The following is a 57,671-nucleotide window of genomic DNA, read 5'->3' as shown; positions in this document are numbered from 1 at the left end:
CGGCGCTCGCAGCGCTCGGTGATCTTGCCGTTGCGGCCCCGGAGATGTCGTGAACGCCGTGGATGCCGGGGCGGAAGGTGCGAGATCGCGGTGTTTGGGGGTGGGTGGGCGGAAGTTCCTCGTTCGGCTGGCTGCCGTGGCGAGCGCCTCCCGTTACGCGAGATTGGCGTTCCGCGTGGTGGGAGCGGTGGAGATCTTGGTAGGAAAGGGCCCTTATGGGGGCCGTTTGGTACCAAGATCTCGCCGAGGGCGGGGCGGGGCGGGGCGGGGGTCAGGGCACGGGGGTTGGGCGGGGGGTGGGGCGGGCTGCTCTTGCGGCTGTGCGCAGGCGCAGCAGGCCCGCCGCCACCGCGCCGGCGCCTGTCGCCAGGCCGACCACCACGAGCACCCGGACCAGCACGGCCGGGCCGGCGGCCGGGGGGATCGCGCGGGACAGCGCGGCCAGGTTCGTCGCCCCGGCGAACAGCGTGAGGCAGGCGCCGGCGAGCGCGAGCACGAAGTCGGCGGCCGGGCGGCGGGCCAGCGCGTACCCGCCCGCGGCGAGCGCGCCGAGCCCGGTGAGCAGCGTCCACACCTGGCCGGTGACCAGTTCGGCGAGCGTTCCGCCGACGCCGGGGGTGCCGGTGTCCAGCGCGCGGGCGACGGTGAGTGCCACTGTCGCTGCGCCGCCCAGGGCGAGCAGAGCGCCGACCGCGCGCAGCGCCCGCACCCCGGCGGCGGTGCCGCCAGGTGCCAGCCCGGCCGCGCCGATCAGCAGGAAGCCCAGCGTGGCGGCAACCCACCAGGGGTACGGGTCGGGCGGCGGCACCCAGTCCAGCGTGCCGCGTACGGCTCCGGTGGTGTCACCGGCGCGCAGCGGCACCGCCCAGTCGCGTACCCGGTGCTCCCGGTCCGGGTCGGCGGCGACGGCGGCCGGCGGAGCCTCCTCCCGCCACAGCGTGCGCTGGTCGTGCCAGCGGGCGGTGGGGCCGTCGTCGATCCGCCGCCAGTCGGGCGCGGCGGCCGGGTTCGCCTCGGCCGGCAGCCGGGTCTCCCCGGCCAGCGTCCGGTTCAGGTACGAGGCGGGGGAGCGGGTGTTCTCGTATACGCCGCCCGGGCCGATGCGCAGGTACGGCTCACCGGAGTAGCCGAGCACTGTGACCTCGGCGCCGGTGTCGTTCGTCAGCTCCAGCCGCGCGCCGGCCTCCACCATGCGCGCGGTGAGTCCGGGCCGGTCGGGGTCGACGCCGCTGATCGTGGCGCGGTAGTCGGTGCCGTCGGGCGCGTCCGCGCCGTGCGCGGCGGCCGGCGCGGCGAGCGTGAGCAGTGCGGTGGCCGCGACGGCGAGCACCAGCGCGGCCCGGCGCAGGGGTGCGATCACTTGCCGGCCGCCTCCACCGCCGACTTGATCCCCTCGGGGCTGCGGTCCTGGAGCTCACTGCCGTTGACCTTGATGGTCGGGGTGCCGGTCACGCCGGACTTGCTCGCCTCGTCGGTGACGTGCTCGGTCCACGACCGGTACGTGCCGTCGGAGACGCAGGAGGCGAACTCGTCCCGGTTCAGCCCGACGCCCGCGCCGATGTCGACGAGTTCGTCGTTGCTGAGCCCGGCGCCGCCCTCCGGCGGCTGCTTGGCGAAGAGCTGGTCGGTGAACTCGCGGAACTTGCCGCCCTGCGCGGCGCAGCCGGAGGCGGCCGAGGAGCGGGTCGAGTATTCAGTGGTGGAGAAGCGGTTGAGGAACGCCACCGGGTGGAACACCAGCTTGGCCTTGCCCTCGCTGACGAGCTGGTTGAGCGTCTCGCCGTTGATCTGCTGGAACTGCTTGCAGGCCGGGCAGAGGTAGTCCTCGTACAGGTCGATGGTGACCGGCCCGGTGCCGAGCACGATGCCGGTGCCGGCGTCGTTGGCCCCGGGCGGGGCAGTGAACTCGTCGGACTTCTGGCTGGAGTACACCGCCCAGCCGATGCCGCCGGCGATGACGAGCACCAGCACCGCGGCGATCGAGGTCCAGAGCGTCCGCTTGCGCCGCTTCTCCCGGGCGATCTGCTCGCGTACGACCCGGGCCGCGTCCTTGCGCCCCTTGCGACTACTCATCGGTGTCCTCCACGGTGTCGTCGCCCGCCAGCCACCCGTCCACGGAGAACGGGGTGCGGGGCCAGATCAGCAGGAACCCGGCGAGTACCAGGAACCCGAGGTCCCGGAGGATCTCCGGGAGGTAGCTGGGCGTCTGGCCGGCGGCGAGCTGCCCGCCGCTGCCGAAACACCCGCAGTCGATGGCCAGGCCACGGGCCCAGGCCGAGGCGATGCCGGCGATGAAGACCACGAGCAGTGCCGCTGACACGCCGGCGCTGATCCGGGTGGCGAGCCCGGCGAGCAGCAGGACGCCCAGGGCCAGCTCGACGAACGGCAGCGCCGCGCCGATCACTGTGGCCACGTCGTACGGCATCACCTGGTACGCGTTCACGGCCCGGCCCGAGGCGGCCAGGTCACCGACCTTGGTGCCGCCGGCGATCAGCCACACGGCTGCCAGTCCGAGGCGGGCCGCGACGCCGAGCCAGGGCCGCAGGGTCGGCCAGCGGCCGGCCCGGGAGGGGGAGGGGGTCACAGTCATTCGTCGTCCGAGCGCCACGAAAGGTTCCCGCTATCCGGCCAGTGTGTCGCCGACGGCGTCGACCAGTTCGTCGCGGGCGCGGGCGACCCGGGAGCGGATGGTGCCCACCGGCACCCCCTCCACGTCGGCGGCCTCGGCGTACGACAGCCCGAGCAGCTGGGTGAGCACGAACGCGGAGCGCCGCTCGGCTGGCAGCCGGCGGACCAGGTCGGTGGCGCCGAGCTGGCCGGCCGGGTCCGGGTAGGGGCGGTCGGTGGCGGCCTGGGCGGCGAGCCGCGCGTCGAGCCGGCGGCGGCGCACGACTGTGCGCAGGTGGTCGGCGCAGGCCCGCCGGGCGATCCCGAGCAGCCAGGTACGCACGCTGGAGCGCCCCTCGAAGCCGGACAGCGCCCGGAACGCCCGCAGGTACGTCTCCTGGGTCAGGTCGTCCGCGCTGTCCGGGTCGACGAGCGCGGCGGCGAAGCGCCACACCTCGGCCTGGGTGGCCCGGACGAAGGCGGCCTGCGCGTCGCGGTTCCCGTCGCGGGCGGCCAGCGCCCAGCCGGTGGCCGCGTCCCGGGCAGCGTCGGGCGCCGACTCGGGGCGGTCGGCGGCGGTGTCGCGCGGGCCGGGGATCACGTCACCCGAGGTTACGCGGCGTACCTGGAGGGGACAGGGTCCTTCGACCCATTCCGTGGTCCCGCACACGCCGGGAACTTTTTCCGCCGGCCGTCCGACTACCCTCCCATGACCTCCGAGCAGGCCCGGCGTGGCGCGCGCCGCCGCACCGGGTGGGCGCTCGGTCACGCCTGCCGGAGACCGGCTCGCCGGACCCGCCCCGGTTCGGGAACCATTGCGGTCATGACTGCTGCCGTACGCCGCCCGTCCCGGGTCGTCGCCGCCCGTTCCGGGGCCGTCGCCGGGCTGCTGCTCCTGCTGGTCGCCCTGCTGCTCACACCGGCCACCCCGGCCGCCGCCCACGCGGTGCTGGTGAGCAGCAGCCCGGCCGCCTCCGCCGTGGTGCCCGAGGCGCCCGCGCAGGTGGTGATCACGTTCAGTGAGGGCGTCCGCAAGGTGCCCGGGAAGGTGCGGGTGATCGCCCCCGACGGCTCGCGGGCCGACCGGGGCGAGCCGACGTTCCAGGGCGCCGAGGTCACCATCCCGGTGGACCCGTCCGGCGGGCGCGGCACCTACCTGGTCAGCTACCGGGTCATCTCGGCCGACAGCCACCCGGTCTCCGGCGCCTTCACCTACTCCGTCGGCGCGCCGTCGGAGCCGCCCACCGACAGCGGCTCGGACAACCGGGCGAACCCGGTCACCGAGAACGCGGTGAAGGTGGCGAAGTACGCCGGCTACACCGGCTTGCTGCTGCTCGTCGGCCCGGCGCTGGTGCTCGCCGCGCTCTGGCCGCGCCGGCTGTCCCGCCGGGGACCGGCACGGCTGGCCTGGACCGGGCTGGGCCTGCTGGCGGTGGCCACGGTGGCCGAGGTGTGGCTCCAGGTGCCGTACGTCAACGGCGGCGGCCTGTTCGACGTGACCGGGTCCGGCCTGGGCGACGTGCTGGGCAGCGCCTACGGCACCACGCACCTGGTCCGGCTGGGTCTGCTCGCCGCGGCGGCGTTCCTGCTCCGGCCGCTGTTCGCCGGTCCGATCGGCCGTACCGACGGGATCATCCTGGCGGTCCTCGGCGGCGCGGCGCTGTTCACCTGGCCGCTGGCCGGGCACGCGGCGGCCTCGCCCGCGCCCGCGGTGTCGGTGGTGGTGGACGCGGTCCACCTGGGCGGCATGGCCGTCTGGCTGGGCGGCCTGGTGATGCTCGCGGTGTTCCTGCTGCGCCGGGCCGACGAGCGCGAGCTGGACGCGATCCTGCCGATCTGGTCCCGCTGGGCCGCGCTCGCGGTGGCCGCGCTGCTGCTGGCCGGCACCGTGCAGGGTCTGATCGAGGTGGCCAGCCTGCAGGCGCTGTTCGACACCACGTACGGCCGGCTCCTGCTCGCCAAGATCGTGCTGTTCGCGCTGGTGATCGGCGTGGCCGCGTACTCCCGGGCGCTGGTGCGGCGGCGGGTCGCCGCCGGGCGGCCGGGCGCGATGCGGCGCGCGGTGGTGGCCGAGCTGGTGATCACGGCGGTGGTGCTGGGCGTGTCGGCGACGCTCGTGCAGACCACCCCGGCGCGGACCGCCGCCGCGAACGTCGCGGGAACCGAGCAGGGCTACTTCTCCACCACGCTGAGCAGCCCGATCTACTCGCTGGAGGTCCAGCTGGACCCGGCCGAGACCGGCAACAACTCGATGCACCTGTACGCCTACACCAAGGACAGCCGCCCCCAGCCGGTGCAGGAGTGGAAGGTCACCGCCGCGCTGCCGTCGGCCGGGATCGAGCCGATCACCGTCCCGCTGCTGCCGCTGAGCGACAACCACGCCACCGGCGAGGTCAACCTGCCGGCCCGGGGCGACTGGCAGTTGCGCATCACCGTCCGCACGACCGACATCGACCAGGCCACGGTGACCGCCACCGTGCCGATCAAGTAACGGAAGGTCCCATCTGATGATCCGTCTCCGGCGCCCCGCGACGATCGCCGCGCTGACCCTCACCGCCGTCGCCACGGCTGTGCTCGGCCTGGCCGGTCCGGCCTCGGCGCACGTCACGATCAACCCGGCCGAGGGTACGCAGGGCGGCTACGGCCGGTTCGCGTTCCGGGTGCCGAACGAGAGCGACACGGCGTCGACAGTCAAGGTCGAGGTGAACCTGCCGGAGAACGCCCCGGTCGGCTCGGTCTCCACCATGCCGGTGGCGGGCTGGACGGTGGCGGTGGAGAAGCGCAAGGTCGACCCGCCGATCGAGGTGCACGGCAGCCAGCTCACCGAGGCGGTCTCCAAGCTGACCTTCACGGCCGCGCCGAACGGCGGCGTGAAGCCGGGCGAGTTCCAGGAGTTCCCGGTGTCGATGGGCCCGCTGCCGCAGGCCGACACGATGGTGTTCAAGGTGCTCCAGACGTACTCCGACGGCAACGTCTCCCGGTGGATCGAGGAGCCGACGCCGGGCGCGGAGGAGCCGGAGAACCCGGCGCCGGTGCTCAAGCTGGCCGCGGCGGCGCCCGCCTCGGCGGGCGCGAGCGCGCCGGCCGCCGCTGCGGCCGACGACGACGATGACGACGACGCCGGCTCCGGCGCGGCCGTCGCCCTCGGCGTGGCCGGCCTGGTCGCCGGACTGGGCGGCCTGGCCCTCGGCGGCCTGGCGTTCGCGCGTACCCGGCGGGAGCCCGCCGCGAAGTCCTGAACGTGAGCGACGCACCGGCCCGGCGGAACGATCCGCCGGGCCGGTCGCCGTCCCGGACGGGTGCCGCCGATATCCGGCGATCGGCCGACGCGCGTCGGTAAGGTCGGCCGGGTAGTTGGCTACCGAGAGGGACGACGCGAATGCGTTTCGTACGCACGATCGCCGGCATGGTGCTGCTGGCGTTGGGGATTCCGGCGCTGCTGGCGGGCGGAGGTCTCTGGCTCGCCGCCCGGCACGCCGGCCCGGACGGCGGCTTCGACGCCCGGTTCGAGCCGGTCCGCACGCCCGCCCGCGCGGTGCTGGTGACCGACGTGGACGCGTTGCTGCGCGCCGACCTGCCGCTGGCGCGCACCGGGCAGGCCCGGCTGCACCTGACTGCGCGGGACGACGACGGCCCGGTCTTCCTCGGCCTCGCCCCGACCGACCAGGTGCGAGGGTGGCTGGCCGACGTCCCGCACAGCACCGTGCGCCGCGTGGCGGTCACCCGGGGCCCGCTGCCGGTCGACCTGGACCCGGCCACCGCCGGCACCGGCGCCGCCGTGCCGATGACTCAGCCCTTCTGGGTACGCGAGGGCGTCGGCTCCCTGGAGTGGAGCCCGGCGGAGCTGTCCGGCCGGTCGCTGAGCCTGGTCGTCATGCGCGTGGACGGCGCGGACGGGCTCGACCTGCGGATGCGTGCCGAGTTGCGGGCCGGGTGGTTCCCCGGGCTGGCGTGGGCGCTGCTGGCCGGCGGGACGCTGCTGGTAATCCTCGCCGTGGTGGTGCTGCTGCGCCCGCTGCGGCCGCGCGAGGTGGTCTTCGTGGTCGAGCCGGACCAGGTGCCGGTGCTGGCCGGGCGTCTCGGCGTCACCTCGCTGAGCGGGCTGGGCCGCCAGCCGGGCCCGGCGTCGCGACCCGAGCGGCACCTGGTGGCAGTGGGCTCCGGGCCCGGTGGGCGGACCCGCGCGGCGATCGCGCCGCCCAGCCGGTGCCCCGACGGCCGGGACTGACGACGAGAACCCGAACGGCCCTCCGCGCTGCCGACGCGGAGGGCCGTTCTTCACCGGGGGATCGGTGCTACCTGGGAGAAAACTGAGGTAGTTGATACCAGATTAGCGCTGATCGCCATTTGTTGCGAGGTGTGTCCGTTCAGTCCCGGTCATCGGTTTCTCGTCCGCGTGCCGACGGATCGGCAGCGCCGCGAGCACCAGCAGGCTCAGCAGGACGTACATGTTGCGGACCACGAAGTCGACCGGGTCGTCCGTGTGCACGATGGCGGTGCCCCAGTCCTGGAACGTCACCAACCCGTACACGATCGGCAGGCCGACGACGGCGGCCAGCGCGAAGAGGCCGCCGCGACGGCGGGCCCCGGCGGGCGTCGCCGGATCGGCGTCCAGTGCCGCGTCGACGAGCACCACCACCGCGGGAATGAACCAGTACAGGTGGTGGATCCAGGTGATCGGGCTGACCAGCCCGCCCACCAGCCCGGTCAGGGTGAGACCCACCAGCGCGTCCCCCGCCCGGGCCGCGCGCGCCGCCCGCCACAGGCCGAACGCGGCCACCGCCAGCGCGAGCAGCAGCCACAGCAGCCGGTCCGGCTCGGCCGGCGCAGTCAGGCGGCTGAGCAGCCCGAACAGCGACTGGTTGCCGGTGTAGTCGGGGCGGCCCACCCGGTCGGTCACCCACAGCTCGTGAGTCCAGAAGCGCCACGAGTCGCCCGGCGCGACCGCCGCCGCCAGCAGCGTGGCCACCGCCGCTGTCACCGCCGCCACGGCCGCCGCCCGCCACTTCCGGGCGGCGAGCAGGTAGACCACGAAGATGCCGGGAAAGAGCTTGAGCGCCGCCGCCAGTCCCACGCCCACACCGGCCCAGCGCCGGCCCTGCGGTACGGCGAACAGCAGGTCGCCGAGGATCAGCACCACGAGCAGCATGTTGATCTGCCCGAGCGTGATCGTCTCGCGGGTGCTCTCCGCCGCCAGCACCAGCAGCACGGCGACGGTGAGGCCGAACCCCCGCGGCAGGTCGTGCCGCCGCAGCACCGGCAGTACCAGCCAGCGCGTGGTCACCACCACCGCGGCCACTGTCAGCACCGCGAAGGCGGCGATGGCCACCCCGAGCCGCAGATACCCGAACGGCGCCAGGAGCAGCGCCGCGAACGGCGGATAGGTGAAGTAGAGCGCCCCCTGCACCCGGTCCGGCTGGACGTAGTCGTAGAGCGGGTGCCCGGCCGCCCACCAGTCCATCGCCGACATGTAGATCTTCTGGTCGTAGTAGTCGTGCCGCAGGTTGCGCAGGTAGGGCGCCGGCATGATCGCGATCAGCGCCAGCACCACGACCACCCGGCGGGCCGTACGCCCGCCCGCGTCGTCACGGGGGACGGCGGGTGGGGCGACGGGTTCGGCTGGCACGCAGGAAACCCTAGCGGTCCACCTCGGCCGCCGGGCCGAGGCGCGGGCGCGTCGGCGGCGCGTAGTCTGTTCCGGTGGCTGATCTTCTCGTCTGGATCGACTGTGAGATGACCGGGCTCGACCTGCGGCGGGACGCCCTGATCGAGGTCGCCGCGCTCGTCACCGATCCCGACCTCAACGTGCTCGGTGACGGCGTGGACGTGGTGATCCACGCCGACGACGAGGCGCTCGACGGCATGCCGGAGATCGTGCGGACCATGCACGCCAAGTCCGGCCTCACCGAGGAGGTACGCCGCTCCACGGTGACGCTGGCCGAGGCCGAGGACATGGTGCTCGACTACGTGACCAGCTACGTGAAGGACCCGCGTACGGCCCCGCTGTGCGGCAACTCGATCGCCACCGACAGGGGTTTCCTGGCCCGCGACATGACCCGGCTCGACGCGCACCTGCACTACCGGATGATCGACGTGTCCTCGATCAAGGAGCTGTGCCGGCGCTGGTACCCGCGGGTGTACTTCGGGCAGCCGCAGAAGGGCCTGGCCCACCGGGCGCTCGCCGACATCCGGGAGAGCATCCGCGAGCTGGAGTACTACCGGCGGACCGTGTTCGTGCCGCTGCCGGGGCCGGACGTCGAGGCCGCGAAGGCGATCGCCGCCCAGCTCTGACGCCCCGGCCGAACCCGGTGGACGGGGTCGGCCGGAGTGTGGCTATGATTAGTCCGCGCACCGCCCCGGGCGACCGGAGCGGCGAGCATGGTGGCTGTAGCTCAGTTGGCAGAGCACCGGGTTGTGGTCCCGGTTGTCGTGGGTTCAATTCCCATCAGTCACCCCAACACGAAGCCCCCTCCTCCGGGAGGGGGCTTCGTCGTGTGCCGGGTGTCCCGGCGGCCGATCAGGGGGTGGGCTCGACGCTCGGCGTACCGGCGTCCGGCGTGGTGTCGTCCGACGGCGGCTCGTACGGCAGGGCGCTGCCCTTGACGTACTCGTCCCAGCTCATGTTCCAGTCGGTCCAGCCGTTGCCGTTCTGGAGCTTGCGCTCGGTGCCCTTGACGGTGATCGGGTCACCGATGCGGGTGTTGGCGAACAGCCAGTTGCCTTCCTTCATCGAGACGTTGACGCAGCCGTGCGACACGTTCGTGCGGCCCTGCACGCCCTCGGACCAGGGCGCGGCGTGGATGAACTCGCCGCCCCAGGTGAGCCGCTGGGCGTAGTCGATCTCGGTGCGGTAGCCCTCCTCCGGGCCCAGCTCCTCCAGGGTGTCGAAGACCGTGTGCCGGAGCTTCTCGATCACCACCATGGTGCCGCTGGAGGAGGGGGTGCTCTTCTTGCCCAGGCTCACCGGGATGGTCTTGACCACCTTGCCGTCGCGGGTGACAGTCATCCGCTTGGTGCGGTTGTCGACTGTCATCACGAACGACGGGCCGATCTTGACGTCGACGCTGAGGTCGGCTCGGCCGTACCAGCCGCCGCCCAGCGGCAGCCCGCCCGCCTGCACCTTGTAGCTGACCGTGCTGTTGGCCTTCCAGAACGTCTTGGGCCGGTAGCGCACCTCGGTCGGGCTCACCCAGTGCCAGATGCCCTCCTGGGCGGGCTTCGAGGTGACAGTCATCCGGCGCTGGATGTCGTCGCGGTAGTCCTCCGGGATGGCCCGGCCGAACTTCACGATCAGCGGCATGCCCACGCCCACGACCTGGTTGTCGCCCAGGAAGCTGGTGACCCGGATCTGCTTGGCCGGCTTCGCCATCGTGGTGAACGTGCTGGTCGCGGTGGCGGGCTTGCCGTCGTCACCGGTCGCGGTGACGGTCGCCGTGTACGTCTGCCCGTACTCCAGGGCCGAGGACGGCAGCCAGCTCGCGCCGTCCGCCGCGAGCGTGCCGTCGACGGCCTTGCCGGCGGCGTCCTTCAGCTCGACTGTGGTCTCCTGCGCCTCCTTCGTGGTGAAGGTGATGGCGGTGGACGCGGGCACGTCCTTGGCGTCGGCGGCGGGCTCGCTGATGGTGGCCGCCGCCTTCGGGGCCTTCTCGCCCTCGTCGCCGCCGCCCTGCCAGCTCGACGGCTTGTCGCCGCCGCCGCTGGTGCAGGCGGTCAGGGCCATCGCGGCGGCGAGCAGCCCGGCCGCCAGCGCACGGCGGCGGCCGACGCGTCGGGCGCTCGCGCCCCGGATCGGTTCGTCCTGGCCAGCTCGCATGAGTCCCTCACAAAGTGATGCCGTGCCCCGTCGTCTCTGGTCAGACGCGCCGGAGCGGGTACGCGTTGCCGGACGTGAAACGGAACACCCTGCGCGGGTGTAACGATTCCGCCGTCGTCCGGCGCTTTGTCGGAGGTGGCATGTCCGACCACGTTACGCCGGTCAGAACGGCGCCGGCTGCCCGCCCTGCGGAACCGGCAGCGCGCTGCCGGCGACGAACTGCGACCAGCTCATGCTCCACGCCGTCCAGCCGTTACCAGGGGCCAGGCGGCGTTCGGTGCCCTTCACCGTGATCGGGTCACCCACCATCGTCTTGCCGAACAGCCACCGGCCGTTGGCCATCGACACGTTGACGCAGCCGTGCGAGACGTTGCGGCGCCCCTGCACGCCCTCGGACCACGGAGCGGCGTGGATGTACTCGCCACCCCAGGTGATCCGCTGGGCGAAGTCGATCTCGGTGACGTAGCGGTTGGCCGGGTCGGGCTCGCTGCGGGTGTCGAAGACGGTGGACTCCTTCTTCTCCATCACCACCATCGTGCCGCTGGAGGAGGGGGTGCTCTTCTTGCCCAGGCTGACCGGCAGCGTACGGATGACAGTGCCGTTCTCGGAGACCGTCATCTGCTTGGTCGCGTTGTCCACGGTCATCTCGAACGCGCGGCCGATCTCGGCGGTGGCGCTGCGGTCGATGTTGCCGTAGCGGCCGTTGCTCAGCGGGATCCCGGCCAGCGCCAGCCGGACCGTGATCGTGGTGCCGGTCTTCCAGTACTCCGGGGCCCGGTAGTACGCCTGGGTGCCGTTGTCGACCCAGTGCCAGGCGCCGGGCTGCGGCGGGTCGGTCTGCACGAACATCCGCTTCTGCACCGCCGCCCGGTCCTTCTTCGGGATGCCCGGGGAGAACTCGGCGACCACGGGCATGGCCACCCCGTACGTCTTGCCGCTGAACATGTAGAGGCCGGAGCCGATCATCGACTTGGGCTTGGCCATCGTGGTGAACGTGCTGGTGCCCTGGTAGGTCCGGCCGTCCTTGCCGGCGCCGGTGACCGTGGCGGTGTACTTGGTGCCGTACTTCAGCGCGGCCGACGGCACCCAGCTGGAGCCGTCGCGCCGCATCCGCCCGGCGACGCTGGCGCCGTCGGCGGTGGCGAGCGCCACCTTCGACACGGTGCCGCCGCCGGGGATGCGGGCGCTGATCTCGGTGCTGACCGGCCGGCCGCTCGCGCCGTCGGCCGGGCTCACCGTCAGCGGCGGCGCGGCGGCGCTGTCGCTGGGTGCGACGCTGGGGTCGGGCGCGGAGGACGAGACGCCGCCGACCTGCTGCTGGCCGGGCACGAACTCCGGCTTCTTCCCCTCGTCGCCGCCGCTGCCGCACCCGGTCAGTGCCAGCGACGCCGTCAGGACCAGGGCGCCCACCGTCGCCCCGGCCCGCGCGAACCTGCCCATGCCCACCCCTGTCCTCGCGTGCCTGGCGGACATCGTGCCGTATCGACGCTCCCGCGCCCGCCCCCGCGCCGGATCAGGTGACCGTTTTGGCCGCTTTCGCCGGTTAAGCTCGTCCGAAGGGTGGACCCCGGTATCGGATTGGAACCCGCCTCGGCGGGCGTGCTAATCTTCTTCCCGTTGTCAGCGAGCGCCGCTAGCTCAACTGGCAGAGCAGCGGACTCTTAATCCGCGGGTTCGGGGTTCGAGTCCCTGGCGGCGCACCAACGAGCAAGGCCCTGACCAGGCGTTCACGCCGGCCGGGGCCTTTTTCGCGTACGGTGCCCCGGTGCGCGCCGGGGTGGCCGCCCGTGGGTGGGACGCCACGTGCGTCACACCGGCCGCAGGGCACCCATGACGTTCCACCGAGGCGCGGTCCGCCCGTCGGCGCCGCTTGTGCGGTCGCCCTAATCTGATCATGATCGTAACGGCCACGATGGATGGTCGGGTGACGACGATCAGGACGGGAGAGACATGAAAGCCTTCGGACGGCCGCGGATCCGCAGCCTCGTCGCCGCCACCTCGGTCGTGGGCGCCTTGGTGCTCGGTCTGGGTGCGCCCGCGTACGCGGACTACTCGAGCCCGACCTACTCGACGTTGAAGGCCTGCAACGAGGCCCGGCCCAAGTACCAGTCGTCGTGGACGAAGCCGCAGGCGTGCCGTCCCATGTACAACTGGGACGGCACGAAGGTGATCGGTTACGCGTTCCTGGTGAAGACCCAGGGCTAGTGCGGTCGCCCGCCGGGCTGCCAGGAGCGGCACCGGCGGGCGTCCACCCGCCTTCGGCATCGCTCCTCGCGCCAGGGAGGGACAGTGCGCGCCGTACCCGCCGGCAGCTCGGACACGATCCTCGTCTGCATCCGGGGCAACTCCGGCTCGGGCAAGAGCAGCATCGCCCGGGAGCTGCGACGCCGGCACGGCCGGGGCTGCGCCCTCGTCGAACAGGACTACCTGCGTCGCATCGTCCTGCGCGAACGGGACAAGCCCGGCGGCGTGGCGCCCGCCCTGATCGAGCAGACCGTCCGGTTCGCCCTCGACCACGGCTACCACGTGGTCCTGGAAGGCATCCTGTACACCGGCCGCTACCGCGACGTGCTGACCTCGCTGCGGGACGGTCACCGGGGGCGGTCGCTGTTCTGCTACCTCGACGTGTCGCTGGCCGAGACGCTGCGACGGCATCTGACCCGCCCGCAGGCCGCTGACTTCACCGCCGCGCAGATGAGCGGCTGGTACGCCGCGCACGACGTCCTGGGCTGGCCCGGCGAACTCGTCCTCCCGGAGAGCGCCGGTCTGGACCAGGCCGTGGAGGCGATCGCGGCTGCCTCCGGACTGCCTCAGGACGGGTGCGACGACGACAGGCGCTAGCCGGCGTCATTTGCCCTTCCGGTTACTGCAAGGGGCAGTCTGGGGTCATGTTGTCGATCAGCGAGTTCAGCCAGATGTGCCACCTGTCCCCGCAGGCGCTGCGCTTCTACCACGCCGAGGGGCTGCTCGTGCCCGCCGGGATCGACGACCGGACCGGCCACCGCTCGTACGCCTTCGACCAGGTGGAACGGGCCATGCTGATCACCTTGCTGCGGGACACCGGGATGAGCGTCAAGCTGGTCCGGCGCGCCCTCGACGAACCGGACCAGGCGGTCGCCCTGCTCGACCGGCACAGCGACGAGGTCAGCCGGCAACGGCAAGCTCAGGCCGACGCCATCGCTGCGGCCCGCGCCGTCTTCGAGGCGCAGCCCGAACCGCGGTTGCGGCACGTGCCGGCCACGACTGCGGTGGCGCGGCTCGTGCCCGGCACACCGCTGGGCCGGGACGCGCAGGAGTGGGACCGGGCCGAGGAGATCATCACGGCGGCGGCGGCCGACCTGGTCACCACCGTGCGGCAGGCCGGCGTCACCTGCCGGGGTGAGCCGTGGCGGACGCTGGCACTGGAGACGCCGGAGCAGGACCGGCGCGTACTCGACGGCACCGGGCCGTTCTGGACGGTCAAGGTCGCTGTGGATGGCACCCCGGAGACACTGCCGTCCCTGCCCGCCGGCCTGATCGTGCAGACGCCCGACGCCCACGACGAGCTGTCCATCTTCATGCCGGGCCGCAACACGATGGCCAAGTACTGCACTGTGGTCCTGCGCCTGCTCGACGCCGCCCCTGTCGACGGCGACCGGTTCGTGAACCTGGCGCGTCTGCGTCAGGAGGTCCGCCCCGACGGCGTGCTGAGCAGCGCGCCCGTCGAACGCCGGCCGGGGTCACCCACGGAGGACCTTGAGCGCTGAACCCGCCCGCAGCCCGGATGTCAGAAGGTCGGCCAACCCTGACGAAATCGGTGCCCCAGTGCTTTCGACTGGTAATCGTCTTCGCCGATTGCCTCGCTCGCGTCGCGCATGATGATCACCGACGCGTCACTCCGCGGACGAGGGCGATCCCGACGCCCGAATGAGGCGAATATCGCTCGGTGTTCTGACGACACGAATCGGTTTTCCGTTGTCGCTGTTCGGTGCTCCGTGCTGGACCGATGACCTGCCCGAGCGGCTGGCGTGATGCCGCCCGCCGCCATTTCGGTGCGTCCATGAGTCTGATTGGTCCGGCACTGTCTCCCGATGGGCGAGTGCCGCATCGGCTGATTGTTCGATCAATGGCAACTACGCCGTGTCATATTCGAAGATGGTGATGCGTGAAAGTAGTTCGCAATGGTGAAGTGGCCCGTGCGGCGTCAGTTGACTGCGGCAACCATCTACTGATCTGCGGTTTTGAAGATCGATCCGACCGCCTGACGCCACCACTCGTGGGTGCGGCAGTCGCCGAACGCTCCAATGTGGAAGACGCAATCGACTACCGAGCGTGTTGATCGATCGATGGGATGTCCAGTTCGCCGTAATCCGTCCTGACAGAACGTGTCCGACCTTGTGCGCTGAGGCAGGACGCCCTTAGAGTCCCGCTCGCACAACTGGAAAGCACACGGGGGAGGGTTTGTGGCACGTCGAGTGACGGCCACTGTCCGTTCGTGCCTGGCTGCGGGCGTCGCCGTACTGACGGCGGCCGCGTTGGCGGGCGTACCGGGAGAACCGGCGGAGTTTCTCGCCGCTGGACCGGACGGCGTGACAGGTGGCGTGGAGAGCCGGACCGATGAGGCGGTGTCCCTTCGGGCCGCCCGCGAGTCCGGCAAGCCGGTGCAGGTCAAGAGCCTCACATCGGAGACCACCGAGGTCTTCGCCCTACCGGACGGTCAGTTCCGGGCCGAGCTTTCGGTCGGCGCGAGCCGGATCCGGCGCGGTGACCAGTGGGTTCCGGTCGATCTGACCCTGCGCAAGGGCGCGGACGGGCGGATTGCCGCCGTCGCCCACCCGTTCGATCTGGTCGTCTCCGGCGCGCAACCGAGCGGGACGCAGGAGCTGGCAGTCCTCGGCCACGGGGCCGACCGGCTCGCGGTCGGCTGGGCCGGTCGGCTGCCCGAGCCGAAGCTGGACGGCGGACGGGCCACCTATGTCGACACGCTGCCCGGGGTGGACCTGATCGTCGAAGCGACCCGCGCCGGGATGGAGGCGTTCTTCGTCGTCAAGGACCGCAGCGCCGTGAAGCAGGTCGCCCGACTCACGCTGCCGATCACCGGGCCGAACGCCGCCCGGGCGGTCCGCGACGCCGGCGGCAACACCGCCATCCAGGACACCGCCGGCCGGGTGGTTGCGCGCACTCCCGCACTGCGAATGTGGGACGCGCGGGTCGACGCGCTCGGCAATCCCACCGCCGAGACGGCGGTTGCATCCACGATCGCCCCTGCCGCCGGGGCCCGTGGAACCGGCCGGCTCGACCTGACGCTGACCCCGGACATGCGCTGGCTGACCGACTCCGAGCGGGAGTATCCGATCGTCATCGACCCGACGATCAACCCGCTGTACACCACCTTCGACACGTTCATCCAGGCCGGCGACACGGTCAACCGGGGCGGCACCGACGACCTCCGACTCGGTCGGCTCGGTCCGACCGGGCCCGTCACCCGGTCCTTGCTGCGCTGGGACACCGCGGCCCTCGTCGGCAAGCAGATCACCTCTGCCACCGTCTCGTTCTGGAACTGGTGGTCGCCCCTGTGCGAGGGCCGGTCGTGGGAGCTCTGGACCGTGGGGGCCGTGGCCGACGACATGATCTGGGATACCCAGCCGGCATGGAACAACCAGGAGGCGACCACCCTGGCGACTGCCGGCTACGACGCCAGTTGCAACGACGCCTGGGTCGGGATCAGCGGTACCAAGTTCTTCCAGCGCGCGGCGAACGCCGGTGACACCCGCGCCGACATGGGCCTACGGGCCACCGACGAAACCGATTCGAAGTCCTTCAAGCAGTTCCGCTCCCGCAACGCGACCGCCAGTGCCGAGGTGCCCAAGGCCAGCGTCACCTACAACTCGTGGCCGACCGTGACGGCGCGGTCGACCGTCCCTGCCACCACGTGCGCGACCGGGTCGGGTCGTCCGCTCGTCAACACCCTCACGCCGCAGCTCAAAGCAACAGTCACCGATGGTGACGGCACCGCGATGACTGTCACCTTCGAGTGGTGGGCGATGAACGCCGACGGGCCGATCGGTGCGGCGAGCCTCAGCGGCGTCGCCTCCGGGGCTACCGCCGCCGCGACCGTGCCGGCCGGGGCCTTCGTCGACGGCGGCATCTACCGCTGGCGGGTGAAGGCCGCGGACGGGGTCAGCGGCAGCGACATCTGGTCGTCGTTCTGTGAGATGCAGGTGTACACCACGGCCACTCCGGTCACCGGTTGCACCGGCGGAACGGACAGCGACTTCAACGGCGACGGCGTCGCCGACATCGCGATCGCCGACCCGGAGGCCACTGTCAACGGCCAGATCCGTGCTGGCCGGATCAACGTCACGTACGGCGGCGGCACGACGGTGCACACCCTGCACGAGGGTGGGGCCAACATGCCCGGTGCAGCCGAGGCGGGTGACCGCTTCGGCACGTCGATCGCCGCGTACGACGCCAACAACGACGGGTGCACCGACCTGGCGGTCGGCGTGCCGAACCAGGCCGTCAGCGGCCAGGCCCAGGCCGGTGTCGTGTACGTACTGCTCGGATCACCCGCCGGCCTCGCGCAGGGCCCGCCCGCCCTCTCGTACCACCAGGACAGCGCCAACGTCCCCGACGCGGCCGAGGCGTACGACTGGTTCGGCTACGCCGTGGCCGGCAGCCGGACAGCCAGCGGTGAGCCGTACCTCGTCATCGGCGCGCCCGGTGAAGGGCTGGCCAACCCGGTCACCGGGATCGTGCATTACATGCGCGGCACCGTGAACGTGGCAATGTCCCAGGGCAGCGGCATCCCGGGCGCGGCCGAGATCGACGACCGGACGGGCTATGCGGTAGCCGCCTCCACCCACCACTGGGCGGTCGGTTCCCCGGGCGAGGCGATCGGCACCGAGGCCTTCGCCGGAGCGGTGAACGTCTTCAGCCACACGCTGAGCAACGGGCTGCCGACCCTCGCCGCCGGCCTGGAGCAGAACGTCGCCAACGTCTCGAACGACGCCGAGGCCAACGACAACTTCGGCAAGTCGATCTCGATCGCGCCGTACCGGCCCGTCGGTGCTCCCGCCGGCCAGGCCGACTCGCTGGTCGTTGTCGGTGTGCCGGGTGAGGACCTGGTCGTCGCGGCCACCAACACCCCGGCGCCGGACGCCGGGCTGGTGCACCGGTTCCACGTCACGGCCGCGAACACCTTCACCGAACTGCCCGCGATCACGTACGCCTCGGAGGACGGCGACTACCTCGGCGAGAAGGTCGTGGTGGTGAACACCGCGCCGGGCAGTGAGGGCACCAACGCGACGATGTTCGTCGCGATCGGCGTGCCGGGTGAGGACGCGGGCACGTCGGTGGCCGACTCCGGACGGGTACGTGTCTTCCCGGCGCTGGCTAATCCGATCGGCACCCCGACCACGCTGCACCGGGAATCGGGCGGCATGCCGGGGACGGCCGGCGCCCAGGAACTGGTCGGCACCTCGCTCTCGGCCACCTCGCAGCGGCTCTATGTCGGCACTCCCTACGGTGCCGACGCCGTCTACGGGTTCACCTGGTCCGACCTGAGCGCGGGCAACACGGTCCCGAGCGTCACCTGGCAGCCGGGACAGGGCGGTCTCCCCACCGGGCACAGCGCGTTCGGGGCGGCGATCAGCTGATGAAGACCATCGACATGAGCAGTTATCCAGCGGGGGAGGACCAGAGGGTGGCCCGTCGTACGAGAAAACGGGGCCGGGTGTTCACGGTCGGCCTCACGCTGGGCCTCGCCGGCCTGATGTCCACTGCGGTGTTCGTCCAGCCGCCGGAGCCGGCGCCGCGCACCGCCGCGGCCTCGGAGGACCTCGTCCGGGACACCGAGGCCGAGGCGCTGGTGGCCGCGAGGGCACTCAACCAGCCGGTCGAGGTGCTGGCGCACCGCACGGAGTACCGCGACGTCTTCGCGCAGCCGGACGGCACGCTCATCGCCAACGGCCACACGCAGCCGGTGCGGGTCACCCAGGGGGACGCCTGGGTACCCGCGGACTCGACCCTTGTGGTTCAGCCCGACGGCTCGTACGCCCCGGCGGCCGCGCTGCTCGGCATGCAGCTCTCCCAGGGCGGCACCGCACCGCTGATGGTGGTCACCCGGGACCAGAAGAGCATGACCCTGACCTGGCCGCACGGGCCGCTTCCCGCTCCCGTGATCGAGGAGAGCAAGGCGACCTACCCGAACGTGTTCCAGGATGTCGACCTGGTCACGAACGTCACCGTCGAGGGCTTCTCGCACGTACTGGTGGTGAAGACGCCGGAGGCGGCCGATCTGCCGGAGCTCCAGAATCTCCGGCTCGGGGTCGCCGCGGTGGGTCTGACCATCGAGGAGACGGCCGAGGGTGGCGTGGTCGCCCTGGACCCGGTCACCGACAACCCGGTCCTGGAGGCGGACGCGCCGACCATGTGGGACAGCGGAAGCCAGGAGGGGGGCGATGCGGCCGCGGCGCGGTCGCTGGACACCTCGTCGACCGACCCGGGCGCGGCCTCGGCCGAGGGACCGGGCGACACGTCGGAGGTGGCTCCGGTCGGCCTCGACTACTCGGACAACACCCTCACCCTCACCCCGGACCGGTCCATGCTGACCGATCCGGAGGCCTCGTTCCCGCTGTACATCGACCCGGTATGGCAGAGCAGCACCAACAGCGCCTGGGCGATGGTGGACAGCGGCTACCCCAACGAGGAGTACTGGAAGTTCGACGGCAAGCGGCACGAAAGGATCGGCCTCTGCCCCAGCTCCTGCAACAACTCGAAGGTCAAGCGCCTGTTCTACCGGCTCGCCACGCCGTACTCGGGCAAGACGATCCTGGAGGCCACCTTCCGGGTCACCCTGCAGCACGTCTACAACTCGACCGCCCGGGCGGCGGCGCTCTACCTGATGCCGGCCGGGATCACCTCCTCCACCAACTGGAGCAACCAGCCCGGCGGCTCGGGCTGGTCCGGAGCGACGCACCTCGCCACCAGCTCACCGACCAAGACGCAGGCCACCTGTACCTCCACCAACCAGAACACGGAGTGGAACGCGAAGGCCGCGGTGCAGCAGGCGGTGACCAAGGGCTGGAGCAACGTGACCCTCGGCCTGCGGTCGGTCAGTGAGAGCGACTCGACGCACACCAAGCGGTTCTGCGACAACGGCGTCCTCTCGGTCCGCTACAACCGGGCGCCGGTGATCGCCAACCTCAACGAACTCACCATGTCCCCCGGCGGGCAGTGTGTCTACGGCTCCGGCGCGCCCTACGTGGACGTGCCGCCGCGGCTGAACGCGGTGCTGCGGGACCCGGACCACTCCTCGGCCCACACCGAGCAGATCAAGGCCGAGTTCAAGGTGACCTGGACGCCGGCCGGCGGGACGCTGCAGACGCGCTCGTACACCACTCCGCTGAAGGCCAGCGGATCGGTCTTCTCGTACACGGTCCCGAGTGACATCGCGCAGAACGTCCCCATCTCCTGGGAGGTACGGGCCAGCGACAACACCAGCTGGGGTCCGTGGAGCAGTGAGGGCTCGCGCAACGTCTGTCAGTTCCTCTACGACAAGACCAGCCCCAGCGCGCCCGACGTCGACTCCGCGGTGTACCTGCCGCAGGACGCGGCCGACAACGGGACGGCGAGCGCGTCGAACTGCATCGAGAGCGACGAGTGGCTGGGTTCGATCGGTGTACCCGGCAACTTCGTCTTCGACTCCGCCGCCACGGACGTGGTGGAGTACCGGTACGGCTTCAACACCAACCCGGCGCCGGGCGTGAACGTGCTTCGGCCCACCACCGACGGCGGCCCGGTCACCCTGCCGAACTGGTACCCGGACAAGGAGGGCCCGCGGACGATCAACGTCCAGGCCGTCGACCGGGCCGGCCGGTCGAGCAGCATCGCCTCGTGCACGTTCCGGGTGGGCAAGCGACCGCCGACCGCCCAGTGGTCGCTCGGCGAGGTCGCGGGCGAGGACGGCGCCGGCGACGGGCTCGGTGACAACGACGCGACGGCCGGAAGCGGCGTCACGTTCGGGGTCGAGGGTCCGGGTGGGACGTCCGACACGGCCGCCCGGTTCGACGGGACGGCCGACGCCCACCTCACGACCAGCAAGCCGGTCCTGACCGACACATCGGCGAGCTTCGCCGTGACCGGCTGGTTCAAGATCGACGATGCCGGCCGCCGGCAGGTGGCGGTCAGCCAGGACGGCACCGGTGAGCCCGGGTTCGCGCTGGGGGTCGAGGGAGGAACCTGGTTCTTCCGGATGCCGGTCAACGACGTCAACTCACTGGGCCGCTGGCAGGTGGACGGTGCGGCGGCCACCACGGGTTGGACGTACGTGTCCGCCATCTTCGACGGTGCGAAGAAGGAGATGTCGCTCCAGGTCGGGAACAACGCCCCGCGCGTCGCCCAGCGCAGGTCGCTGACCAAGTCGCGCGGTCCGCTCCAGATCGGCCGTGTGCTCACCAAGAGCGGTTACGCCGACAACTGGGGAGGGGCGATGGCGGACGTCTCGGTCTTCGACCGGCTGATCATCGCCGACGAGGTCACCGGTCTGCAGAAGACCGCTCCGAGCCGTAAGGCGTACTGGCGGTTGAACGCGGAGACCAGCAAGGTCAGCCCCGAGGAGCGCGGTGGAGCGGGGCTCACCCTGGGCACCGGTGCGACCATCTTCAAGCACCCGGTCCTGTCCCTGCTCGGCGGTGGTCACCTCGCGCTGACCGGTAACGCGGACAGCTATGCCAGCACATCGACCAACGCGGACATGGCGGGCAGTTTCTCGATCAGCGCCCGGGTCAAGCTGACCAGCAACTGTGCCGGTACCCCGATGACCGTCTTCTCGCAGAAGGGCACCAACGGCAGCTCGGTCGTCGTGCGCTGCAACAACGCCGGGCAGTGGGAGCTGGCGATGGCGAGCACCGACACGGTGGCGCCGGAGTGGACCACGAAGGCCACCGACGAGGCGCCGAAGCTGGTCGGCAAGGGTGACCATCTGACCCTCGTCTACAACGGCTACGCCCGCGAAGTGACCCTGTACGTCAACGGGTCCTTCACCGAGGCGATCCAGCTGGTGTCGCCGTTCGTCGCCACCGGCGGGGTGCAACTGGGTCGCGCCTGGCTCGACGGCGCCTTCAAGGAGCACCTGTCCGGCGCCGTCGACGACGTCCGGGTCTACGACGGTGTCGCCGACAAGGTCCTGATCGAGAAGCTCAACGTCCAGGTCCGCGAACAACTCTCGCTCTGACGTGACAGGCGGTGGGTCCGCCCGCTCCCGGGCGGGCCCACCGGCACGCGAGACCTTTCCCGTTCTTCTCCCGTAACCCCTGGAGGGGTGATGTTCTCCCGACTCCTGGTCCGGTCCGGCGGGTTCGTCCGCCACACCGTACGACCGGTTTCCTGGGCGATGGCCGGTGTCATGGCCGCCGGCTTCATCCAGATCGCGACCCCACCCGCCTCGGCCGAGGCGAAGCCGAACCGTCCGTCGACCTCGGACGCGTCCAAGGTCCTGCCCAAGCGCGACCCGCTGCCGGCCAAGCCGAAGGCGGCCAACCCGGCGGTTGCTGCCGCCTCCACCGCCCCGGCGAAGGTCACCTGGCCCGCCGCTGGCGCCGCGGACATCACCGTGCCGGCGCCCGCGTCGGCCCGCTCCACCGCCGGCTCTTCGAAGGCCCCGGCGGCCACCGCCAAGATCGGTGGCCTGCCGGTCGCGGTGTCGGCCGCACCCGCCGCCGCGCCGGACTCGGCCCGCCCGGCGGCCTCCGCTCCCGGCAAGGTACGCATCGAGGTGCTCGACCGGAAGGCCTCGGAGAAGGCCAAGGTCGACGGCCCGATCGTCCGGCTCGACCGGGCCGACGGTCAGGCCGCCGCCGGGAACGTCCGCCTCGACCTCGGCTACGGCGGGGTCGCCGGTGCGTTCGGTGGCGACTTCGGCGCCCGGCTGCGGCTGGTCCGCCTGCCGGAGTGCGCGCTGACCACGCCGGAGAAGGCCCAGTGTGCCCCGGTTCCGCTGCCGACGACGAACGACAGCGCCGCCGAGACGCTCTCCGCCGAGGCGGGCACCGGTGCGCTCTTCGCCATGACCGCCGCCGACTCCTCCTCGCAGGGCGACTACGGCGCCACGAAGCTGTCCCCGTCGTCCAAGTGGTCGGTGGCCCCTTCCACGGGTGGCTTCTCCTGGAGCTACCCGCTGCGGAGCCCGCCGGTGCCGGGCGGCGGTGCACCGCCGATCGCGCTTGCCTACTCGTCGCAGTCGGTCGACGGCCGGACCGCGACGACCAACAACCAGGGTTCGTGGATCGGTGAGGGCTTCAACTACGAGCCCGGGCACATCGAGCGCCGGTACAAGCCCTGCTCGGACGACGGGCACGACCAGTACGCCGACCAGTGCTGGGCGTACGACAACGCGACCATCCTGCTCAACGGCAAGTCGACGGAACTGGTCAAGACCGGTGACACCTGGCGGTTCGGGACCGACGACGGCTCGAAGGTCGAGCGGCTCACCGGCGCGGTGAACGGTGACAACGACGGCGAGTACTGGCGGGTCACCACCACCGACGGCACCCAGTACCACTTCGGCCTGAACCGGCTTCCCGGCTGGACCTCCGGCAAGGAGGAGACCGGCTCGACCTGGACCGTGCCGATCTACGGCGACGACTCGGGCGAGCCCTGCTACAACGCGACGTTCACGTCGGCCTACTGCGACCAGGCGTGGCGCTGGAGCCTCGACTACGTCAAGGACCGCTACGGCAACGTCACCTCGTACTTCTACGAGAAGGAGATCAACTACTACGCCCGGGGCAAGAAGACCGACGTCAACGGTGTCCCGTACGTCCGGGGCGGCTGGCTCAAGCGGGTCGACTACGGCCAGCGACACGAGGCCGTCTACACGACCAACGCCCCCGCCCGGGTGCGCTTCGAGACCAAGGAACGGTGCCTGCCGTCCGGCAACGTCGACTGTGACCCGCAGGATCTGAACACCACCACCGCGCCCTACTGGCCGGACGTGCCGTTCGACCGGAACTGCGCCAAGGACACCAAGTGCAAGCTCGACCAGATCACCCCGACGTTCTGGACCCGGGCCCGGTTGACCGGCATCACCACCGAGATCCGCGAGGGCACCGGCTGGACGCCGGTGGACAACTGGAAGCTCGACCACCTGCTCACCGACAACGGTGACGGTTCGCGGACCCTCTGGCTCCACAAGATCACCCACACCGGTCTCTACGGGCCGGGCGCCGACATCGCCATGCCGTCGGTCGAACTGGGCGGCCTGCAGCTGCCCAACCGGATCGACCGCGACGGCGACAACATCGCCCCGCTGGTCCGCTTCCGGCTGGCGACCGTGTGGACCGACGCCGGTGGTCAGATCGACGTCAACTACGCCACCCCGGACTGCACCAAGAGCACGCTGCCCACGCCGGGCAACAGCACCAGGCGTTGCTATCCGGTGAAGTGGAACCCGCTCGGCAGCGGCGACCCGATCACCGACTGGTTCCACAAGTACGTGGTCGAGCAGGTCGTCGAGACCGACCGCACCGGCGGGGCGCCGGACATGGTGACCCGCTACCAGTACCTGGACGGTGCGGCCTGGCGGCACGCCGACCCGGACGGCATCTCCGACCCGAAGGACCTGACCTGGAGCGACTGGCGCGGTTACGGCCGCGTGATCGTCACGGCCGGCGACGGTCAGGTCCAGACGACCAAGACGGAGTACCGCTACCTGCGCGGCATGCACGGCGACAAGGATCCGGACGGCGGCACGCGTACCGTCAGCGTCGCCGACTCCACCGGCGGGAGCCACACCGACCACAATGAGTTCTCCGGCCACCAGTTGGAGAGCATCGTCTACGACGGCGCCGACGCGGTCAGCAAGAGCATCGCCGTCCCGTGGCGGCACAACACCGCGACGGAGACCCACAGCTGGGGCAGCAAGAAGGCCTGGTTCATCAACACCACCACCGCCCGGAGCCTGGTCGCCCTGGCCGCCGGCGGGTGGCGGGAGACGAAGCAGACCTCGACCTTCGAGACCAGCTTCGGCCGGGTGACCGAGACCGAGAACGAGGGTGACGTGGCGGTCACCGGCGACGAGGCCTGCAGCCGGACCACGTACGCCGACAACGCGACCGCCCACCTGTACAGCCTGGTGTCACGGGTCGAGTCGGTGTCGGTGGCGTGCTCGGCCACCCCCGACCGCAGCAAGCAGGTCATCTCCGACACCCGGACGCTCTACGACGGCAAGGCGTTCGGCGTCGCGCCGACGCTGGGCAACCCGACCCGGACCGAGCGGCTGAAGAGCCACAACGGCACGACGGCCACCTACATCCGCGCCTCGGAGGGCACGTTCGACGCGTACGGCCGGCCCTTGACCGCCGTCGACGCGCTGGGCCGGGTCACGAAGACCGTGTACACGGACACCAACGGCCTGACCACCAAGGTCAAGGAGACCAACCCGCTGCAGTTCGTCACCACCACCGACTACGCCCCGGCGTGGGGTGTGCCGGTCGGCCAGGTGGACCAGAACGGCCTCAAGAGCGTCCTGGAGTACGACGCCCTGGGCCGGCTGGCGAAGGTCTGGATGCCGGACCGGACGGGCGCCAGCGGGCTGGAGCCGAGCATCCGCTACAGCTACCTGGTCCGCACGGACAAGCCGGTCGCCATCAAGACCGAGCGGCGGCAGAACGACGGCTCCTACAGCGTCGAGTACAAGCTGCACGACGGTCTGCTCCGGCCCCGCCAGGTGCAGTCGGAGGGCCCGGACGGCACCCGTACGGTCGCCGACACCTTCTACACCGGCACCGGCCAGCTGGCGAAGACGTACGCGACGTACACGGTCGCGGGCACGCCCACCGACGTGATCTACCCGGCCGTCAACGGTGACGTCAACGGCCAGACGCTGTACGTCTACGACGGCGCGGACCGGGTCACGGCGGAGATCTTCGCGGTCGCGGGCAACGAGAAGTGGCGCACCACGACCACCTACGGCGGCGACCGGGTTTCGGTCGACCCGCCGGCCGGCGGCACCCCGACGACCTCGATCACGAACGCCCTGGGCAAGACCACCGAACTGCGGCAGTACAAGGGCAGCGGTCCTACGGGCGACTTCGACAAGACCGAGTACACCTACACGCACGCCGGGCAGCTGAAGACGGTCAAGGACCCGGCCGGCAACGTCTGGTCCCACGAGTACGACCAGTTGGGCCGCAAGACGAAGTCGATTGACCCGGACGCCGGCACGTCGACGTCCGGCTACGACGACCTGGACCGGCTCACCAGCACCACGAACGCCCTCAACCAGACGATCAGCACGAAGTACGACGAGATCGGCCGCAAGATCGCCGTCTACAAGGGGGCCGCCGACACCGGGGAGCTGCTGAGCAGCTGGACGTACGACCTGGAGATGCTCGGTGAGCTCTCCTCGACGAGCCGCTGGATCGAGGGACACGAGTACGCCACGTACTTCTCGATCTACGACGAGTTCTACCGGCCGCACGCCACCTACTACTCCGTGCCCGAGCACGCCGGTGCCGAACTGGCCGGCTTCTACACCTTCGGCACGGAGTACAACCGGGACGGCAGCATCCAGTCGGTGAGCATGTCGGACGGCGGTGGGCTGCCGTTCGAGACGATCGCCTACACCTACGACGATCTTGAGCGCCTGACCGCGACGACCGGTGACGCCCCTTACCTGACCGACGTCGAGTACGCCGGCACCGGCGAGGTACTGCAGACCGAGGCTCGGGTGGGCACCCGGAAGGTCTGGTCGACCTACGAGTACGAGCAGGGCTCCAAGCGGCTCACCCGGCAACGGCTGGACCGCGAGTCGGCCCCGGTCGTGGACATCGACGCCCGCTACACGTACGACCAGTCCGGCAACATCCTGCGGATCGCCAACAACCCGTCCGGGACGCAGGACACGCAGTGCTTCACGTACGACTACCTGCGCCGGATGGAGCGGGCCTGGACGTCGGCGAGCACCGCGACCGACCCGTGCGCCGGTGGGCCCTCGGTCACCGGGGTGGGCGGCGTGGCCCCTTACCACCACGCCTACACCTTCGACGTCACGGGCAACCGCAAGACCGAGGTCCAGTACGGGACCAACGGCACTCCGCTCATCGAGCGCAGCTACACCTATCCGGCCGCCGGCCAGGCGCAGCCGCACACGCTGAGCCAGATGACGGAGAAGACTCCGCAGGGCGACCGGCTGTACTCGTACGAGTACGACGCGGCCGGCAACACGAAGAAGCGGACGAGGGCCGGCGAGGACCAGACCCTGGTCTGGGACGCCGAGGGCAACCTCGAGTCGGTCACCGAAGCCGGCAAGAAGACCAGCTTCCTCTATGACGTCGACGGCTCCCGGATGCTCCGCAAGGAGCCGGCCTCGACCACGCTCTACCTGCCGGGCATGGAGATCCGGCTGAACCACCAGACCCGGTCCACCGACGCCACCCGGTACTACGCGCTTCCGGGCGGGGCGAGCCTGGTCCGCAAGGTGGACGGCCTCCGGTACGTCGCGAACGACCACCACGGCACCGGCCAGGCAGTCGTGGACCAGAGCGGCGCTGTCACGCATCGGCGGATGACCCCGTACGGCGAGAACCGGGGCGCTTCGCCAGGTCAGTGGCCGACAGAGAAGGGCTTCGTCAACGGGAACATCGATTCCACGACAGGCCTGGTCAACATCGGCGCGCGGGAGTACGACACGATCACCGGCCGGTTCATCTCGGTCGACCCGATCATCGACGTCAACGACCCGCAGCAGATGAACGGGTACGCGTACGCCAACAACAACCCGATCTCGTTCTCCGACCCGGACGGTCTCAAGGCCTGCTCCGACGACGCCTGCGGGCCGGGCGCCGACTACGAGGACATGTACGGCAACTACCACAAGGTCAAGGGCCACAACGACGGTTGCGGTGGTTGCTCGGGCGCGTACGACCCGGACGAGCCCACGATCAACGTCCACAACAACCCGCGGGCATCAGCGGAGGAGCGGGCCGCGGCCGCGCGGGCGGCGGCGGAGAAGGAGAGGCAGCGGCGGATCGCCGCGGCCAAGGCGAAGATGCTCAACGCCGCCAAGGCCCTGGCGAAGATCCTGATGGACGAGTTGGGCATCACCGATGCCCTGGACTGCTTCCTCAAGGGCGACATGGGCGGCTGCCTGGCCACGGCAGTCAACGTCGCGGGTGCGGCGATCGGTGGTGCGCTGGGCAAACTCGCAGTCAGATACGGCGCTCCATGGAAGTGGAAGAAACTCGCCAACCTGACCAGTCGGGTCAAGGGCCTGCTCATCGACCTGGTCGACAACGCCAAGGCGTTCATCAAGTGCAAGAACAGCTTCGTGCCCGGCACGTTGGTGGTGATGGCCGACGGGTCGCGCAAGCCGATCGAGGACGTCAAGACCGGCGACATCGTGTTGGTGACCGATCCGGTGACCGGCAAGACGACGATCAAGCCGGTGGTGGCGACCATCATCGGTCAGGGCAGCAAGAACCTGGTCGAAGTCACCATCGATCCCGACGGTGACAGCGGCGACGCCACGGAGCGCGTGGTCGCCACCGACAACCACCCGTTCTGGGTACCCGGCCTCGACGAGTGGGTCGATGCCGCCGATCTGCGGGCCGGTCAGTGGCTGCGCACCTCGGCCGGCACCCACGTGCAGATCAGCGCGACCCGGCAGTGGACGGAGCCGGCACAGGTCCACAACCTCACGATCGACGACATCCACACGTACTATGTGGTCGCCGGCAACACCCCGGTGCTCGTGCACAACTGCGGGACCTCAGTTGATGATCTTCGCAATGCTAAGCCGATTGAGGGGCACGGCATTGATCCAGATAAGGCTGCGGACATGCAAACCTGGAGTGACGACGACCTCTTGGCGTCGTTCAATACCCCTCGTGATGGTGGAGTAGCGCGAATCAATGAGAGCGGAACAATCGTGAACGGGCACCACCGGATCAATGAGATCATTCGACGAGCGGACGATCCCAACAACAAGAGGATTACGGGAAGTACTAAGGTTCGGATCGAAGAATACCGCCGGGATCTCAGCGATTTCTGGGACCTTGACTGATGCCGGGCGACTCGGCGTACCGGCAGGAGTCCAAGATCGGTCCACGTGACGCTGATTTCGGCGTTCGCATGGCCAGCCTCGAAGACTTGGTCCGCATCAATGAAGAGAACCGACACCGCGGGTGGTCAGCTCGCTGGAGTTCACACGACGCACTTCGGAGCGAGGTTGCGGCGGGATCGACTGCGATTCTGTGTCCGCTCTTTCGTAACGGCGGACTAATCACCGAGCCCCAGTCATACCGATGCCACATCTTCTTTGCAAGCAGTAGCGAGAACAGAGGATTGGTATCGCTGATCGACGTTGGAGAGGGCACATTTGAGAACTTGCGCGAGGCGAACTCGATTGAGAATCTGACTCGTGTGGTCAGGCTACTCATGGACAGCTACGAGTTGACGCCCCTCGGTTGACAACACGACTACCGCGGCGCCCGATCGGGCGCCGCGGTAGTCGTGTTGTCACGCCGTGCGTGGACGTGCGCTGTAGTTCATGGCGGTTGCTGTCACGGCTGCTGTCAGATACTCGCAACACATGCCGATATATCGATAAGAGTAGGTAGATGGTTCGGCTGGCCGACCTGGCTTGCCGGCGGGGTCTCGGCGTGGTCGACGCCTCGACGGTCGACCGGCTCGGCCTGGCCGAGTTCCAGAACGCCGCCGGGCATCTCACCGGCGCATGGCGCGTGCCCCAGGTACGGGTAGAACAAGTCCGTCCCGGCTTGGTCCGGCTGCGGGCGCTGCTGGTCGACCCGCTCACCCAACCGACGCCTGGGACGGGCTGACCACGACCGCCGACCACGCGCGGACATGGTCAGCGGGTGTTGACGCTGATGGCCAGCCGGTCACCATTCGTTCCTGGGGCGTGTCGGGGTGGTGGTCGCGGGGCTGGCCGGCTTCGGCAAGACCTCACTGCTGAACGCCCGGTTCTGTCAGCTCGCGGCGAGTCCGGCGGTGCAGTTCGCGTTGATCGATGGCAAGGGCGGCCCGGACTACGACGGGCTGTTCCGTCGGGTGTGGTGTCGGCGAACGACGATCCGGAGCAGTCCGTGATCATCTGGCGCGGGTGCATGAGCTGATAACGGGATGGCCATGGGTATTCAGCTGTCCAACTCCTTTTCACGCTTCTAGGCTGCGATCATTCTGGGGGCAAGCGTGTTGGAAGTCCTGCCTGGGGTCGGCCTTGATCGTGCCCGGTTCGGGGAGAGCCGTTCCAGTCACCGCGAGCGGCTCGGAAGCTACAAGGCCTTCGAGCGAGTGCCGGGCACGGGGGTGACCGACATCTATGAAGATGGAATGGTCATGCTGTCCTACGACGAGCTGGACCGCCTCGCCTTCATAGAGATCGGAGGCGAAACAGCCGTGTCACTTGGTGGAACTCAATTAACGGGAAGGCCTCTCGCGGCCGTGCTTGAGGAGCTAGCTCAGGGCGGTCTCACGGTTGATTTCGACGGCGACTCGTCGTACGCAATCTCGTCAACCGGAGTTGAACTCTTCACCAGCTCTCCGGATGACGTTGATGAACCAGCTGGGGGAGTTTCGATAGCGCGAACCGGGCGAGAACGAAGTGCGGAGTTGCGCGCACCGGTTGCTGGCAGCTGCTGAGCAGGGTGCAGATGCGGTGCCCACGCCGATCCACCACAGCAACGGGCCGATGGCCGTCATCAGGGTAAGGAGAGCCACTGACCAGCCCGGCCATCGGCGTAGCGTAGGTCGAGAACCTCTGCCGGTCGTGAACGTATCCGGGGGTCTAGCCACGACGGTCAGCGAGCCGACCCATCGCCGGACTCGGCGAGCCGCTTGAGGTTCAGCAACTGCCGGCGGGCCATCACCAGGTCGCCGAGGCAGCCACCGAGGGCGATCACCGGGTTCGTCCGCATCACCACCTTGAGCAGCAGGCGGGTGGTGTTCCCGGCGTCGGGCACCAGGACGTACGACAGCACCGCGCCCATGATCTCGCCGGTGAGGTGGTGCCCCGGCTCGACCGCGAGGATCCGGCCCCGCCGCCGCCCGCCGGCAGTCGTGAACGCCTCGCCCACCACCGGCTCGGGAAGGTTCACCAACCGTTGCGGTGAACGGCGGCCGAGGTTGTCGATCCAGTCGTACGAGTACGGCGCGAGCCGGATCTGGGCGACCCACCGCCACACGGCGGAAGGTGGCGCGTCCACGCTCACCCCGCGCCACGCCCGCAACGTGGGCGCGGGGACGAAGTGGTCGCACGGGTACCGGCGACGTGTCTCGTCGTCGGAGACACCCCACCGGTCACCGAGCATCGGCCCGGCCCAGCACCAGCGTGGTCCGCAGGTCGAGCACGACGGTGCCGCCGAAGTCGTCGACCAGCCGGTCCAGCGCGGCGATCCCGCGTCGTTGCTGGTCCGGGGTGCGGGACAGGTACGGCCCGAACGTGCGCATCAGCGCCAGGTACCGCTCCTTGTCCAGCGGCAGTTCCCGCCGGAACACCTCGCGGCGTACGTCGTCGAACTGTCCGCTGTCGAGGACGTCCCGGTGGAACCAGTCGACGGGCCGCTCCCGGACGGTGGGGTCGACGGATCGCAGTGCGGCCCGGACGGCGGCCTGCTGGGCGGCGTCGGCGTAGTCGTAGCGGTGCCCGAAGACGGCGAGGGTGCCGCCGGGCGCCAGGGCGCGGCGGGCAAGGGCGTTGCGGGTGGCCGGGTCCAGCCAGTGCCAGACCATCGCGCAGGCGAGCACGTCCACCCCACCGGCGGGCGGCGACCACCGCTCGAACGTCGTTGCCTCGATGCGCGCTTCCGGGAACCGCTCGGCCAGCCGGGCCGCCATTCGCGCGTCGGGCTCCACGCAGGTCAGGGGCGCACCGAGGCGGGCCAGCACCTCGGTGCCCTTCCCGGTGCCCGCGCCGACCTCGGCCACCGACGCCGGTGCGCCGCCGTGGTAGGCGAGTATCGACCCGGCGATCTCCGGCGGATATCCCGGCCGGGCGCGCTCGTAAAGGTCGGCGACCGTGCCGAAGACATTCATCACCAGCAGGATACGGCTCCGACCGGTCCCCGACAGACCGCGCGGAAACCGGCCCACCCGCTTCTACAGTCCGCACCATGAGGTGGACCCTGCGGCTGGCGGCGGCGCTCGGCGTACTCGCGACCGCTCTGGCGACCGGGTCGGCGAGCGGCGCCGCGGCGCCCGCCGACGGCGGCCTCGGCCTGGCCCTGCGGCCCGGCCAGGCCGACTACCAGGCCGGGGACCAGGTCCGCCTCGACCTCACCGTCACGAACACGACCGGGTCGGCGTGCGCGCTCGCCACCGGGCCCGTCGGCACCGTGCAGGTCACGGGGGTACGCCGGGACGGGCGCGACGTCGAGCCGACGCTGGCCCGCAGCTTCTTCGAGGACGGGATCGGCGCCGCCGCCACCGCCGGGCTCACCACAGTGGAGCCGGGAGCGACCGCCGTCGTGGCGTCGACCGGGGTACGGCTGCGCGACGGCGAGGTCGTGCTCCGCTCGGTGGCCGCCACCCCGGACGGCGGTGGGCTGGACACGCTCTGGCCGGTCGGCGCACCCGGCCGGTACGAGGTGACCGCCGGCTACGTGACGCTGCCGGTGACCGGCGCGACGAACCCGTGTGCGGGCGCGACAGCGCTGCGGACCGCCACGTTCACCGTGTCCGACGACGGCGGGACCGGCCGGCGCTGGCTCTGGTGCGTCGGCGGGGGAGCACTCGCGCTGCTCGTCGTCGCGCTGGTCGTGCTGCTGCTGGTATGCCGACGACGCCGGCCGACAGCCGCCGCCGTGGCCCTGGTGCTGCTGGTGGCCGTCGGCGCGTACGTCGGCGGTGGTGCCCGGCCGGCGCGGGCCGACTACGGCGTCGACCCGACCGCCGGGGTGCCGGTCAGCGGCGTCGACTTCCAGGCGGCTGTCGACGGCTGCCTGGCCGGGTTCGCGTTACCCGGCGGCGACCCGTCCGGCCTGCTGCCCCGGCTGCGCGACAAGAAGAGTCCCCGCGTGCGGATCATCCCGACCACAGGTGGATCGGGCGCGTTCGAGACGCCGGACAGCGCCGACGGCAAGGGCTCCTCGACCGTCACGTGGAACCCGAACTCCACCGACCCGTACGGCGACGGGGTGGCCCGCGACCCGTGCGCCGCGCTCTACCACGAGCTGAACCACGCCGACGACATCTCCCGGAACGCGGTGCCGCAGGGCGAGTGCGGCGGCACCGGCATCCGTACCGCCGAGGTGAAGGCGACGCTCGCGGAGAACCGCTACCGGGCGGCGAAAGGGCTGCCGCCGCGCACCGAGTACGACGGGAAGCCGCTGCCGAAGAACCTCGACGAGTGCAAGAAACCGGCCAAGAAGACACCGCCGCCGAAAGGCCCGGTGAAGCTCTGCGAGGACGGCGCTGATTGCGGCGGCAGCAACGGCGACCCGCACCTGGTCACGTTCGACCGGGTCGCCTACGACTTCCAGGCCGTCGGCGAGTTCACGCTGGTCGCGTCCACCGGCGGCGACCCGCTGGAGGTGCAGGTCCGGCAGGCCCCGATGGCCGGCACGCGTACCGCCTCGGTCAACTCGGCTGTCGCGTTCCGGATCGGCGCGCACCGCATAGCGCTCACCCTCACCGACGGCGGCACCCGGGTGCACGTCGACGGCGCGTCACCGGCCGCGCTGCCGGACCGCACCGACCTGGTCGGCGGCGGCATCCTCACCCGCCGTCCGTCGGACACCGGCCCCACCGACGGGTACGACGTGACGTGGCCGGACGGGTCCGCGGCGGCGGTGGACCAGATCGGCCGGTACGGCTACCGCGTGCTGGTCCGGCTCGCCGAAACCAGGGCCGGGAAGGTACGCGGACTGCTCGGCGACTTCGACGGCGACCCGGACGACGACATCGCGCCCGCCTCCGGGGCGGCGCTGGCCCAGCCGGTGCCGTTCGGGAAGCTCTATCCCGCGTACGCGGACAGCTGGCGGATCACCCCGGAACGCTCGCTGCTGCACTACGACGACGGGCAGGACACCGGCACCTTCACCGACCGCGCGTTCCCGGAACGGGAGGTCACCGTCGGCGACCTCGACCCGGCCCGGCGCGCGGCGGCCGAACAGGTCTGCCGCTGGGCCGGCGTGACCGCGCCCGCCCAGCTCGCCGAATGCGTCTTCGACGTCGCGGTCAGCGGCCGACCCGAGTTCGCCGTGGCCGGCGCCACCACCGAACGGGTCGCCCCGCCGGCCGCCACCCCGATCACCGCCGTACCCGTCGCCACCGCCACGCTCACCCCCGGCGGAGAGCCGCTGACGTTCGCCGCCCGCGCCGGGGACGCCGTCTTCGTCGACGCCACCGCGCCGGGAATCGGCGACCGCTGCTCGCCGTACGTGCTCACCGAGCCGGGCGGACGGGAGATCGCCAGCGGATGCAACATCAAGGGCGCCGGGTACGTCGACCGCGTCGACCTCACCGCCACCGGCACGTACGCGCTGCGGGTCGTCGCCGCACCCGGCGACACCGGCCGCGCCGCCGTGCGGGTGTACTCGGCCCGGGACAGCGACGGCACGGTGCAGCCGAACGGCCCGGCGGTCACCGCCACCGTCGCGCAACCCGGCGCGTGGGCGCGTTACCGGTTCACCGGGCGCGCGGGGGAGCGCGTCTACGTGGAGGTGCCGACGAGCACGCTCACCGACCAGTGCTCGCCGTTGGAGCTGCGGGACGCCGAGGGACGGCTGCTGAGCAGCGGTTGCGTGATCAACGGCGCCGGCGAGATCGACGGCACGCTGCTGCCCGCCGACGGGACGTACACCGTGGTGGTCGACCCGACCGAACGCGGCACCGGCACGACCACGCTGCGGCTGATCGCCAGCCGGGACCGGGAGGCGACGATCTCGGTCGGCGGACCGCCTGTCGTCGCCGTCGTGGACCGGCCCGGCGCGATCACCGGCTACCGGTTCACCGTCACGGCCAGCGCGTCCGTGACGGTGAGCGCGACCGCCTCCGACCTGCCGGACCAGTGCGGCGTGCTGGCCCTGCACGCGCCCGACGGCAGCACCGTCGGCACGGGCTGCGTGATCAACGGGGCCGGCGAAATCGGGCCAACCGTGTTGCCGGCCTCCGGGGCGTACACCCTGGTGGTGGACCCGTCCGGGGCCGCGACAGGGCAGGTCACGCTGGCGCTGCGGTGAGGCCGACCCTGCGTTTCCGGGGTGGTGTGCGGGCGTGCTAACGTCTCGTCCCGTTGTCAGCGAGCGCCGCTAGCTCAACTGGCAGAGCAGCGGACTCTTAATCCGCGGGTTCGGGGTTCGAGTCCCTGGCGGCGCACCAACGATCAAGGCCCTGACCAGGTGGTTCACACCGGGTCGGGGCCTTTTTCGTGTACGTGGTTGCCGGGCGGTTGCTCGGCGACTGCTCGGGAGCCGGTGGACCGGGCCAGCGTGGCCGAGACGATGCGGCTACGTCGAGCCGTCGGCGGTCGGCGGGAGCGTGGCTGCAGGACCCTGTAGGCCAGTTATGTCGGTTCTGTTTGCTCTTGGGCACAAGGAAGATGCGATCGTTTAGTGGGAACGGACCATCGCCCGGCGAATCTGTATTCGGTCGTCCACGTCGGTCTCCCTCTCTTCTTTCACGACGAGAGGGAGGGCAATATGATCTTGGGGGACCTGCCGGGTGGCTCCCTGCTAGCTATCGCCTTGGGTGTCTTCCTGGCGCTGGCCGCCTTGGCAGCCGCGGTGGCTGTGCTGCACCCGCAGCGGCAGCGACGCAACGATGCCTTCCGAGTACTTGCGTTGCTGGTCAGCCTGTTCCGACGTGCGGGTGGTGCACCGTGACGTCAACGCGGGGGAGCGCGTACCGTGGTCCGATGCGCCGAACGGTGCCGGTTCTTGCTTACGTACGCTCTTTGCCGGAGGAGTCCGCTGCGGTCTTGAGCGCGCAGGCGGCAGCGATCCGCCGGGCAGTCGTCGCCCGCCAGCTTCCCGTGCCGTACGAACTCGTGTGGACGATCCGCGATGAGGCGGCCGAACGCCCCGTGCGACTACCGGAAGCCTTGAGACGATTGGAGATGGGCGCCGCTCAAGCACTGTTCGTCACGCGGTGGGACCGGCTCGGCCCAACCAACTTCATCGCAGGAGGGCTCAGACGTCACGCCATCGAGTTCGGCTGGGCGCTGGAAATCCTTGATGACATGCTCGACGATCAGGCCGATAACGTGGGCAGCAGTGGCCTGCGCTCTGCACGAACCATAGAAGGCCTCGCCGAGGCCCGTTCCATCGGCATACGGCTCGGACGCCCCAGGCGCTGTAAGGACGACGTGCTTCGGGCAGTGGTCGAGAAGTCCCTGCTGGGCGTCCGCCAAGTCGATATCGCAGAGCAATTGAATGAGAAAGGGGCGCCAACCCCGGGTGGCGGTGAACGCTGGTATCCCTCGCACGTCTCACGTCTGCTGCGCACGCAGGATGCTCGGCAGTATCGGCGGTTTCTCCTAGATTGTTTGAATGATCAAAGCTGTGCATCTATCGAGAGATCCGCGGAAGAGGCTTAAAGGCGTGGCGTCGGTGGGGACGCGGCGGGGTCCGGGCCAGCGAGGTCCCCGGCTGGCCGTGGTCATCGGTCCTTTGGCGTCGGAGACGGCCCGGTTTTGCCTGAAGGCGGAATGCCGGTTCTGCGGCTTCCATCATCAGCTTTTCAGATGAATCCATGAACAGTGATCATGGAAAACGTCTCACAAACCCCGTTTTGAGGGTGTGGAAGCTCCATCGTGGAGCCACCGGCTTCGATCGGGATGGCCGGCCGTTGATGGGTAGGGGATCATCGGTGGGCGGCCGAGGGTGTGCAGGTGACGCCTCGGCGGTGGCCAATCCTGTCGCTCCTGGCGTTGCACGGTGTGGCTACGACGGATGACGTCGCGGTGGTGCTGGGGGTGCCTCGGTTAACCGCGCACCGGAACCTGACGTGGCCGCACGCTGCGGGGCTGGTGGGCCGGGAGCGGTCGGCGGAGGACCGGGCGCACGCGTGGGGTACCGGATCACCAAGCAGGGCACCGAGCTGCTCGCCCGCGACCTCGCAGTCTCCGGGCGGTTGGTGCCGCTGCACTTGGGTCAGCGACAGTGGGGTGCTGTGCATTACCTATTGTTCCTGGCGTTGCTGGCGGTGTCTCGGCAGGATCCAGGCCGGTGCGGGTTGTTCCAGTGGTCGGCGACGTTGGACACGTCGGTGTGGTTGCGGGAGCGGGATATGGCGCATCTACGTGCTGACGGGTATGGAGTGTGGCTCGAAGACGGCCGGTGCGTGCGGTACTTGGCGCACGTCGATCCAGGTCCGGTCGGTGATGCCATCGCCGAGCGCGAGCAGTCCACCGCAGGCCTCGGCGGGGTCCTGGCCGGTTACCGGCGCACCGACCCCGTCGTGCCGGTCTGTGCGGTGCTGGTCATCGCCCGCGACGCGGCCCGGGAGGCCAACCTGCTGGCGGATCTGATGAGCCGGCCGTTGCGGGCGCCGGTGGCGGTCACGACGGTCGACCTTCTGCACCAGCACTGGCCCCACGAGCAGGTGTGGCGCACCCCGAGGATGGGCGACACGCGTCATCGGTTGATCGACCTACCTGAGGCGGCTGCCGATGGCGCTGATGGCGTCGGCTCTGTCTGAATATCCCTCGGTGGGCGGAGAAGCTAGAGCTGATTCGGACCGACCGGAGCCTGGCCTACGCTGACGCCATGAGGGAACGGGGCGTGGAGCAGACTCTGGTGACGGCCCTACCTGGCGGGCGCTGATGGACCAGCAGGCGGCGGTGCCGACTCACGTGCTCCCGGAGGAGGTCCGGGCTGACGTGGAGACGTTGTGGCGCTACCACGACATGCGTCACAAGTTGCGCCCGTGCGACGTGGGGATCGGGTTGGGCAGCCATGACCTCGGAGTGGCTGTCATCGCGACGCGCTTGTTTCACGAGGGCCTGTTCCCAAGGATCGTGTTCACCGGCGCGAACGCCCCGACCACTGTCGAACGTTTCCCGCGTGGAGAGGCGGTGCACTACCGCGAGTACGCCGTTGAGCAGGGTGTGCCCCCGGAAGCGGTCCTCGTGGAGCCGCGTGCCACGAACACCGCCGAGAACCTCGAATTCTCCCGTGCGCTCCTGGCCGAACGCCAGATCCCGGTGCGGTCGGTGCTGATCATGTCGCGGCCCTACCAGCAGCGTCGGGCCTACGCCACCTGCAGGCTTATGTGGCCGGAGGTTGATGTGGTGTGCGCGTCGAATCCACTCGAACTGGACGACTACGTGAGTAGCATCGGCGACCCGCGGCGGGTGGTGGACATGCTGGTCGGCGACACACAGCGGATCGAGGTGTACGCCGAGCGCGGGTTCGCGATCCCGCAGGAGATGCCGGACGAGGTACGGGAGGCCTTCCAGCGCCTGGTGGCCGCTGGCTACACGAGCCGACTGATCTGAGCCCAGCTACCAGCGCGGCCCTCCCGACCGAACGCCCATCCGGTCGCTGAGTTCGACGGCCAGTCGAGGTGGTCGGGGGCGGGTGAGGATGTCCCGGACGAGGTCGCGGGAGAGCCGGTGGTAGCGCACCTGGTCGGGGCCGATGACCTCGGCGTCCAGAAGCGCCGCGAGCGCGTCGTCGATGCGGTTCCACCGGGCAAGGGCTCGGGCGGTCTCGATGGCGTGCCGAACCTGCCGCTCGACGGGCACGGTGCTGGTGTCGAGTGGGGCGCCGATGGCGATGGCGCGTTGCACGTCGCCGAGTTCCATTGCCACGGTCGTCTTGTGGATCGACACGTTGGTCGGGCCGAATGCGGTCCACACGTGGTTGCCATCGGCACCGAGTCGCCGTGCGGCGGCATCGGCTTCGGCGATGTGGGTGTCGGCGGAGGCGCGGTCGTCGTCCCGGGCGGCGGCCAGCGCGCAGACCAGGTGCAGGCTGCCGTAGACCGACAGCAGTTGCGGAGTCGGCTTGGCGAGCCGTGGTCCCAGGAACTGCGCCGCCGTGGCGGCGAGGCCCCGGGCTTGGGCATATTCACCGATGGACGCCAGCGAGTGCGCGGCGGAGCGGCTGAGTGAGCCGATGACGACGTGATCGTGGCTGGCGTTCGCGGCGGCCAGCCCTCGGCTGGCGGCGGTCCACGCGAGGTCACCTTCGCCGAGCTTGGTGAGGAACAACGCGGCGAGTTGGTGGGCGTAGGCGGTCATCGCATGTGCGCGCCGGCCGTCGTCTCCGTCGTACGCCTCGGTGGCGGTGAGGCAGTCGTGGATGAGGTAGGGCAGCCGGCGGGCGAGGGTGCCATAACGGGAGTGCTGGTAGGCGGTCCAGATCTCGGCGACATCGATCTCGATCTCGCGTAGGGTGAGGGCCTCGACATCGCCCGTGCGGGCCAGCGTTGGCGCGAGGTGACGATAGTCGTGGAGAGCGGCCCGCAGGGCGGGGATAGTTTCGCGTCCCGAGTCGTCCGACCACTCGAACAGGCTCGGTGCACCGATCAGGTCGCCGAGGGACACGTCGAGGGCCTTGGCGATCGCGCGTATGACCGACAGCCGGTCCAGGTCGGCCCGGTTCGTTTCGACCTTGCGTAACCACTCCTGCGTCTTGCCGACCAGACCGGCCAGCACCTCCTGGGAGAGCCCTCGCCGACGCCGGTAGAAGGCGACGCGCTGGCCGATCGTCATGTCGTCCGTCATCCCTCGCACACCATCACCCTGCCCGCTGAAGGCTGCTGGACCCGGTACGGATTTTCCCGGTCCTCCGAAGGGGTCGCCCCTACGTTCAGTTCACCTCGGATCAACGGCACGTGTCGATGCCGGTGTCGGGATGACTGACAGGAGCTGCAGATGGAGGGATCGATGAGCGGCGCTCCACACCACGGTCTGGGCCGCTGGCTCGGCCCGTCCGGGAGCGAACTGTCTCGAGGCTTTCCCCGCCTGCGTACCGCCATGAGGGCTGCGTGGGTGGGTGATCGGCGGTCCGCTCCCAGCCGCCGTGGTGCGGCGGCGGGCTCGCCGATCCCCCGGCGAGCCCGCCGCTCATCGTCCCTGGTGGGGGTGGCGGCATGACGGTGTACGTCTCGCGTAACGCCATGGCCGGCCAGTCCCGGCTTCCCGAGCCGAGGTGGACGGCCTCGCCGGGACGGGTGTGGCCGGCTGATCTGCCGCTTCTCACCTTCGTGTGGCGTCGGCTGTTCGAGCAGCAAGCCCGCGAGGGCGGTCGCCGGTGACCGGGCCACAGCGCCGTCTCGCGGCGAACCGGCTCGCGCCAGCCGAGGTGGAACATCTGCCGATGCGCCCGCTGTGGCGGTGTCGCCGGTGCGGTCAGCCGTGGCCCTGCGGCGCGGCGAAGCTCGCGCTTCTGGCCGAGTACCGAGAAGTGCCGGTGAGCCTGTTCCTCTACCTGGCCGGCTGCCTGCACGACGCGATAGATGACCTGCACCGGCTGAACCCGAGCGTCACGGGCAGCGCCGCCGACATGTTCGACCGGTTCCTCGGCTGGCCCGCCCGCCACACCCACGCCTACCGCGTCAGTACCACCACGGCCGTCAGCATCGAGGAGGCCACCTCGTGAACGGTATCGGACTCATCGACTCCACCGGCCAGCCGGCGGTCGCTGGCAGCTTCCACACCCTGGTCGTGCAGCCGACGAGCTTCTGCAACCTAGACTGCACCTACTGCTACCTGCCCGACCGGAGATCCCTGCGTCTGATGAGCGGCGCGGTCGCGCAGGCTTGCGCCGAGTCGATCGCCCAGCAGAACAGCGGTCATCCGGTGAGTGTCGTGTGGCACGGGGGCGAACCCACCGCCACACCCATCGGGCTGTTCCGGGATCTGCTGGCCCCGTTCGAGGAGCTGCGGCGCGCGGGGCTGGTGTGTCACGAGATCCAGACGAACGCGACGCTGATCAACCGCCAGTGGTGCGAGCTGTTCACCACCTACGGGTTCGAGGTCGGGGTCAGCATCGACGGACCGGGCGCGTTGAACCGCAACCGCCTCGACCGGGCCGGCAACCCGACGGACGCCCGCACCCTGCGCGGCATGCACATGCTGGCCGGCACGGGGCTGAGGTACTCGGTGATCTGTGTGGTCACCCCGGAAACCATCGAACACGCGGACGCACTCGTCGACTTCTTCACCGGCCTGCCGGGCTGCGAGTCTGTGGGTTTCAACATCGAAGAGCAGGAGGGCGCCGACCGCGCACCGGTCGCGGAGGATGACGCGTACCGGTTCTGGCAGCAGCTCATCGCACGGCGCGTCGGCGGCAGCACGCTGCGGATCCGCGACGTGGACCGCCTGGCCGACTATATTGCCGCCACCCGCTCCGGCCACGTCGATCACGCGCCCTACGAGCCGATCCCGACCGTCTCCTGGGATGGGCAGGTGGTGCTGCTGTCACCGGAGCTGCTCGGCATCACCGAGCCGCGATACGGCGATTTCATTGCCGGCAACGTCCTCCAACAGCCGATCACCGCCATGCTTGCCGGCGCCGGCGACCTGGACTACGTCGCCGAGTTCCTTACGGCCCTCAACGACTGCGCCGACCACTGCGCCTTCTACGACTTCTGCCGGGGCGCGCAGGCCGGCAACCGCTACTTCGAGCACGCGACGTTCACCGCCCGAGAAACGACCTACTGCCGAACCACCCGACAGGCCCTCGTCCGCGCCGCCGCGGACCACCTCACCCCGCAAGGAGAAGCACCATGACCAAGGCCCTTGCAGTCCTCATCAACGCCGCACCCGAGCACCTCGCCCGCCTCGGCGTCGACCCGCAGCGGTCGGTAGCGTCGATCGACGCGGCGAAGTTCGACAACCGCCCCACCTGGGACAACAAGGGTAAGTTCGACAGCCGACCCGGCTGGGACAACTGGAACAAGAAGAAGTAGCCCTCCGCGACGGGACGCGCGGGGTGGCGTGCCCACCCCGCGCCCACACAGGTTGAGGACACATGCGCACCACCACGATCGGCGACCTGAAGATCCTGCTGCCGGACCTCGATCCGGACGACCTCGACACCACCACGGACCTCGCCGACGGCCTCACCGAGGCACTCGTCAACGGCGCGGCGTGGCGCGGCTCGCACCTCGAGGACGCCAGTATCCGCAGCAGCCTGATCGCTGGCGCGGACCTGAGCGAGAGCACCTGGGAAGCCGGCAGCCTCTACGGCTGCGAGATCACCCGCACCGACTTCTCCGGAGCGACCCTGACCGGCATCACCGTCGAACGCTGCGCGATCACCGGCTCCCGGTTCACCGGCGCGAGACTCACTGACGTACGCCTCAAGGACGTCCTGTTCGACGGCTGCCGCTTCGACTACGCCAGCCTCCAGCGCGTCGCCGCCGCCGGCTCGGTCGCGTTCACCGACTGCACTCTCACGAACGGCGCGTGGTCTTCCTGCCGACTACCTCGCCTGGTGTTGCGGTCGTGTGACCTCGCCGGTCTGGAACTGGACTCCTGTCACCTCGACGGGACCGATCTGCGGGGCAGCCGCCTCCACGGTCTCAAGACGTCGCTGGACAACCTGCGCGGTGTCACGCTCGGCGAGGACCAACTTCCTGACCTCACCCAGCTGACCGTCGCCGCCCTCAACCTCGCCGTCCGCAAAGACTGATGACGAAGGCCATGGTCCGGCTACTCCGTACCAGGGCCTTTTCGTCGTGCCCGCTCTCCAGCGGCGGCGTGGCCGACCCCGGACCCATCGACGGCCGGACGGGACGGATCATATTCTGATCCGTCGAAGGAGGCCGTCGTGTCCGCCACCCGGAGCGTGCTCACCCCGGCCACGTCGGCCGGTCCAGCCGGCCTGCGGCCCCGCACCTGGACCGCGCTGATCGTCCTCGGACTCGTCGGGCAGATGGCCTGGACCATCGAGAACATCTACCTGAACCTGTTCGTGTACGACACGATCACCGACGATCCGAACGCGATCGCCACGATGGTCGCCGCCAGCGCCGTGACCGCCACCGTCGCCACCCTGCTGCTCGGCGCCCTCTCCGACCGGACCGGCCGGCGCAGGTCGTTCATCGCCGGCGGCTACCTGCTGTGGGGCGTCTCCACAGCCGCCTTCGGCTTCCTGACAGTGGGTTTCGTGGAGGACATCGCGCCCGTGGCGAACGTCGTGCTGGTCACGGCGATCGCGGTCATCACGCTGGACTGCCTGATGTCCTTCCTCGGCTCCGGGGCCAACGACGCGGCGTTCCAGGCGTGGGTCACCGACGTGACGGTGCCGGCGAACCGCGGCCGGGTCGAGTCGGTGCTCGCCATCATGCCGCTGGTCTCGATGCTGGTGATCTTCGGCGGGTTCGACGGGCTGGCCCGCGCCGGGAACTGGCAGCTGTTCTTCGTGGTCATCGGCGCGATCATGGCGGTGGCCGGGGTGCTGGCCTGGTTCCTGGTCGAGGACAGCCCGTCAGTCGTTCGGCACGAGGGCGGCTACCTGCGGGCTGTCGTCCATGGTCTGCGCCCGGCTGCCATGCGGGCCAACCCGGGGCTCTACCTCGCGCTGGCGGCCTGGTCGATCTGGGGGATCTCCACGCAGGTGTTCCTGCCGTATCTGATCATCTACCTGCAGCGGTACCTGAGAATCGAGGGGTACGCCGTCGTCCTGGCCGTCGTCCTCGTCACGGCGTCGGCGGTGAGCGTGGTCGGCGGTAGGCTCATCGACCGCGTCGGCAAGGTGCGTTTCCTGCTGCCGGCGGTCGTGGTCTACGGCACCGGCCTGGCGCTCATGTTCCTCGCCCGCGGCATGGTTCCCGTGATCGCCGCCGGGATCGTGATGATGTCGGGCTTCATGCTCGTCCTCGCCCCGATCGGCGCCCTCGTCCGCGACTACTCACCACCGGGCCGGGCCGGCCATGTCCAAGGGCTGCGGATGGTCTTCGCCATCCTCATTCCGATGCTCGTCGGCCCGTACCTCGGCGCCGCCGTGATCACCGGCGCCGGCGAGGTCTACGAGGATCTCGGCGTGGTGAAGCAGGTCCCGACGCCGGGCATCTTCCTCATGGCACTGGCCGTGCTGGTCCTCATCGCGGTGCCGGCCGTGGCCCTGCGGCGGCGGGAGCAGGGGGCCCCGGCATGACGCTGCTGACCCCGTGGGGTGCCACGCTCGACGCGGAGCGTGTCCTGCCCGACTATCCCCGTCCCCAGTTCGCCCGGGACAGCTGTCTCAACCTCAACGGCCGGTGGGAGTACGCGATCACCGGCTCGCCCACCGAGCCCGAACGCTACGACGGCCATATCCTCGTGCCGTTCTCGCCGGAGTCCGCGCTCTCCGGCGTCGGGCGGCAGCTCCAGCCGGGCGAGACGCTCTGGTACCGCCGTCCGCTGACCCTCCCGGCGGGCTTCCACGCCGCCGGCTCGCGCCTGTTGCTGCACTTCGGCGCGGTCGACCAGACCTGCCGGGTCTACCTGAACGACGTCCCGGTCGGCGGCCACACCGGCGGGTATCTGCCGTTCACCTGCGACATCACCGACGCGCTCCGCGAGGACGCCAACGTCCTGGTCGTGGCGGTCCAGGACGACAGCGACACCGGCCACCACTCCCGGGGCAAGCAGCGGCTGCGCCGTGGCGGCATCTGGTACACCGCCCAGTCCGGGATCTGGCAGACGGTGTGGGCCGAGAGCGTGCCCGCCGTACACCTGCGGCACCTCACCCTGACGCCGCTCCTCGACGAGAGGTGCGTCGAGGTGACGGCGCACGCGACGGCGGATGCCGGCGACGCCGGCATCCGGATCCTGGCTGACGGCATCGCGGTGGCCGAGGCCACCGCGCCGGTCGGCGTGGCGGTGCGCATCCCGATCCCTGAGGTACGGCAGTGGAGCCCGGAGGATCCGTTCCTCTACGACGTGACCGTCGAGCTGGGCGCGGATCGGGTACGCAGCTATTTCGGCATGCGCTCGTTCGGTGTCGGACCGGACGGGGACGGCGTGCCCCGCCTGCTGCTCAACGGCCGGCCGTACTTCCACGCCGGGATCCTCGACCAGGGCTACTGGTCGGACGGCATGTACACGGCGCCTTCCGACGAGGCGATGATCGCCGACATCGCCACGATGAAGCGGCTCGGGTTCACCATGCTGCGCAAGCACATCAAGATCGAGCCGCTGCGCTGGTATTACCACTGCGACCGGCTGGGGATGCTGGTCTGGCAGGACATGGTCAACGGCGGCAGCGGTTACCACCCGCTGGTCGTCACCGCGCCGGCGGTGACGCCGCTGCGGCTGCCCGACCGGGGCCGGTTGCGGCGCTGGTTCGGCCGCGCCGACGCCGGGGGACGGGCCCGGTTCCGGACCGAGATGCGCGACACCGTCGAGCATCTGCGCAACGTGGTGGGCCTCGCCGTGTGGGTGCCCTTCAACGAGGGCTGGGGGCAGTTCGACGCGGCCCGGATCGCCCGCGACGTCGCCGAACTCGACCCCACCCGTACTGTCGACCACGCCAGCGGATGGCACGACCAGCGTGGGGGTGACCTGCGCAGCCTGCACGTGTACTTCCGCCGCTTCCGGGTGCCGCGGCGACGCGGTGACCGCCGGGTGCTGGTGCTGTCCGAGTACGGCGGCTACAACCTGCGCGTCGACGGGCACGCGTTCAGCCGCAAGGATTTCGGCTACCGGCGGTGCCGGAGCACCGAGGAACTGGCGGAGGCGTTCACGCGGCTGCACACCGAGCAGATCGTGCCCGCGATCCGGGCCGGTCTGAGCGCGACCGTCTACACCCAGCTGTCCGACGTGGAGGACGAGCTCAACGGCCTGCTCACGTACGACCGGCGCGTGGTCAAGCTTCCCGAGGAAGTGGTGCGGCAGGTCAACGCACAGCTGCGTCACCAGCGGTTCTGAGCCTCCTCCGCCCACCCGACGAGGCCGTCCAGAGCCACCCGCTCGCCGTCGTCCGCCTGGGCCCAGCCGGAGAAGTGCCCGAAGCACTGGTGGGTCTCGCTGGCCACGACGCCGAGGTTGGTGCGCGAGATCTTCTCGTGGAACGGGTGGAACTCCACCTCGACCCGATCACCGCTGATCCGCCACGGCCGCAGCCAGTCGTGGCGGTCGTAGCTCCAGTGCAGTTCGGCGCCGAGCTTGTGCAGCCGGCCGCCGACGAACAGCGCGTTCTCGGTCGAGCCGGTGCCGTCGGTCCACTTGCCGCCGAGCTGGATCGACACGTCCGGTCCGCTGCCCGCCGCCCAGTTCCACGTGATCGCGTACGGCCACTTGCCCCGGCCGTGGTCGAGCACGGCGAACGAGTCCCGTTCGGGCACGACGTGCGTCGTGCCGTTCACCCGTAGCGAGCCGCGCACCGGACGCCCGACGTCCTTGACCGTGTACTGGAACCGGCGCGTGCTCCACGGGACCACGACGCCGAGCGACTCGTGGCCGGGCGGGAGCGGCACCACGAGGTCGATCTCGATGCCCGGTGCGGTGGCACGGATGGTGCTGCCCTCGGTGGTCTGGTCGATGTCGATCGACAGGCTGCCCCCGCGCACGTACACGGTGCCCACGCCGCTGACCGGCGGCAGCACGGCGCCACGGGCGAAGGGGACCACGACGTCCTTGCCGGTCTCGACCTTCGTGGCGCGGTCGAGCACGTAGACGCCGTGCACCCCGGCGTAGTCCAGCGACGACGCGACGAGGCCGACGATGTGGGTGGGCGTCACGATCCCCCAGTACTCCCAGCGCTTGGCCCTTCCCCAGCCGCGCAGGTTCGCCTGGTGCAGCGGCCGGCGGGTCCAGCCGACCGCGGCGGGGTTGAGCCGCCCGTCCGGCATGCACAGGTCGACCGGCTCGACGATCTCCTTCTCGTGCGTCATCAGGGGAGCGTAGCGACCGCCGACGACCGTGGTCCGGGCCCGCTCTCAGTAGTCGATGTTGATGGCGGCGACCTGGCGGCTGCCGTTGGAGACGATGGCCGGGCCGGCGAAGCGGGAACCGGTGTACGTCAGCGCCGTCTTGTGGCCGGGACTGTTGAACCACGCCTCGATCATCTGCTCGGGCGTGGCGGTGCCGGACGACGCGAACAGCACCTCGTGCCCGCAGTGCTTCAGCCCGCTGCCGGCGTTCAGGTTCTGCCGTACGCAGGCCTCCGCGTCGCGGTGCTGCGCCGCGCCGAGCTTGACCTCGGTCAGCCCGAGCGCGCGACGCCGCTCGTTGAGCAGCACCAGCAGCCGCCGTTCCGCGGCGGAGACACCCGTCGACGTGCCGGCCGACCGGGACGGCGACGGAGTCGGCTTCGGTGACGGCTTCACCGACCTGGCGGGACTCGGGCGCGCCGTGGTGGGGGACGGTTTCACCGTGGTCGCTGAAGGCTCCACCGGGGTCGGGGAGGGCGTGAGCGCCGGTGTGGCGGTCGCGGCCGAGGGCTGCGCGGCTGCCGCGCTCGCCGGCTGCCGGCCCGGCTCCTCCGGGTAGTTGGCGAGAACGAGCCCGCCCCCGCCGAGCACGGCGACGGCGGCGACGACGCCGATCAGGGTCTTGGACAGGGAGAGCGTCGACCGCGCCCCGGCGGTCACGATCTGCGCGCCGGGCGGTACGACGTGCGACGGCGAGGCGACGGTGCGCAGGTGGTGCGTGACGTCCGAGGCGAGCCCGGCCGGGATCGGGGTGAGCGCCAGGCCGGCCAGCAGCCGCTCGGCGGGGACCAGGTCGTTCGTCGCGTCCGGGCAGTGCGGGCAGTCCCGGATGTGGCGGGCGAACCGCTTGCGCCACACCGGCGCGGGTCGGCGGTCCCAGCCGCCGGCCGTGTCGGCCAGGCCGGCGCAACCGGGCCGGGCGGTGAGGGCCCGTACGACCAGCCGGGCGGTGTCCAGCTGCGCCTTCATCCGGGAGACGCGCACTGTCACGTGGTGCGGGGCCAGCTTCAGGGCGTCGACCAGGTCGGCGCGGCTGAGGTGACCGGCCTCGACCAGCCACCACAGCGACAGCAGGTGGCGGTGGTCGTCGTCCAGCCAGCGCGTGGCCAGGACGACCTCCCGGCGCTGGTCGGCGAGGCGGAGCTGGGTCAGGGTCAGGTCCTCGAAGTCCGAGCGCGGGTCGATCACGTTGTCGATGTCCTCCGGCGGCGCCGGTGTGGTGTGCCGGCGCTGCGTGTGGGTGCGGATCTCGTTCATGGTGACGGCGACGAGCCACGAGCGGAAAAGCTGCGGCTCGCGTACGCCCGGCAGCCCGCGGACCACGCTCAGCATCGTGTTCTGCACCACGTCGTCGACGTCCGCCGACCGGTTCAGGGCCCGGCCCACGATGTTGTAGACCAGCGGCAGACAGTGCGAGACCAGCTCGTCCACCGCCGCCCGGTCGCCGCGGCGTGCCGCGTCCACCACCGTCGACATGTCGGCCCTGCCCGGGTACGCGTGAGAGGACACGCTCACAACCTCGCCTTCACGGAACGATCTCGTACACGGTGGAGACTGTCCGGTACGCGGTCAGGTCACACAAATGTGTGCGGTGTCGGTGGGAGGCGTTACCTTCTCCGCCATGCCATTGATCACAGTCACCGACGAGGTCGTCGGCGCTCCGAGCGGGCCCACGTGGACCATCGAGGTCTTCGAGGAGGAGGTACGCCTCGACGAGCTGATCCGGCGGCGGGTATCGCTGGAGATCGCCGAGTCCGGTGTGGACGTCGACGCGGGGGAGCGCACCCGTCTGACGCTCGACGCGTTCCGCCGCAACGCCTTCGTGGTGCTCGTCGACGACCGCCAGGTGACCGACCTGGGCGAGAAGATCCACCTGCACGCCGGATCCCGGGTCACCTTCCTCAAACTCGTCCCACTGGTGGGTGGCTGAGTGGACACGCAGGACGTGCAGGCGGCACTGCGCGAGGTGGTCGACGCCGCCAGTGGCTGGCGCGAGAGCGACGACCAGGCCTTCAACGAGCATCACCTGCGGCACTTCCTCGACGGTGTGGTGGCCGTGTTCGGCTGGGCGCCGGCCGGTTCGGTTCCGGCGCTGCTCGCCGCGCTCAACGACACGCGCCGGTCCGGTGATCCCGCTCCGCCGCAGGAGGAGCTGCTGTCGGAGGCCGTGCGGAAGGCCGAGTCGGTTGCCGCCGCCGTGACCGACCTGGCCGGCGACGACGCGGATCATGACCGCCGTGCCGCCGCCGCGCTGACAATGGTCGGCCACCTGCCAGGGCGGCCGCACCAGGACGTGAGCGTGTGGGACCGGGCCCGGGGCGAGGCGTGGCGCCGGACGGAAGAACTTCTGGCCGCGCAACCGGCGCCGGTGCGCCAGGTGGTCTTCGACGCGCTGACGGTGCCGGGGGAGAGCGGTGACAAGCAGACCAGACTGATCCGTGTCGTGCGCTCCGGCGGCGGCCTCGACGGCTCGGCCTGGCTCGGCCGGCTGGGCACTCAGGCCTGGCTGGGATTCAATTACTGGAGTTGGCACCTCAATCGGTTCACCTGGGAGGCCATCCAGGCGGAGGCGTCGGCCGGGCGGGTGAACCCGGCGGCGCTGGCGACCTGGCGCCGGACCCGGCTCGAACGTTCGCTGAGCGACATCAGCGACGAGGCCGAACGGATGTGGCCGATCCCCAACGTCGGTGAGCAGTGGGCCGACCGCGCGATCGCGGACGTCGAGGCGATGCCGGCGGATCGCCGGTCCGCGTGGGAGGCGCTGCTGGCGCACTGTCCGGTCGAGGTGGACAAGGCGAAGCCGACGGCCGGTTGGCGCAAGCAGGCCCGGTCGCTGCTCGACGCGGTGGGCGTCGACGATTTCACCGCCCGGCTCGACGACTGGCTCCCGCTCGTCGGGCAGGCGCGCAGCCTGCCGCTGCGCATGACCGCGTGCTGCCCCGGCCACATCGAGGACATGCCACCACGGATGATCGACCGCTACAACGTCGGGCTGCTGTGGGGACTGATCTGGATGCGGACGATGTGCCAGCCGTCCGAGCAGACACTGCGCAGCCTCGGCCAGATCGCGGAACGGGCCGCCCGCAAGATCTCCGGCCACGGCCCGACGAGCCCGAAACTGGCGAACGTCGCTGTGGCGGCGCTCGTCGACACCGATCACCCCGCCGCCCTCGCCCAACTGGCCCGGCTGTCCTCGCGGCTGACCTACAAGAGCACGCTGCGCCTGGTGGAGAAGGGGCTGGCCCGGCACGCCGAGGCGCGCGGTGTCAGCCGGGAGGACGTCGAGGAGATGGCCCTGCCCGGCTTCGGGCTGCCGCTGGCGGACAAGCTGGGCGACTGCTCGTACGAGCTGGAGGTGCGCGGTGTCGACGCCGTAGTGGTGTGGCGCAACGCGGACGGCAAGGTGGTCAAGACGCCTCCGGCCCAGGTGCGCAGGGACCACGGCGACGAGGTGAAGGAGCTGAAGGCGACTGTCGCCGACGTCGCCGCGACGCTCGTCGCCACCCGCGACCGGCTGGAAGGCCTGCTGCGGCGCGACCGTTCGTGGACCGTCGAGCAGTGGCGCGAGCGGTTCCTGGACCATCCGCTGGCCCGTACGCTGGCCCGGCGTCTCATCTGGACCGTCGACGGCGTGGCCTGCTGCTGGGCCGGTGAGGCGCTGCGAACAGTGGACGACACCGTGGTCGAGCCGGCCGACGAGGCGACGGTCCGGTTGTGGCATCCGGTGCTCGACCCCGACGCGGTGGGGCCGTGGCGGGACTTCCTGACCCGGCACGGGATCACCCAGCCGTTCAAGCAGGCGCACCGGGAGCAGTACCTGCTCACCGACGCGGAGCGGGCCACGGGCATGTACTCCAACCGGTTCGCCGCGCACATCGTGCGCCAGCACCGGCTCAACGCGCTGCTGTCCCGGCGCGGCTGGTCGTACGTCCAGCACCGCAACGACGGGGCCTCGTACGACCTGCCCTGGCTGGCCCTCCCGGACTGGGGGCTGCGCGCCGAACTGGGTGTCGCCGGGATCGAGGACCGGGGCGACGACCTCGTGTTCGACACGATGGGGACCGACCAGCTGTTCTTCATCCGGGGAGAGCGCCTGCCGGTTCCGCTGGCGGAGGTGCCGCCGGTCGTACTGAGCGAGGTGATGCGCGACGTCGACCTGTTCGTGGCCGCGGCCGGGGTGGGCGCCGACCCGAACTGGTACGACGGTGGGCCGCAGGGCCGGTATCGCGACTACTGGGCGCAGAGCAGCTTCGGCGAGCTGACCCCGACCGGCCGGACGCGCCGGGACGTGCTGGCGGACCTGATCCCCCGGCTGGCCATCGCCGACCGGTGCACGCTCACCGACAGGTTCCTGGAGGTACGCGGCGACCTGCACACGTACCGCATCCACTGCGGCTCCGGGAACATCCTGATCGCACCGGACGAGCGGTACCTGTGCATCATCCCGGACTCGGCGAAGGCGAAGGAGCCGGAGATGTACCTGCCCTTCGAGGGTGACAGCCGGCTCGCCGAGATCATCAGCAAGGCGTTGCTGCTGGCCGCCGACAAGAAGATCAAGGATCCGGTGATCCTGCGCCAACTGTGAGGCGGCCGGCGGGCGCCGGGCCCGACGTCAGCCCGGCGCCCGCTTCGGCAACAGCAGCTCCTCGTGGTCGAGTTCGCGTTCCAGCACGCGTAGTTCCTCGTCCGGCAGCCGGCCGGAGTCGCGCCACCGCAGCAACTCCTCGCGTTGCGCTTCGAGGACTGTCCTGCGGACCCGCAGCGCCGTCTCGTACTCCGGTGAGGTGGGCAGCTCCGACGAACCGCTCTGCTGGAGCAGGTCGAGCCGCCCTCGGTAGCGGGCCAGCCGGGTCTGCAACTGTGCCCGCGTGGTGTTGACGGCGACCCTGCTGTCCGGCTCCTCGGCGGCGACGAGGTCGAGGCGGGCCAGCGCGGCCTCCACCGCGGCCGAGCGGGCCTCGTTGCGTACCCGGGCCTGGTCAGCCTCGTTGGCGCGCAGGCCGAGCATGCGCACGAGCGGCGCGAACGTCAGGCCCTGCCCGACCAGCGTCACCAGGACGACCACGAAGGTGCAGAACAGCAGCAGGTCACGATCGGGGAAGGGATCTCCGCTACGGGTGGTCAGCGGCAGCGTGAAGATCGCGGCCAGGCTGATCACGCCCCGCGTACCGGACCAGCTCAGGGCCACCACCTCGCGGGAGGTCAGCCCGCGGGCGTTGCGGTCGACGCCGCCGAGCCGGCGTGCGGCATCAGGATCGTCGGTGTCGTCCTGTTCGGCGACGCCACCGAGCCGGGTGTGCAGCGACCGGGGGAGCCACTGGGTCAGGATCAGCCAGGCCGGGCGCAGAAGCAGCACCACGCCGACCGACACGGCGACGGCGATGACGATTGTCGACGTCTCGTACTGGCGCAGGCCCCGCATGACGGCGGGGAGCTGCTGGCCGATCAGCAGGAAGACGAAGCCTTCGAGGAGGAAGTCGACGAGCCGCCACACGGCGTTGGTCTGGAGGCGGGCGGCCCCGGAGCCGAACTGTGGCGTCTGGTGGCCGACGATCAGGCCGGCGACCACCACTGCCAGCACGCCGGAGACGTGCAGCGCCTCGCCGAGCAGGTACGCCACGAACGGCGTCGCGAGCGAGATCGCGTTCGACAGCAGCGGGTCCGCGGTGAGCGGCCGGACCAGCCGTTTCGCCCGTGCGACGACCACGCCCACCGCGATGCCGCCGGCCGCCGCCAGCACGAACTGCCCGATCGCGGCGGGGAACGAGAACGTGCCGCCCACGGCGGCGGCCACAGCGACGCTGAGCATGGTCAGCGCGGTGGCGTCGTTCAGCAGCCCTTCGCCCTGGATGATCGTGACCATCTTCGGCGGCAGGTTGACCCGGCGGCCCACGGCCAGGGCGGCGACCGGGTCGGGCGGCGCGATCGCGGCACCGACAGCGATGCCTGCCGCCAGCGTCGCGCCGGCCACGAACAGGTGGAACCCGATGCCCACGAGCAGTCCGGTGAGGAGCACCAGCACCACGGAGAGGCTGACCACGATCCGCAGGTTGCGGCGGATGTCCAGCAGGGAGGAGTCCAGCGCGGCGCTGTAGAGCAGCGGCGGCAGCACGACCATGAGCACGAGGTCGGGGTCGAGGCTGACGTTGGGGCCGGGGAGCAGCGCGTACGCGATGCCGATGAGTGGCAGCAGCGCGGCTGCCGGCAGGCCGGTCCGGGAGGCCACCCACCGCACGGCGATGACGACCGCGACGGCGGCGAGCACGAACAGCAGTGTCGAATGGGTGCTCACCTCGACCGACAGTACCCGCGTCGAGATCATCATGCGATGCGGACGGTGCCGTCAACCGAGGGTTGACGGTCGCGGATCGTCAACCTATGGTTGACGCATGGAGGAGACCGAACCGCTCAAGATGACCCAGCCGGTACGACTCGACGACCTCATCGACGGCATCAAGAAGGCGCACACCGACGCGCTCGATCAGCTGGCCGGCGCCGTTCTCGTCGCCGACCACCTGGGCGACGTGGCCGACCACCTGATCGGGCACTTCGTCGACCAGGCGCGCCGCTCCGGCGCCTCGTGGACGGAGATCGGCCGCAGCATGGGCGTGACGAAGCAGGCCGCCCAGAAGCGTTCCGCCGCCAAGGCGGAGACCGCCGCCGCGCTCGACCCGAACTCCGGGTTCGGCCGGTTCACCCCGCGCGCCCGCAACGTGGTGCTGGCCTCGCAGGAGGAGGCGCGGGCCGCGGGCAACGCCGAGATCACCCCGGGGCACGTCGCGCTCGGACTGCTCGCCGAGCCGGAAGGGCTGGCCGCCGCGGCGATCGTGGCTCGGGGCGTACCCCTGGAGCGGCTGCGGGAGGTCGTCACCGCGACGCTGCCGGCGAAGGCCGACCCGGTCCCGGACCTGATCCCCTACGACGCACGGGCCAAGAAGGTCCTGGAGCTGACCTTCCGGGAGGCGCTGCGGATGGGGCACAACTACATCGGTACGGAGCACATCCTGCTCGCCCTGCTGGAGGAGGAGGGCGACGACGGCGTGCTGCGCGGCCTCGGCCTGGAGAAGTCCGCGCTGGAGTCGGCGTTCGAGGCGGCGCTCGCCGAGATCACACGGAAAGGGGCCTGACACCGCGCCGGGCACGCGTCACGGGGGCGCGTGCCCGGCGTCCGGGTGTCAGTCTGCGGTGGGGAAGCCGTACCGGGCGGCGTGCTCCGGGTCGGCGGGGTCGACCTGGCGGATGCCGGCGTCGGCCAGCCGCTTGTTCACCTCGTCGAGGTGCTCCCGGACCAGCCGGGCCTCCTCCTCGGTGACCCGGCCGCGGTGCGGGCGCCCGGCGTGCTCGATGGTGCCGTAGTCGATCTTCTCGGTGGCGCGGCGGGCCTTCGGCGGCTTGACCCGCTCGGCGGTCCGCAGCAGCTGCGCCATCGGCACGTCGGTCGCCATCGCGTCGAACTCGCTGGCGGTCAGCACGACCCGGCGCGGCTCACCGTGGCCGTGCCGGTCGTGGATCTCCACCACCGCGACGTCGAGCGCCGCGTCGTCGATGCTCTCCACCTCGACCGCGGTGGCGTCCAGCTGCACGGGGCCGGCGACCAGGTCCGGGTGCTCCAGGACGACGACCTTGACCACCTCGTCGTCGGGGCTGAGCACCTGACCGGTGAAGTCGGAGACGTGGATCGTCTTCTTGCCCATGCGCGGAGCTTCTCCTGTCGTAGGCCGGAAATCGGACCACAAGACGCTACCGCACAGGTGTGCGAAGGCCGGTACGCCCGCCCGGCCGGTGTGTCGCCGCCCGCCCTCTCAGAGGGGCGTGAGGCCACGCCAGGCGGCGGTGCCGGCCGGCTGCGCGTTCAGCTCGGCCCAGGAGAGCGCCCGGTCGCGGGCCTCGCGGTACGCCGGCTGCGCCGGGAACCGTCCGGCGTCTGCGGCGGCCCGCCAGCCGCGCTCCGCGTCCTGCTGGAATCGGTCATTCGGTTCGTGAGGCATGACCACTACCGTCCCAGAGAAACTTGTCCATGTATGGAAATGAATATGACGCAGGGGCGATGCCTTCGGTTCCGCGAAGCGCCGGGGGTTCCTGCGGCCGGTGGCGGAACCAGGAATCGGCGCCCGTCGCTGGCGTGCCGACCCTCTACCCGCGTGCCGCGCGTCTCAACCGCGCCGCGATCGGCGAATTCCGCAGGCACGGGCGCGGCGTCCCGGCGTACCATGATCACGTGCTCGACCGGCGGGTCTTCCTTCATCTGGCGACCTGGTTGGGGCAGTGGCCGGCGGGCCCCGGGCTGCACGTGGTCCGGTCCTACCGCCGCGCCCGCCCGGCCTGGGACGGGCGGCTGCGCCCGGCCGTCGCGGTGACAGCGGGCGGCAGCACCGTCCTCTCGGTGGCCGCCGACCGGGTCGAGGCGGTCCGGACGCTGGTGCGGGACCGGCCGCTCGGCGAGTGGCTGCCCGACCTGCCGGACACGGTCGGCATGCCGGAGTTCATCGCGCACACCTCGGTCTTCCGGTGGTGCACCGACCCGGCGCCGCTGCCCGAGGTGGGGGAGTGGGTGCCGCCCACGCTGGCCGGGTTGCCGCCGTGGCTGCGGCTGTTCGACCGGGAGGTGCTCGTGGTCCGGGGCGCCGACGGCGCGTACCGGGCCGGCGTGGGGATCAAGCGGCACGACGCGTACGGCCACGAGCTGGCGGTGGGCACGGTGCCGACGGCGCGCGGGCGCGGCCTGGCCCGGCGCCTGGTCGCGCAGGCGGCCCGCCGGGTGCTCGACGAGGGGGCAATTCCCACCTACCTGCACGACCCGGGCAACGCGGCGTCCGGCCGGGTGGCCGAGGCGGCCGGGTTCCCGGATCGCGGCCTCACCGCGTTCGGCGTCTTCCCCCGCTGAGCCGGCCCGGATCCCCGGCCTGGCGCGGACCGTGGATCCCGGGCCGGATCCACGGTCCGCTGCTCTCCCCCAGGCCCCGACATCGGTAACGCTATGTGTTAGTGCTGGTGGTCAACAAGGGGTGTGCCACTGTCCGGTTACGGACTCTCACCTGCGCAATCGCTGGCAGGCGCGGCGGCGAAGTCAGTGACGCAGCGTGTGGATCAGTGCGAGCGCCTGACGGGTGACCGGCCGCAGCACGCGCAGCCGGGACAGCCCCACCAGCCGGTCCACGAGCGGCACCACGCCGTCGATGAGCTGCCGGGTCTTGACCTGCCCCTCCGAGCGGTCGTGCACCCAGTAGAGCACCACCCCCATGTAGCCGAGCCAGAGCAGCTCGGGCAGCGCCTCGCGCAGCTCGTCGTCGAGTTTGACGGTGGACCCGGTCAGCGCTTCGCGGAACAGCGCGATCGACATGTCCCGGGGCGCCGACGACTCGGCGGAGAACGGGCTGAGCGGCGAGGTCGGCTCGGCCGCCGTCTTGAAGAAGGCGCCCGCGAACGCGTGGTACGGGCTCAGCACGTCGACGCCCGCGTGCAGCACCCCGGCCAGTCGCGGGCCGAAGTCCCGCTCCCGGGCGAGCACCGGCGCGGCCGCCTCCCGGTGCTCGCGCTGGGTGCCCGCGTAGAACTCCTGGACCAGGTGCTCCTTGGAGCCGAAGTAGTAGTAGGCGTTGCCCACCGCCACGCCTGCCTCCTGGGCGACCGCGCGCATCGTCGTCCGCGCGTATCCGCGCTCGCGGAACAGCCGCATCGCCGTGTCCAGGATCAGCTGACGGGTCTGCTCACCCCGGGCCGTCGACCCCTGTCCACCCGCAGCGGTCGTCGGCGCACTCTGCTCGGTCATCGTCGTCACCGTATCCCGGTTCCCGGATCCGTTCGCGGACCGCTGAGGCCGCCGCCACCACCCGCCGGGCCAGCGGCAGCAGGTGCGGCCGGGCCAGCCGCTCGGCCGTACCGCGATGCTCGGCGAGCGCCCAGAGACAGGCGAACCAGGCGCCGTCGCCGCGGTAGACGGCGCCGGTGTCGGCCACCACCGTCAGGTCGCGCAGTGTGGCGTCGTGGTCCAGGCCGGGGAAGCGCCGCCGGGCCTCGGCGGACCCGGCCGGCACGAACTCCAGCGGTACGAGCTGGGCGCGCGAGGCGAGCCACCGCCGGGCGGCCCGGCACATCGGGCAGTCCGCGTCGAACAGGACGGTGAACCCGCGGATCCCACCGGCCCCGTGCCCGGTGGGATCCTGCCGGCGCCCGCGCGGGGCGGACGTCACCGGGCCGGCGGGTTCGGACCCGCCGGTACCGGTCCGCCCTGCGGCGGGAGCATTCCGACCGGCGGCAGCGGCGGGTGGGTGGCCTGCTGCCGCAGGCGGCCGCGGCGGTAGCGGCCGAGCGCGAAGACGTTGAAGAAGTGCAGCGCGCCGAGCACCAGCAGGACCAGCCCCACCTTCAGCGAGAGCTGCTCCAGCGCCTGGCTGGCGTCGCCGACTGGACCGGACTCCTTCATCGCCACCGTGACGTAGCCGAGGTTGAGCAGGTAGAAGCCGACCACCAGCAGGCTGTTGACCGCCTCGGCCAGCCGGCTGTCGGCGAACACGTCCTGCAGGAACACCAGCCCGTTGCGGGACAGCGCCCGCGCCACCCAGATGGTGAGGCCGATGCTCACCGTCAGGTAGGCCAGGTACATCCAGACCTTCACGTCCATCCCCGTCGCCTCTCTTGAACGTGTTCAAATCTCGGACACCGTGAGCGTACGGCAGAATTTGAACGCGTTCAAGAGAGCGGCCCGCCGCCCTTCAGGGCAGCGGGCCGGGTGGGGCGCGTGGGTCAGGCGGTCAGGCCGAGCGCGTCGGCGGCGGCACGGCCGTTGGCGTGACTGGCGCCGTGGGTGGCGACGAACGCGCGCGCGCCCGCCGGCCGCCACGCGCCCGGCCAGCCCATCTCGACCACAGTCACCTGATGCGTGGCGGCCAGCGCCTCGACCAGCTCGCGCGCGCCGGGCAGCCGGTGCAGGTGCCGGCCGACCAGCACGACCGGCCGGTCCCCGGCGAGTCGCCGCAACTGGTCCGGGTCGGTGTCGCCCGCCACCGCGCGGGCCTGCTCGACCCCGGCGGCCAGGTGCGGGCCGAGCCCCCAGGGCACCCGCCCCTCGGCGATGGTGGAGGTGGCGTGCACCTGCACCACGAGCGGCGCGGTGTCGCGGGTGAGGTCGCCCTCGACGCGTACCGCCCGCAGCGCGGCGGCGTAGCCGAGGCCGTCGACGGCTGAGGGCGGGGCGTCGGCGGGGCCGGTGGCGGCGAGCGCGGCGGTCCGGCCGGCGGCCTCCTCGACCCGCTCCCGAGCCAGCCGGCCGTCGGTGATCGCCGCGACGATCTCGGCGGCGACCGACTCGACCAGCTCGGCGTCCACCCGGGCGCCGATGCACAGCAGGTCCGCGCCGGCGTCCAGGGCCCGGACCGCGCCCGCACCGACCCCGCCGGCGGCGAGCACGGCGCCCTTCATCTCCAGCGCGTCGGTGATGATCGCA

At 70.9% G+C, this 57,671-nt stretch carries 45 protein-coding genes, 3 tRNA genes and 1 pseudogene (1 of these 49 only partly in view); 30 read left to right on the top strand and 19 right to left on the bottom strand.

Annotated elements, in window-relative coordinates:
- Window positions 1-271: 271 nt before the first annotated feature.
- From IF06_RS0109145 to IF06_RS0109130, 4 genes are read right to left on the bottom strand one after another with little or no spacing between them, the layout of a single operon-like run.
- Window positions 272-1,360 (bottom strand): hypothetical protein, encoded by a 1,089-nt coding sequence (locus IF06_RS0109145; protein WP_030270221.1) that lies wholly within the window; start codon window positions 1,358-1,360, stop codon window positions 272-274.
- Window positions 1,357-2,073 (bottom strand): thioredoxin domain-containing protein, encoded by a 717-nt coding sequence (locus IF06_RS0109140; RefSeq protein WP_030270220.1) that lies wholly within the window; start codon window positions 2,071-2,073, stop codon window positions 1,357-1,359. The genes IF06_RS0109145 and IF06_RS0109140 overlap by 4 nt, the downstream gene beginning before the upstream one ends.
- On the bottom strand, window positions 2,066-2,590 hold the full coding sequence (locus IF06_RS0109135; RefSeq protein WP_013474260.1) for a MauE/DoxX family redox-associated membrane protein: 525 nt from the start codon (window positions 2,588-2,590) through the stop codon (window positions 2,066-2,068). Before IF06_RS0109135 ends, IF06_RS0109140 begins: the two co-directional genes overlap by 8 nt.
- Before the next feature lie 30 nt (window positions 2,591-2,620).
- Window positions 2,621-3,208: a sigma-70 family RNA polymerase sigma factor gene (locus tag IF06_RS0109130; RefSeq protein WP_013284395.1), complete on the bottom strand. Its 588-nt coding sequence runs from the start codon at window positions 3,206-3,208 to the stop codon at window positions 2,621-2,623.
- A 222-nt stretch (window positions 3,209-3,430) separates the two neighbouring features.
- Between IF06_RS0109130 and IF06_RS0109125 the strand changes: the two genes are divergently transcribed.
- The 3 genes from IF06_RS0109125 (at window position 3,431) to IF06_RS34940 (ending at window position 6,835) form a co-directional block, all read left to right on the top strand.
- Window positions 3,431-5,098, top strand: coding sequence for a copper resistance CopC/CopD family protein (locus IF06_RS0109125; protein WP_030270218.1), 1,668 nt, complete (start codon window positions 3,431-3,433; stop codon window positions 5,096-5,098).
- Between the two features lie 16 nt (window positions 5,099-5,114).
- Complete coding sequence (locus tag IF06_RS0109120) at window positions 5,115-5,846, top strand: YcnI family protein (protein WP_030270213.1); 732 nt, start codon at window positions 5,115-5,117, stop codon at window positions 5,844-5,846.
- A 140-nt stretch (window positions 5,847-5,986) separates the two neighbouring features.
- Window positions 5,987-6,835: a hypothetical protein gene (locus IF06_RS34940; protein WP_013474264.1), complete on the top strand. Its 849-nt coding sequence runs from the start codon at window positions 5,987-5,989 to the stop codon at window positions 6,833-6,835.
- A gap of 102 nt (window positions 6,836-6,937) precedes the next feature.
- On the opposite strand, the gene IF06_RS0109110 is transcribed toward IF06_RS34940, so the two are convergent.
- Complete coding sequence (locus tag IF06_RS0109110; RefSeq protein WP_030270211.1) at window positions 6,938-8,233, bottom strand: glycosyltransferase 87 family protein; 1,296 nt, start codon at window positions 8,231-8,233, stop codon at window positions 6,938-6,940.
- Between the two features lie 74 nt (window positions 8,234-8,307).
- Between IF06_RS0109110 and orn the strand changes: the two genes are divergently transcribed.
- Window positions 8,308-8,898, top strand: coding sequence for an oligoribonuclease (gene orn, locus IF06_RS0109105; protein WP_013474266.1), 591 nt, complete (start codon window positions 8,308-8,310; stop codon window positions 8,896-8,898).
- A 90-nt stretch (window positions 8,899-8,988) separates the two neighbouring features.
- A tRNA-His gene (locus IF06_RS0109100) sits at window positions 8,989-9,064 on the top strand.
- A gap of 60 nt (window positions 9,065-9,124) precedes the next feature.
- Here the strand turns inward: IF06_RS0109100 and IF06_RS0109095 are convergent.
- Both IF06_RS0109095 and IF06_RS0109090 read right to left on the bottom strand, forming a co-directional pair.
- Complete coding sequence (locus IF06_RS0109095; protein WP_030270207.1) at window positions 9,125-10,420, bottom strand: L,D-transpeptidase; 1,296 nt, start codon at window positions 10,418-10,420, stop codon at window positions 9,125-9,127.
- Between the two features lie 162 nt (window positions 10,421-10,582).
- Window positions 10,583-11,860, bottom strand: a complete 1,278-nt coding sequence (locus IF06_RS0109090; RefSeq protein WP_013284402.1) for a L,D-transpeptidase — start codon at window positions 11,858-11,860, stop codon at window positions 10,583-10,585.
- A gap of 187 nt (window positions 11,861-12,047) precedes the next feature.
- On the opposite strand from IF06_RS0109090, the gene IF06_RS0109085 reads away from it, so the two are divergent.
- The 9 genes and pseudogenes from IF06_RS0109085 to IF06_RS33565 all read left to right on the top strand — a co-directional run bounded on the left by IF06_RS0109085 (window position 12,048) and on the right by IF06_RS33565 (window position 30,061).
- A tRNA-Lys gene (locus IF06_RS0109085) sits at window positions 12,048-12,123 on the top strand.
- Between the two features lie 247 nt (window positions 12,124-12,370).
- Complete coding sequence (locus IF06_RS0109080) at window positions 12,371-12,625, top strand: hypothetical protein (protein WP_013284403.1); 255 nt, start codon at window positions 12,371-12,373, stop codon at window positions 12,623-12,625.
- A gap of 84 nt (window positions 12,626-12,709) precedes the next feature.
- On the top strand, window positions 12,710-13,261 hold the full coding sequence (locus tag IF06_RS0109075) for a kinase (protein WP_030270205.1): 552 nt from the start codon (window positions 12,710-12,712) through the stop codon (window positions 13,259-13,261).
- 47 nt (window positions 13,262-13,308) lie between these two features.
- Window positions 13,309-14,166, top strand: a complete 858-nt coding sequence (locus tag IF06_RS0109070) for a MerR family transcriptional regulator (protein WP_030270203.1) — start codon at window positions 13,309-13,311, stop codon at window positions 14,164-14,166.
- Between the two features lie 696 nt (window positions 14,167-14,862).
- Window positions 14,863-18,057: a DNRLRE domain-containing protein gene (locus tag IF06_RS0109065; protein WP_036310507.1), complete on the top strand. Its 3,195-nt coding sequence runs from the start codon at window positions 14,863-14,865 to the stop codon at window positions 18,055-18,057.
- Between the two features lie 116 nt (window positions 18,058-18,173).
- A complete protein-coding gene (locus IF06_RS0109060; protein ID WP_184977852.1) occupies window positions 18,174-21,635 on the top strand; it encodes a LamG domain-containing protein in 3,462 nt (1,153 codons plus the stop codon).
- Between the two features lie 90 nt (window positions 21,636-21,725).
- On the top strand, window positions 21,726-28,463 hold the full coding sequence (locus IF06_RS0109055) for a polymorphic toxin-type HINT domain-containing protein (RefSeq protein WP_030270198.1): 6,738 nt from the start codon (window positions 21,726-21,728) through the stop codon (window positions 28,461-28,463).
- A gap of 601 nt (window positions 28,464-29,064) precedes the next feature.
- A pseudogene (locus IF06_RS32040) lies at window positions 29,065-29,537 on the top strand (hypothetical protein); the annotation flags it as partial.
- A 74-nt stretch (window positions 29,538-29,611) separates the two neighbouring features.
- Window positions 29,612-30,061 (top strand): hypothetical protein, encoded by a 450-nt coding sequence (locus tag IF06_RS33565; protein ID WP_167545735.1) that lies wholly within the window; start codon window positions 29,612-29,614, stop codon window positions 30,059-30,061.
- A gap of 158 nt (window positions 30,062-30,219) precedes the next feature.
- Here the strand turns inward: IF06_RS33565 and IF06_RS0109040 are convergent, their stop codons facing one another.
- Window positions 30,220-30,729 (bottom strand): SRPBCC family protein, encoded by a 510-nt coding sequence (locus IF06_RS0109040; RefSeq protein ID WP_013284410.1) that lies wholly within the window; start codon window positions 30,727-30,729, stop codon window positions 30,220-30,222.
- The gene (locus tag IF06_RS32790; RefSeq protein WP_013284411.1) at window positions 30,719-31,453 is read right to left on the bottom strand and encodes a class I SAM-dependent methyltransferase; all 735 of its coding nucleotides are present in this window, start codon (window positions 31,451-31,453) and stop codon (window positions 30,719-30,721) included. Before IF06_RS32790 ends, IF06_RS0109040 begins: the two co-directional genes overlap by 11 nt.
- Before the next feature lie 77 nt (window positions 31,454-31,530).
- Between IF06_RS32790 and IF06_RS34710 the strand changes: the two genes are divergently transcribed.
- From IF06_RS34710 to IF06_RS0109005, 5 genes are all read left to right on the top strand, one after another.
- The gene (locus IF06_RS34710) at window positions 31,531-34,599 is read left to right on the top strand and encodes a VWD domain-containing protein (protein WP_030270189.1); all 3,069 of its coding nucleotides are present in this window, start codon (window positions 31,531-31,533) and stop codon (window positions 34,597-34,599) included.
- 63 nt (window positions 34,600-34,662) lie between these two features.
- Window positions 34,663-34,738, top strand: a tRNA-Lys gene (locus IF06_RS0109025).
- Between the two features lie 535 nt (window positions 34,739-35,273).
- Entirely contained in the window at window positions 35,274-35,954 is a 681-nt protein-coding gene (locus IF06_RS33045; protein WP_198039650.1) for a recombinase family protein, read from the top strand.
- A gap of 470 nt (window positions 35,955-36,424) precedes the next feature.
- Window positions 36,425-37,057: a hypothetical protein gene (locus IF06_RS0109010; protein WP_013284414.1), complete on the top strand. Its 633-nt coding sequence runs from the start codon at window positions 36,425-36,427 to the stop codon at window positions 37,055-37,057.
- A gap of 124 nt (window positions 37,058-37,181) precedes the next feature.
- Window positions 37,182-37,856 (top strand): YdcF family protein, encoded by a 675-nt coding sequence (locus IF06_RS0109005; protein ID WP_013284415.1) that lies wholly within the window; start codon window positions 37,182-37,184, stop codon window positions 37,854-37,856.
- Between the two features lie 6 nt (window positions 37,857-37,862).
- Here the strand turns inward: IF06_RS0109005 and IF06_RS0109000 are convergent, their stop codons facing one another.
- Window positions 37,863-39,089, bottom strand: a complete 1,227-nt coding sequence (locus IF06_RS0109000) for a helix-turn-helix domain-containing protein (RefSeq protein WP_030270184.1) — start codon at window positions 39,087-39,089, stop codon at window positions 37,863-37,865.
- Between the two features lie 368 nt (window positions 39,090-39,457).
- On the opposite strand from IF06_RS0109000, the gene amcA (IF06_RS33895) reads away from it, so the two are divergent.
- The 7 genes from amcA (IF06_RS33895) to IF06_RS0108970 all read left to right on the top strand — a co-directional run bounded on the left by amcA (IF06_RS33895) (window position 39,458) and on the right by IF06_RS0108970 (window position 45,224).
- Window positions 39,458-39,622: a multiple cyclophane-containing RiPP AmcA gene (gene amcA, locus IF06_RS33895; RefSeq protein ID WP_013284417.1), complete on the top strand. Its 165-nt coding sequence runs from the start codon at window positions 39,458-39,460 to the stop codon at window positions 39,620-39,622.
- Complete coding sequence (locus IF06_RS0108995; RefSeq protein WP_013284418.1) at window positions 39,619-39,966, top strand: hypothetical protein; 348 nt, start codon at window positions 39,619-39,621, stop codon at window positions 39,964-39,966. The genes amcA (IF06_RS33895) and IF06_RS0108995 overlap by 4 nt, the downstream gene beginning before the upstream one ends.
- Complete coding sequence (gene amcB / locus IF06_RS0108990) at window positions 39,963-41,099, top strand: cyclophane-forming radical SAM peptide maturase AmcB (protein WP_013284419.1); 1,137 nt, start codon at window positions 39,963-39,965, stop codon at window positions 41,097-41,099. Before IF06_RS0108995 ends, amcB begins: the two co-directional genes overlap by 4 nt.
- Window positions 41,096-41,278, top strand: coding sequence for a multiple cyclophane-containing RiPP AmcA (gene amcA / locus IF06_RS0108985; RefSeq protein ID WP_013284420.1), 183 nt, complete (start codon window positions 41,096-41,098; stop codon window positions 41,276-41,278). Before amcB ends, amcA (IF06_RS0108985) begins: the two co-directional genes overlap by 4 nt.
- 62 nt (window positions 41,279-41,340) lie before the next feature.
- Complete coding sequence (locus tag IF06_RS0108980) at window positions 41,341-42,003, top strand: pentapeptide repeat-containing protein (protein WP_013284421.1); 663 nt, start codon at window positions 41,341-41,343, stop codon at window positions 42,001-42,003.
- Between the two features lie 138 nt (window positions 42,004-42,141).
- Window positions 42,142-43,470: an MFS transporter gene (locus tag IF06_RS0108975; protein WP_013284422.1), complete on the top strand. Its 1,329-nt coding sequence runs from the start codon at window positions 42,142-42,144 to the stop codon at window positions 43,468-43,470.
- The gene (locus IF06_RS0108970) at window positions 43,467-45,224 is read left to right on the top strand and encodes a glycoside hydrolase family 2 protein (protein WP_030270182.1); all 1,758 of its coding nucleotides are present in this window, start codon (window positions 43,467-43,469) and stop codon (window positions 45,222-45,224) included. Before IF06_RS0108975 ends, IF06_RS0108970 begins: the two co-directional genes overlap by 4 nt.
- On the opposite strand, the gene IF06_RS0108965 is transcribed toward IF06_RS0108970, so the two are convergent.
- The gene (locus tag IF06_RS0108965) at window positions 45,209-46,189 is read right to left on the bottom strand and encodes a DUF2804 domain-containing protein (RefSeq protein WP_030270179.1); all 981 of its coding nucleotides are present in this window, start codon (window positions 46,187-46,189) and stop codon (window positions 45,209-45,211) included. The genes IF06_RS0108970 and IF06_RS0108965 overlap by 16 nt on opposite strands.
- A gap of 45 nt (window positions 46,190-46,234) precedes the next feature.
- Window positions 46,235-47,737, bottom strand: a complete 1,503-nt coding sequence (locus tag IF06_RS0108960; protein ID WP_030270178.1) for a sigma-70 family RNA polymerase sigma factor — start codon at window positions 47,735-47,737, stop codon at window positions 46,235-46,237.
- A 112-nt stretch (window positions 47,738-47,849) separates the two neighbouring features.
- On the opposite strand from IF06_RS0108960, the gene IF06_RS0108955 reads away from it, so the two are divergent.
- Both IF06_RS0108955 and IF06_RS0108950 read left to right on the top strand, forming a co-directional pair.
- Complete coding sequence (locus tag IF06_RS0108955; RefSeq protein WP_232236641.1) at window positions 47,850-48,158, top strand: hypothetical protein; 309 nt, start codon at window positions 47,850-47,852, stop codon at window positions 48,156-48,158.
- A complete protein-coding gene (locus tag IF06_RS0108950) occupies window positions 48,159-50,813 on the top strand; it encodes a DUF4132 domain-containing protein (protein ID WP_232236640.1) in 2,655 nt (884 codons plus the stop codon).
- A gap of 27 nt (window positions 50,814-50,840) precedes the next feature.
- Here the strand turns inward: IF06_RS0108950 and IF06_RS0108945 are convergent, their stop codons facing one another.
- On the bottom strand, window positions 50,841-52,553 hold the full coding sequence (locus tag IF06_RS0108945) for a Na+/H+ antiporter (protein ID WP_030270173.1): 1,713 nt from the start codon (window positions 52,551-52,553) through the stop codon (window positions 50,841-50,843).
- Window positions 52,554-52,617: 64 nt separating this feature from the next.
- Here IF06_RS0108945 and IF06_RS0108940 point away from each other — a divergent pair, with 64 nt between their 5' ends.
- Window positions 52,618-53,355, top strand: a complete 738-nt coding sequence (locus IF06_RS0108940) for a Clp protease N-terminal domain-containing protein (RefSeq protein WP_013284429.1) — start codon at window positions 52,618-52,620, stop codon at window positions 53,353-53,355.
- Between the two features lie 48 nt (window positions 53,356-53,403).
- On the opposite strand, the gene IF06_RS0108935 is transcribed toward IF06_RS0108940, so the two are convergent.
- Window positions 53,404-53,922 (bottom strand): hypothetical protein, encoded by a 519-nt coding sequence (locus IF06_RS0108935; RefSeq protein WP_013474282.1) that lies wholly within the window; start codon window positions 53,920-53,922, stop codon window positions 53,404-53,406.
- Between the two features lie 108 nt (window positions 53,923-54,030).
- A complete protein-coding gene (locus tag IF06_RS0108930) occupies window positions 54,031-54,216 on the bottom strand; it encodes a hypothetical protein (RefSeq protein ID WP_013284431.1) in 186 nt (61 codons plus the stop codon).
- 230 nt (window positions 54,217-54,446) lie between these two features.
- Here IF06_RS0108930 and IF06_RS0108925 point away from each other — a divergent pair, with 230 nt between their 5' ends.
- Window positions 54,447-55,112 carry a GNAT family N-acetyltransferase gene (locus IF06_RS0108925; RefSeq protein ID WP_030270171.1) on the top strand — a complete coding sequence of 222 codons (666 nt, stop codon included), beginning with the start codon at window positions 54,447-54,449 and terminating at the stop codon, window positions 55,110-55,112.
- Between the two features lie 183 nt (window positions 55,113-55,295).
- On the opposite strand, the gene IF06_RS0108920 is transcribed toward IF06_RS0108925, so the two are convergent.
- From IF06_RS0108920 to IF06_RS0108905, 4 genes are all read right to left on the bottom strand, one after another.
- Window positions 55,296-55,997, bottom strand: a complete 702-nt coding sequence (locus IF06_RS0108920) for a TetR family transcriptional regulator (protein WP_013284433.1) — start codon at window positions 55,995-55,997, stop codon at window positions 55,296-55,298.
- Complete coding sequence (locus IF06_RS0108915) at window positions 55,936-56,418, bottom strand: thiol-disulfide oxidoreductase DCC family protein (protein WP_030270169.1); 483 nt, start codon at window positions 56,416-56,418, stop codon at window positions 55,936-55,938. Before IF06_RS0108915 ends, IF06_RS0108920 begins: the two co-directional genes overlap by 62 nt.
- Window positions 56,415-56,849, bottom strand: coding sequence for a hypothetical protein (locus IF06_RS0108910; RefSeq protein WP_013284435.1), 435 nt, complete (start codon window positions 56,847-56,849; stop codon window positions 56,415-56,417). The genes IF06_RS0108915 and IF06_RS0108910 overlap by 4 nt, the downstream gene beginning before the upstream one ends.
- Window positions 56,850-56,971: 122 nt before the next feature.
- A protein-coding gene (locus tag IF06_RS0108905; protein ID WP_030270166.1) for a glycoside hydrolase family 3 N-terminal domain-containing protein crosses the window boundary here: on the bottom strand, window positions 56,972-57,671 show its 3' end. Its footprint extends 752 nt past the window's final position; 700 of the gene's 1,452 nt are visible here — the last part of the coding sequence; its start codon lies off the right edge, out of view; its stop codon occupies window positions 56,972-56,974.

The organism is Micromonospora globosa (assembly GCF_000717585.1).
In the GTDB taxonomy this organism is placed as follows: domain Bacteria; phylum Actinomycetota; class Actinomycetes; order Mycobacteriales; family Micromonosporaceae; genus Micromonospora; species Micromonospora aurantiaca.
Note: the sequence above shows the minus strand (reverse complement) of the source record. Positions and strands in the feature narration are given on the sequence as shown.

What these genes read in the sequence shown, in the direction of transcription:
- IF06_RS0108935 (WP_013474282.1), bottom strand. Translation starts at nt 53,922, where the DNA reads ATGGGCAAGAAGACGATCCACGTCTCCGACTTCACCGGTCAGGTGCTC.
- IF06_RS0108970 (WP_030270182.1), top strand. Translation starts at nt 43,467, where the DNA reads ATGACGCTGCTGACCCCGTGGGGTGCCACGCTCGACGCGGAGCGTGTC.
- IF06_RS0108920 (WP_013284433.1), bottom strand. Translation starts at nt 55,997, where the DNA reads ATGACCGAGCAGAGTGCGCCGACGACCGCTGCGGGTGGACAGGGGTCG.
- IF06_RS0109055 (WP_030270198.1), top strand. Translation starts at nt 21,726, where the DNA reads ATGTTCTCCCGACTCCTGGTCCGGTCCGGCGGGTTCGTCCGCCACACC.
- IF06_RS0109040 (WP_013284410.1), bottom strand. Translation starts at nt 30,729, where the DNA reads ATGCTCGGTGACCGGTGGGGTGTCTCCGACGACGAGACACGTCGCCGG.
- IF06_RS0108955 (WP_232236641.1), top strand. Translation starts at nt 47,850, where the DNA reads ATGCCATTGATCACAGTCACCGACGAGGTCGTCGGCGCTCCGAGCGGG.
- IF06_RS33045 (WP_198039650.1), top strand. Translation starts at nt 35,274, where the DNA reads ATGCGCCGAACGGTGCCGGTTCTTGCTTACGTACGCTCTTTGCCGGAG.
- IF06_RS34940 (WP_013474264.1), top strand. Translation starts at nt 5,987, where the DNA reads ATGCGTTTCGTACGCACGATCGCCGGCATGGTGCTGCTGGCGTTGGGG.
- IF06_RS0109120 (WP_030270213.1), top strand. Translation starts at nt 5,115, where the DNA reads ATGATCCGTCTCCGGCGCCCCGCGACGATCGCCGCGCTGACCCTCACC.
- IF06_RS0108965 (WP_030270179.1), bottom strand. Translation starts at nt 46,189, where the DNA reads ATGACGCACGAGAAGGAGATCGTCGAGCCGGTCGACCTGTGCATGCCG.
- IF06_RS0108940 (WP_013284429.1), top strand. Translation starts at nt 52,618, where the DNA reads ATGGAGGAGACCGAACCGCTCAAGATGACCCAGCCGGTACGACTCGAC.
- amcA (WP_013284420.1), top strand. Translation starts at nt 41,096, where the DNA reads ATGACCAAGGCCCTTGCAGTCCTCATCAACGCCGCACCCGAGCACCTC.
- IF06_RS0109140 (WP_030270220.1), bottom strand. Translation starts at nt 2,073, where the DNA reads ATGAGTAGTCGCAAGGGGCGCAAGGACGCGGCCCGGGTCGTACGCGAG.
- IF06_RS0109125 (WP_030270218.1), top strand. Translation starts at nt 3,431, where the DNA reads ATGACTGCTGCCGTACGCCGCCCGTCCCGGGTCGTCGCCGCCCGTTCC.
- IF06_RS34710 (WP_030270189.1), top strand. Translation starts at nt 31,531, where the DNA reads ATGAGGTGGACCCTGCGGCTGGCGGCGGCGCTCGGCGTACTCGCGACC.
- amcA (WP_013284417.1), top strand. Translation starts at nt 39,458, where the DNA reads ATGACGGTGTACGTCTCGCGTAACGCCATGGCCGGCCAGTCCCGGCTT.
- IF06_RS0109080 (WP_013284403.1), top strand. Translation starts at nt 12,371, where the DNA reads ATGAAAGCCTTCGGACGGCCGCGGATCCGCAGCCTCGTCGCCGCCACC.
- IF06_RS0109005 (WP_013284415.1), top strand. Translation starts at nt 37,182, where the DNA reads ATGGACCAGCAGGCGGCGGTGCCGACTCACGTGCTCCCGGAGGAGGTC.
- IF06_RS0109060 (WP_184977852.1), top strand. Translation starts at nt 18,174, where the DNA reads ATGTCCACTGCGGTGTTCGTCCAGCCGCCGGAGCCGGCGCCGCGCACC.
- IF06_RS0109135 (WP_013474260.1), bottom strand. Translation starts at nt 2,590, where the DNA reads ATGACTGTGACCCCCTCCCCCTCCCGGGCCGGCCGCTGGCCGACCCTG.
- IF06_RS32790 (WP_013284411.1), bottom strand. Translation starts at nt 31,453, where the DNA reads ATGAATGTCTTCGGCACGGTCGCCGACCTTTACGAGCGCGCCCGGCCG.
- IF06_RS0108945 (WP_030270173.1), bottom strand. Translation starts at nt 52,553, where the DNA reads ATGATGATCTCGACGCGGGTACTGTCGGTCGAGGTGAGCACCCATTCG.
- IF06_RS0108980 (WP_013284421.1), top strand. Translation starts at nt 41,341, where the DNA reads ATGCGCACCACCACGATCGGCGACCTGAAGATCCTGCTGCCGGACCTC.
- IF06_RS0109095 (WP_030270207.1), bottom strand. Translation starts at nt 10,420, where the DNA reads ATGCGAGCTGGCCAGGACGAACCGATCCGGGGCGCGAGCGCCCGACGC.
- IF06_RS0109070 (WP_030270203.1), top strand. Translation starts at nt 13,309, where the DNA reads ATGTTGTCGATCAGCGAGTTCAGCCAGATGTGCCACCTGTCCCCGCAG.
- IF06_RS0108930 (WP_013284431.1), bottom strand. Translation starts at nt 54,216, where the DNA reads ATGCCTCACGAACCGAATGACCGATTCCAGCAGGACGCGGAGCGCGGC.
- IF06_RS0108910 (WP_013284435.1), bottom strand. Translation starts at nt 56,849, where the DNA reads ATGGACGTGAAGGTCTGGATGTACCTGGCCTACCTGACGGTGAGCATC.
- IF06_RS0109090 (WP_013284402.1), bottom strand. Translation starts at nt 11,860, where the DNA reads ATGGGCAGGTTCGCGCGGGCCGGGGCGACGGTGGGCGCCCTGGTCCTG.
- IF06_RS0109000 (WP_030270184.1), bottom strand. Translation starts at nt 39,089, where the DNA reads ATGACGGACGACATGACGATCGGCCAGCGCGTCGCCTTCTACCGGCGT.